Origin of the sequence: Rhizobium sp. Root274 (assembly GCF_001429245.1) — a bacterium.
Taxonomy (GTDB): domain Bacteria; phylum Pseudomonadota; class Alphaproteobacteria; order Rhizobiales; family Rhizobiaceae; genus Allorhizobium.
On record NZ_LMJE01000008.1, the window covers coordinates 114264 to 170772 of the forward strand.

52 protein-coding genes, 1 tRNA gene, 1 pseudogene and 2 riboswitches (2 of these 56 only partly in view) are annotated in these 56509 nt (G+C 60.0%); of the genes and pseudogenes, 29 read left to right on the plus strand and 25 right to left on the minus strand.

Going from position 1 to position 56509, the window contains the following annotated elements:
* The 5 genes from ASE36_RS15775 to ASE36_RS15795 form a co-directional block, all read right to left on the minus strand.
* Positions 1-1327, minus strand: the 5' portion of a protein-coding gene (locus ASE36_RS15775) for a DotA/TraY family protein (RefSeq protein ID WP_062281765.1). Its footprint begins 611 nt before the window's first position; only the first 1327 of its 1938 coding nucleotides appear in the window; its start codon is at positions 1325-1327; the stop codon falls past the left edge of the window.
* Positions 1324-1995, minus strand: a complete 672-nt coding sequence (locus ASE36_RS15780; protein ID WP_062281768.1) for a hypothetical protein — start codon at positions 1993-1995, stop codon at positions 1324-1326. The genes ASE36_RS15775 and ASE36_RS15780 overlap by 4 nt, the downstream gene beginning before the upstream one ends.
* Complete coding sequence (locus ASE36_RS15785; RefSeq protein WP_062281771.1) at positions 1992-3140, minus strand: hypothetical protein; 1149 nt, start codon at positions 3138-3140, stop codon at positions 1992-1994. The genes ASE36_RS15780 and ASE36_RS15785 overlap by 4 nt, the downstream gene beginning before the upstream one ends.
* Before the next feature lie 431 nt (positions 3141-3571).
* Complete coding sequence (locus ASE36_RS15790) at positions 3572-4072, minus strand: HEPN domain-containing protein (protein ID WP_062281774.1); 501 nt, start codon at positions 4070-4072, stop codon at positions 3572-3574.
* Position 4073: 1 nt separating this feature from the next.
* Positions 4074-5210, minus strand: a complete 1137-nt coding sequence (locus ASE36_RS15795) for a DUF262 domain-containing protein (RefSeq protein ID WP_062281777.1) — start codon at positions 5208-5210, stop codon at positions 4074-4076.
* An 828-nt stretch (positions 5211-6038) separates the two neighbouring features.
* On the opposite strand from ASE36_RS15795, the gene ASE36_RS22875 reads away from it, so the two are divergent.
* The 3 genes from ASE36_RS22875 (at position 6039) to ASE36_RS15810 (ending at position 8888) form a co-directional block, all read left to right on the plus strand.
* Entirely contained in the window at positions 6039-6176 is a 138-nt protein-coding gene (locus ASE36_RS22875; protein WP_200945183.1) for a hypothetical protein, read from the plus strand.
* Positions 6177-6397: 221 nt separating this feature from the next.
* On the plus strand, positions 6398-7051 hold the full coding sequence (locus tag ASE36_RS15805; protein WP_062282720.1) for a thiamine diphosphokinase: 654 nt from the start codon (positions 6398-6400) through the stop codon (positions 7049-7051).
* 4 nt (positions 7052-7055) lie between these two features.
* Positions 7056-8888 (plus strand): ABC-F family ATP-binding cassette domain-containing protein, encoded by a 1833-nt coding sequence (locus ASE36_RS15810; RefSeq protein WP_062282723.1) that lies wholly within the window; start codon positions 7056-7058, stop codon positions 8886-8888.
* 9 nt (positions 8889-8897) lie between these two features.
* Here ASE36_RS15810 and ASE36_RS15815 read toward each other — a convergent pair whose 3' ends face one another.
* Entirely contained in the window at positions 8898-10664 is a 1767-nt protein-coding gene (locus ASE36_RS15815; protein ID WP_062282725.1) for an ABC transporter ATP-binding protein/permease, read from the minus strand.
* 143 nt (positions 10665-10807) lie between these two features.
* A riboswitch (TPP riboswitch) is annotated at positions 10808-10922 on the plus strand.
* A 44-nt stretch (positions 10923-10966) separates the two neighbouring features.
* Here ASE36_RS15815 and thiB point away from each other — a divergent pair.
* From thiB to ASE36_RS15835, 4 genes are all read left to right on the plus strand, one after another.
* Positions 10967-11992 carry a thiamine ABC transporter substrate binding subunit gene (thiB, locus tag ASE36_RS15820; protein ID WP_062282728.1) on the plus strand — a complete coding sequence of 342 codons (1026 nt, stop codon included), beginning with the start codon at positions 10967-10969 and terminating at the stop codon, positions 11990-11992.
* Between the two features lie 7 nt (positions 11993-11999).
* Positions 12000-13652 (plus strand): thiamine/thiamine pyrophosphate ABC transporter permease ThiP, encoded by a 1653-nt coding sequence (locus tag ASE36_RS15825; protein WP_062281782.1) that lies wholly within the window; start codon positions 12000-12002, stop codon positions 13650-13652.
* Positions 13642-14379, plus strand: a complete 738-nt coding sequence (thiQ, locus tag ASE36_RS15830; RefSeq protein WP_244474773.1) for a thiamine ABC transporter ATP-binding protein — start codon at positions 13642-13644, stop codon at positions 14377-14379. The genes ASE36_RS15825 and thiQ overlap by 11 nt, the downstream gene beginning before the upstream one ends.
* 249 nt (positions 14380-14628) lie before the next feature.
* Entirely contained in the window at positions 14629-16128 is a 1500-nt protein-coding gene (locus ASE36_RS15835) for a M48 family metalloprotease (RefSeq protein WP_244474774.1), read from the plus strand.
* A 67-nt stretch (positions 16129-16195) separates the two neighbouring features.
* Here ASE36_RS15835 and ASE36_RS15840 read toward each other — a convergent pair whose 3' ends face one another.
* Together ASE36_RS15840 and leuB are read right to left on the minus strand one after the other, a co-directional pair.
* A complete protein-coding gene (locus ASE36_RS15840) occupies positions 16196-17068 on the minus strand; it encodes an RNA polymerase factor sigma-32 (protein ID WP_062281792.1) in 873 nt (290 codons plus the stop codon).
* A gap of 306 nt (positions 17069-17374) precedes the next feature.
* Positions 17375-18487 (minus strand): 3-isopropylmalate dehydrogenase, encoded by a 1113-nt coding sequence (leuB, locus tag ASE36_RS15845; RefSeq protein WP_062281797.1) that lies wholly within the window; start codon positions 18485-18487, stop codon positions 17375-17377.
* 174 nt (positions 18488-18661) lie between these two features.
* Between leuB and ASE36_RS15850 the strand changes: the two genes are divergently transcribed.
* Positions 18662-19594 carry a pyridoxal-phosphate dependent enzyme gene (locus ASE36_RS15850; RefSeq protein WP_062281800.1) on the plus strand — a complete coding sequence of 311 codons (933 nt, stop codon included), beginning with the start codon at positions 18662-18664 and terminating at the stop codon, positions 19592-19594.
* A 54-nt stretch (positions 19595-19648) separates the two neighbouring features.
* Here ASE36_RS15850 and leuD read toward each other — a convergent pair whose 3' ends face one another.
* Entirely contained in the window at positions 19649-20254 is a 606-nt protein-coding gene (leuD, locus tag ASE36_RS15855; RefSeq protein ID WP_062281805.1) for a 3-isopropylmalate dehydratase small subunit, read from the minus strand.
* Positions 20255-20433: 179 nt separating this feature from the next.
* Positions 20434-20664, minus strand: a complete 231-nt coding sequence (locus tag ASE36_RS15860; RefSeq protein WP_062281809.1) for a hypothetical protein — start codon at positions 20662-20664, stop codon at positions 20434-20436.
* A 111-nt stretch (positions 20665-20775) separates the two neighbouring features.
* On the opposite strand from ASE36_RS15860, the gene ASE36_RS15865 reads away from it, so the two are divergent.
* From ASE36_RS15865 to ASE36_RS15875, 3 genes are all read left to right on the plus strand, one after another.
* Positions 20776-21699, plus strand: coding sequence for an HpcH/HpaI aldolase/citrate lyase family protein (locus ASE36_RS15865; protein ID WP_062281813.1), 924 nt, complete (start codon positions 20776-20778; stop codon positions 21697-21699).
* Positions 21696-21902 (plus strand): DUF1737 domain-containing protein, encoded by a 207-nt coding sequence (locus tag ASE36_RS15870; protein ID WP_062281817.1) that lies wholly within the window; start codon positions 21696-21698, stop codon positions 21900-21902. Before ASE36_RS15865 ends, ASE36_RS15870 begins: the two co-directional genes overlap by 4 nt.
* A gap of 201 nt (positions 21903-22103) precedes the next feature.
* Positions 22104-23318 (plus strand): ubiquinone biosynthesis hydroxylase, encoded by a 1215-nt coding sequence (locus tag ASE36_RS15875; protein WP_062281819.1) that lies wholly within the window; start codon positions 22104-22106, stop codon positions 23316-23318.
* A 27-nt stretch (positions 23319-23345) separates the two neighbouring features.
* Here ASE36_RS15875 and ASE36_RS15880 read toward each other — a convergent pair whose 3' ends face one another.
* The 4 genes from ASE36_RS15880 to ASE36_RS15895 form a co-directional block, all read right to left on the minus strand.
* The gene (locus ASE36_RS15880) at positions 23346-23540 is read right to left on the minus strand and encodes a Trm112 family protein (RefSeq protein WP_062281832.1); all 195 of its coding nucleotides are present in this window, start codon (positions 23538-23540) and stop codon (positions 23346-23348) included.
* Positions 23541-23547: 7 nt separating this feature from the next.
* Entirely contained in the window at positions 23548-24225 is a 678-nt protein-coding gene (locus ASE36_RS15885; RefSeq protein WP_062281836.1) for an LON peptidase substrate-binding domain-containing protein, read from the minus strand.
* An 85-nt stretch (positions 24226-24310) separates the two neighbouring features.
* Entirely contained in the window at positions 24311-25285 is a 975-nt protein-coding gene (gene trxA, locus ASE36_RS15890) for a thioredoxin (protein ID WP_062281839.1), read from the minus strand.
* A 66-nt stretch (positions 25286-25351) separates the two neighbouring features.
* Positions 25352-25873: a prolyl-tRNA synthetase associated domain-containing protein gene (locus ASE36_RS15895; RefSeq protein ID WP_062281842.1), complete on the minus strand. Its 522-nt coding sequence runs from the start codon at positions 25871-25873 to the stop codon at positions 25352-25354.
* Between the two features lie 268 nt (positions 25874-26141).
* Here ASE36_RS15895 and ASE36_RS15900 point away from each other — a divergent pair.
* Positions 26142-26216 (plus strand) — tRNA-Gly (locus ASE36_RS15900).
* 86 nt (positions 26217-26302) lie between these two features.
* A pseudogene (locus ASE36_RS15905) lies at positions 26303-27069 on the plus strand (SDR family NAD(P)-dependent oxidoreductase).
* 1 nt (position 27070) lies between these two features.
* Here the strand turns inward: ASE36_RS15905 and ASE36_RS15910 are convergent.
* From ASE36_RS15910 to ASE36_RS15920, 3 genes are all read right to left on the minus strand, one after another.
* Positions 27071-28081, minus strand: a complete 1011-nt coding sequence (locus ASE36_RS15910; RefSeq protein WP_062281845.1) for an aldose epimerase family protein — start codon at positions 28079-28081, stop codon at positions 27071-27073.
* A 53-nt stretch (positions 28082-28134) separates the two neighbouring features.
* Positions 28135-29064, minus strand: coding sequence for a homoserine O-acetyltransferase MetA (gene metA, locus ASE36_RS15915; RefSeq protein ID WP_062281847.1), 930 nt, complete (start codon positions 29062-29064; stop codon positions 28135-28137).
* A gap of 89 nt (positions 29065-29153) precedes the next feature.
* Positions 29154-29231, minus strand: a riboswitch (SAM riboswitch).
* 83 nt (positions 29232-29314) lie between these two features.
* On the minus strand, positions 29315-30265 hold the full coding sequence (locus ASE36_RS15920; protein WP_062281849.1) for a LysR family transcriptional regulator: 951 nt from the start codon (positions 30263-30265) through the stop codon (positions 29315-29317).
* A 98-nt stretch (positions 30266-30363) separates the two neighbouring features.
* Here ASE36_RS15920 and ASE36_RS15925 point away from each other — a divergent pair, with 98 nt between their 5' ends.
* The 9 genes from ASE36_RS15925 (at position 30364) to ASE36_RS15965 (ending at position 39923) form a co-directional block, all read left to right on the plus strand.
* Positions 30364-31236, plus strand: coding sequence for a dioxygenase (locus ASE36_RS15925; protein WP_062281852.1), 873 nt, complete (start codon positions 30364-30366; stop codon positions 31234-31236).
* Positions 31233-32288 carry a maleylacetate reductase gene (locus ASE36_RS15930; RefSeq protein WP_062281856.1) on the plus strand — a complete coding sequence of 352 codons (1056 nt, stop codon included), beginning with the start codon at positions 31233-31235 and terminating at the stop codon, positions 32286-32288. Before ASE36_RS15925 ends, ASE36_RS15930 begins: the two co-directional genes overlap by 4 nt.
* A 61-nt stretch (positions 32289-32349) precedes the next feature.
* A complete protein-coding gene (locus ASE36_RS15935; RefSeq protein WP_062282731.1) occupies positions 32350-33630 on the plus strand; it encodes an ABC transporter substrate-binding protein in 1281 nt (426 codons plus the stop codon).
* Between the two features lie 227 nt (positions 33631-33857).
* Positions 33858-34577 (plus strand): ABC transporter ATP-binding protein, encoded by a 720-nt coding sequence (locus ASE36_RS15940; RefSeq protein ID WP_062282733.1) that lies wholly within the window; start codon positions 33858-33860, stop codon positions 34575-34577.
* Positions 34578-34580: 3 nt separating this feature from the next.
* Positions 34581-35300 carry an ABC transporter ATP-binding protein gene (locus ASE36_RS15945; RefSeq protein ID WP_062281859.1) on the plus strand — a complete coding sequence of 240 codons (720 nt, stop codon included), beginning with the start codon at positions 34581-34583 and terminating at the stop codon, positions 35298-35300.
* Positions 35287-36150: a branched-chain amino acid ABC transporter permease gene (locus ASE36_RS15950; protein WP_062281862.1), complete on the plus strand. Its 864-nt coding sequence runs from the start codon at positions 35287-35289 to the stop codon at positions 36148-36150. The genes ASE36_RS15945 and ASE36_RS15950 overlap by 14 nt, the downstream gene beginning before the upstream one ends.
* Before the next feature lie 7 nt (positions 36151-36157).
* Entirely contained in the window at positions 36158-37273 is a 1116-nt protein-coding gene (locus ASE36_RS15955; RefSeq protein ID WP_062281865.1) for a branched-chain amino acid ABC transporter permease, read from the plus strand.
* On the plus strand, positions 37266-39020 hold the full coding sequence (locus ASE36_RS15960) for an FAD-dependent oxidoreductase (RefSeq protein WP_062281868.1): 1755 nt from the start codon (positions 37266-37268) through the stop codon (positions 39018-39020). The genes ASE36_RS15955 and ASE36_RS15960 overlap by 8 nt, the downstream gene beginning before the upstream one ends.
* 9 nt (positions 39021-39029) lie before the next feature.
* Positions 39030-39923, plus strand: a complete 894-nt coding sequence (locus tag ASE36_RS15965; protein ID WP_062281871.1) for an intradiol ring-cleavage dioxygenase — start codon at positions 39030-39032, stop codon at positions 39921-39923.
* A 92-nt stretch (positions 39924-40015) separates the two neighbouring features.
* Here ASE36_RS15965 and ASE36_RS15970 read toward each other — a convergent pair whose 3' ends face one another.
* The 5 genes from ASE36_RS15970 to ASE36_RS15990 are packed head-to-tail and all read right to left on the minus strand — an operon-like array spanning position 40016 to position 44964.
* Complete coding sequence (locus tag ASE36_RS15970; RefSeq protein ID WP_062281874.1) at positions 40016-41074, minus strand: DUF2218 domain-containing protein; 1059 nt, start codon at positions 41072-41074, stop codon at positions 40016-40018.
* Positions 41071-41901, minus strand: a complete 831-nt coding sequence (locus ASE36_RS15975) for an ABC transporter ATP-binding protein (RefSeq protein WP_062281877.1) — start codon at positions 41899-41901, stop codon at positions 41071-41073. The genes ASE36_RS15970 and ASE36_RS15975 overlap by 4 nt, the downstream gene beginning before the upstream one ends.
* Positions 41898-42932, minus strand: coding sequence for a FecCD family ABC transporter permease (locus tag ASE36_RS15980; protein WP_062281879.1), 1035 nt, complete (start codon positions 42930-42932; stop codon positions 41898-41900). Before ASE36_RS15980 ends, ASE36_RS15975 begins: the two co-directional genes overlap by 4 nt.
* 2 nt (positions 42933-42934) lie before the next feature.
* Positions 42935-43978, minus strand: coding sequence for a FecCD family ABC transporter permease (locus ASE36_RS15985; RefSeq protein ID WP_062281881.1), 1044 nt, complete (start codon positions 43976-43978; stop codon positions 42935-42937).
* A complete protein-coding gene (locus ASE36_RS15990) occupies positions 43975-44964 on the minus strand; it encodes an iron-siderophore ABC transporter substrate-binding protein (RefSeq protein WP_062281885.1) in 990 nt (329 codons plus the stop codon). Before ASE36_RS15990 ends, ASE36_RS15985 begins: the two co-directional genes overlap by 4 nt.
* Positions 44965-45260: 296 nt before the next feature.
* Here ASE36_RS15990 and ASE36_RS15995 point away from each other — a divergent pair, with 296 nt between their 5' ends.
* Positions 45261-47405: a TonB-dependent siderophore receptor gene (locus ASE36_RS15995; protein WP_062281889.1), complete on the plus strand. Its 2145-nt coding sequence runs from the start codon at positions 45261-45263 to the stop codon at positions 47403-47405.
* A gap of 9 nt (positions 47406-47414) precedes the next feature.
* Here ASE36_RS15995 and ASE36_RS16000 read toward each other — a convergent pair whose 3' ends face one another.
* Complete coding sequence (locus ASE36_RS16000) at positions 47415-48308, minus strand: helix-turn-helix domain-containing protein (RefSeq protein WP_200945188.1); 894 nt, start codon at positions 48306-48308, stop codon at positions 47415-47417.
* 438 nt (positions 48309-48746) lie between these two features.
* Between ASE36_RS16000 and ASE36_RS16005 the strand changes: the two genes are divergently transcribed.
* The 5 genes from ASE36_RS16005 (at position 48747) to ASE36_RS16025 (ending at position 55047) form a co-directional block, all read left to right on the plus strand.
* Positions 48747-49097 (plus strand): P-II family nitrogen regulator, encoded by a 351-nt coding sequence (locus ASE36_RS16005; protein ID WP_040299273.1) that lies wholly within the window; start codon positions 48747-48749, stop codon positions 49095-49097.
* Positions 49098-49124: 27 nt separating this feature from the next.
* Positions 49125-50486: an ammonium transporter gene (locus tag ASE36_RS16010; RefSeq protein WP_062281893.1), complete on the plus strand. Its 1362-nt coding sequence runs from the start codon at positions 49125-49127 to the stop codon at positions 50484-50486.
* Between the two features lie 191 nt (positions 50487-50677).
* Positions 50678-53329 (plus strand): FtsK/SpoIIIE family DNA translocase, encoded by a 2652-nt coding sequence (locus tag ASE36_RS16015; protein WP_062281896.1) that lies wholly within the window; start codon positions 50678-50680, stop codon positions 53327-53329.
* A 113-nt stretch (positions 53330-53442) separates the two neighbouring features.
* A complete protein-coding gene (locus tag ASE36_RS16020; RefSeq protein ID WP_062281899.1) occupies positions 53443-54114 on the plus strand; it encodes an outer membrane lipoprotein carrier protein LolA in 672 nt (223 codons plus the stop codon).
* A gap of 126 nt (positions 54115-54240) precedes the next feature.
* Entirely contained in the window at positions 54241-55047 is an 807-nt protein-coding gene (locus ASE36_RS16025) for an exodeoxyribonuclease III (RefSeq protein WP_062281902.1), read from the plus strand.
* A 4-nt stretch (positions 55048-55051) separates the two neighbouring features.
* Here ASE36_RS16025 and ASE36_RS16030 read toward each other — a convergent pair whose 3' ends face one another.
* Entirely contained in the window at positions 55052-55510 is a 459-nt protein-coding gene (locus tag ASE36_RS16030; protein ID WP_062281904.1) for a cyclic nucleotide-binding domain-containing protein, read from the minus strand.
* Between the two features lie 127 nt (positions 55511-55637).
* The gene (locus ASE36_RS16035) at positions 55638-56321 is read right to left on the minus strand and encodes a response regulator transcription factor (protein ID WP_062281907.1); all 684 of its coding nucleotides are present in this window, start codon (positions 56319-56321) and stop codon (positions 55638-55640) included.
* 122 nt (positions 56322-56443) lie between these two features.
* On the opposite strand from ASE36_RS16035, the gene ASE36_RS16040 reads away from it, so the two are divergent.
* Positions 56444-56509: the beginning of a L,D-transpeptidase family protein gene (locus ASE36_RS16040; protein WP_413813665.1), read on the plus strand. 492 nt of this gene lie beyond the right edge of the window; only the first 66 of its 558 coding nucleotides appear in the window; its start codon is at positions 56444-56446; its stop codon lies beyond the right edge, outside the window.

The following is a 56509-nucleotide window of genomic DNA, read 5'->3' on the forward strand; positions in this document are numbered from 1 at the left end:
GCCAGTCGACACCCGCGCCACCAAAAAACCGCGTCACCGCATTCCCTGCCAATGCGGCAGCACCTGCGCCGGCGGCAATGACCCCCCAGGCCCCAGCAATCATTGCATGCCCGGAAGATATCAAGCCCGGCATCGCGTTGCCCTCAGAGCCAGACGACCCCGCCCATTCGGCCATATCCCTGGAAACGGGGCCAAGGAGTTTCGTGAGGAAGTCCGCAGTTTCATCGCCCGCGCTCGCAAAATCGTTAGCTGTAAGGTTGACCCTCTCGGCTTCTCCGGACACCTGAAGCGCCAACACCGCGAACGCCCTGTCGATTGCTTGGCCAAAGTCGCCATCAGTACGTGGCAGCGTGACATCAGGCCTTTCGTTCGTGAGGCTGGTCGTCAATTCCGAAATCTGTGCAAGCGCTCGCCAATACATCCCAGCCGTCAGAAATCCATCTTGTTTCGCCGCCTCGACCAGCTTGGAACGGGAAGTCGCATCCATCGCCGCGACCTCTGCCTTTGCCGCAGTGACAATGGCAGCGTCGAACCTTGCGCCGACGGCGCGAATGTCCTGGATCAAGGTCGGGGAAAGCACTTTCGTGGAGATCGCGTTCTTCGCACCCTCGGCTGACGATATCCCCGACGTATTCGCGGCGAGCTTGGAATACCGTGCGGCCTCAACGCGGAACGCGGATACCATCTCGGCCACGGCAGCCCGACGAGCATTTGAAAAGTTCGTCCGGCCTTCCGGAATCGTGTACGTCAGCCGGCCGCATGTCGCGCCGTAGTTCCAGACTGTGACCCCAGCTGCATTGAGTCCCGCCGGGTCGGGCAATCGTTGCTCCCAACCCCAAATGGAGCCGCCCTGATTATAAACGGCAGCACAAACTTCATGCCGTAGGATCGCCATAGCAACGGTTGATCCCGTCTGCGAAACCGGGATGATCGGCATCCCGTCCTTTCCTGCGATCACACCGACGAACGTATTCCACGTCGCGTCGGCCACATTGATACCGCCTCGCGCTACAACGTCGCGGAGGATGTAATGGACCGAGGAAAAACCTGTACTCGGAAGCGGCACCAGGAGACCGATGCCCACGATGATGCGCAGCGGCGACCATATCTGATGCCATCTGTCGCCGAGGACTTTGCCTGTGTACGCACTCTGAACGATCCCAGATATCACGCTGTAAGCGAGGCCCAGCGAGGCAATGAAGGCTAGCACACTTGTGAACACCTGGAGCGTACTGCCCCAAGGCGAAGAACCGTCAGGAGGCAGAACCGCGGACACCCATTTCCAAACAATGTTGGTTGCAGACGGTTCCGCCAATATATCGATCATGGCTTTACTCCTGGCGGTTTCGGCCCCGCACCGTTGTTGTTTTCATTGGATGCGTCAGGTGTCCCCGCCGGCGCGACGTCGTCTGTTTCATCTTCCGCGAGGTCGAGGACTTTCTTTTCCTGTTCGGTCAACGTCACGGTGATCATAGGCAGGGCAAGACGCGAAGAAGGACGAGGCTTTGCCGCGGTGCCAGACGCTCCCGAATTTCCACCGCTGCCCTTCTCGCCTTCGCCGCTGCCTTCATCCGATGGCATCAACGCCGACGCGACCTCCGGGGAAACGCCGCGTTGCTCCGCCGCTCGGTCCAATACGGTTTGTCCGATGGCGGCGAACTCAGGTAGGGTGTGCCAAATGGCGGCGAGCCACGGTCGGGCGCATGGGTGCTCCTGGCTATCCCTGAGAACTTCGGCGTAGACTCTGATCCGCTCTTCCATCGTCCGCCAAGACGCGGAATCCCCGGAATTTGCCACTCGTTCGAGGTAGGCGAGAAGAGCGGGGGCCTCGGATTCGAGAAATGCGAGGCGGTGATGTGTGGGACGGCCACGAACGGCCATACACCACCGCACGGCATCAACCGCCGCGCCGTGTGCAGGATCGAGGTGAGCCATCCCAATGTTGCGCAGCGTCCGCCGTGCATTCGCTGCAAAAATATATTGTCCCGTGGTCATAGCGTCATCCCCGGTTTTGGTTCGGGCTCTTGGAGCGCTGCGGCGAGCGCTGAAGACAAGCGTCGGACCTCGGCTTGTGCGCTTGCCAGCCGCTGACCCTGTTGGCGCAGGGCATGGCGCTGGTCTGCCGTGGTCTTCTGGAGCTCTCTGTGCGAGGCTTTGGCTTTCGCGGCCTCGGTTCGAGCCTTTTCCGCGGCAGCCTTTGCGGCATTCAGATCGCGAGCAAAATCGCGACGGATTTCGGAGCGGATGCGGGATTCCTGGATGCCGTCAACAACCGCCCGTACCGCCCCGCCGAAGCCAGTCAGACGATCGGCGGAATGCTTTATCTTGGCCGCTTCCGCCTCAATCGCAGCAGCCTCAGCGCGTGTCTTGGCTACGTAGTCTTGGCCTTGCCGCCTGATAACCTCGGCTCGCTCCACCGCGTTTTTGAGCGCCTTCGCCTGTGCCTGCTCAGCCTTCCACTCCTCGCGCGTAAGACGGCGGCGGGCAGGACCAAGACGTGTCAGGCCACAGGGGACGGCGACCGCCTCATGATATGAGTCCTGCCATTCCCGCATTGCCGCCTTATAGGCGGCATTCGATCGCTTGTTTAAGGTCTTGCCGTCCTCACCTGGCCTCCGTCCTTCCGCCATCACCGCGCGTTTCGCCACAATTCCGGGATGATAGACGGCAGCTTTCAGTTCGGGGTCGGCAGTCGGCAAAACATAGGCATGGATGTGCCATTGTTTCTCGTCTGTGTGCCGAAGCACGCACTTGAGGGCGGGCCCATACTGGTGTCGAAGCCAGTCAATCGTCAGCTTCTCCCACTGCCGAACCTCGCTCAGCTTTGCCCTGTCGACGCGGACCTCGTCGACGGTGTAGGGATGGCTGGCGACGACGGTATGGAGCGTTTTCTGACGGGACTGAATTCTCCGAAGTTTGCCCCGTGGGCCGGGAGTCATCGCGAGTTCGGCAGCGGCATCATGCATCGCCCGCACTTCTTCGATCCCGACGCCCCAAATAGTGGTCGGCGGCTTGGGATCGTCTACGTGAACCGACGCTACAGGTTTACGAGCGGCCTCGTCGAATACGAAGGCGGTGCCACGCCCCTTGGGGTCGGGCCGGCGGCTGTATGGTTCGAGGTGGACGAACTGGAAGGCCATGGATCACCTCCTGGCCTCGAAATCGAAATCGACACCATGGACGCATTCAGCGATAGTCCTTAGCCTCTCTAGAAGGGCAATCTTTCCCAACGCGGCAAGACGACGACTACGACGAGTCGCCGTGTCATCAAATCTTGTGAGAAGCCACGGGTCCTGCCAAATCTCTGCCCGCCAGAAGTCTTTTCCACGGACAACAATCGATCGGCTTTGTTCAGTCCGCTTCTGATGGACGATTGAGCTCGGGAGTTCGTAGTTCTGCACGCGAGGCACTCAAGGGGATACCCTGAGCGTGCCTGTCGGCGGAACGGAAGGGAAGACAAAAGTATCATGATAGTGACCGACTATCATCATTCCCCGCGGTCATGATTGCTGCTCTCCGAGGGCCAAATTGTGGAACATGTCCACCCAAGACCACCATTCCAATTGTCTGTCTAAAGGGAATTTAGCGCCTTCTGAAATGCCTTCAGCCCATCGTAAATATCGACCAGCCGAGCTCTTGTTACAGAAGGCGCGTCGATCGAATTAGCTTTGGGTGTCCCCTTAATGTAAGTGTGCGCCAAGCCATTTCGTACTTTTTTCAACGAAGATAGTTGCGCCTCAAGTTTTGTCTTCGCAGCAACGTCTATAGTGCGCTCTATTTGCTCGCACGCAGGAATCCCTATTAGGTGGATCAACATTTTCCTAAAATGTTGCTCATAGTCGAAGCCATAAGTTTTATTGACGTTGGTCTCGACAAGCTTGACGTTGCTAGGAAGCTTAACCTTTCTAGCGCAGTGGTCTAAGACTAAACTGTCCATGCTGAGCTCAATCCACCCGCAGAGTTCCAGTATGGCGAGTTTGGAGTAATAGGTCGCCTTTTTACCGTCAGCCTCCTTACGGTAGGCCTGGTCGAGATGCTTCAGATTTTCTTCGATGTATTTCTTTACGACCATATCACGCTGCAAAGATTTCCGTGGCGGCATCGAGGCGCGCGTCCACCTTGTCCTTTTTGGAAAGGCCCTCTGCTAGTTCAGTATCCGAGATACTGTTATGTGCTCGAAACTGTGTGAGCAATTGCTGGCAGTGCGCCGCGGTTGAATTCTCAAGATGATCGAGATTCTGGGCGATGCCGACCATTATCGCTTCGAGGACTGTTCCGGGGATACGTGGCGCAGGTCGCTGCGTAACAAACTTTTCCGCCAGCACCTTTGCAACGCGCCCGAATGTATCGCCGTGTTCTTTTAATACTTCTGCATCTGCATGCCGATGCTCAGACATGTAGTCATTAAGGAACTTGGCAACTGATCCTTTGTAGTTTTTTCGATTTTTCAAGAAGGCGAAGAATCGCAAAATTGCCTCTTGCTTGGCAAAGCGATAATTCTCCCCGGGCTGCATATTGTTAACAGACCGCCAGTTTTCGTTATTATCCCAGACCTTCAATGCCTTGTTGAAGGCCCCGGAATAAATGCAGTTCCTTATCTCTTGGTTGTTTAGCTTTAAGCCGCCTGAATTCAAGCGGTGGAAAATAGTAAACAAATACTCGTTGTGATTCTTTTTAGAGAAATCACAGCGCAAAACGTTGATCGGTATTGTTTGATTCTGCACTTTCGAGAAGATTTTCCGTAGATCGGTCCCGGGCTTAGCCGTTTTGAAGCCGGCCGCCGACTTGTTTCGAAGAACTGCATCGATATCCGTCAGGTTTGACAGCCTCCAGTCCTCACCATTCAGGAAGCGTATGATTGTCGAAATCCGTTGTAGACCGTCGATCACCAACCATTCGTTCTTCTTTGCATCGTAAGCGAAACACATGCTCGGAATCGGCAGCTGTTTGATTAGCGAGTCGATAAACCGCGTCTGGTCTGTGGAGTTCCAGACGACATCTCTTTGGAAATCGGGCTGAATGATCAGGTCGCCCTCCTGGTACATTCTGAGAATGTCTGCTCCCGAGCGCAATTCATTGTAGGCAACGATGTCGCTTGGCGGCGACTCGTTGGAATCGTCATCTTCCCGCTCTTGCGTTTCCTGCTGTTCAATCTTCGTGGCTGGATCGAGTTCCTGCGCCTCAGTGTTTTCGGCCTGCTGATCAACCATAACGTTCCCCATCTGAAAGGCTGGTTGTACCCGGAAAGGGGAGGGCTGTCACGTCGGTGAAAACAAGGGTTCGTCTCTTTCAACGACGAATCTGGCCCTCGTGAGCCGTTACGTTGGGCGGTTCAAGTCGATCGCGAATTGGTTGACAGGTGGTCTGGTGGTGACCTAAGGCTATGTCACACAACACTGGTACACACGACACCTCACCGTCGGATCGAAACTCCTTGTTTTCTGGGCTTTTTGAGATCAAGGGCGAGAGTCCCACCCTCTCCGCCATTCCATACTGTCCATACCGAAGACATAGGTAACATCGTGTACCTAAGACGTGGGTGACAACCTTGTGCTGAGCGGGTTGTCGATGGTTTGCAAAGTTCTCGGCTTCAGGTCGATATATTTCAGATCATGGCGTATGAAACTGACGAGCCAAATGCCGTCATCGACTTCCTTGATTCCGTGCCATACCGACTGAGGATCTTCTTGCGATGCATTGGGATGCGGCCGCAGGAGGTGACCGTGACATCCCTGTCGTGGAAGCACAATCAAACTGCGACGGTGGCTTCAGGTGCCGTGCCCGTCGCGAGCGGCATCTGTCAGGTCCCGCGATTGAGCAAAAGATTTCCGATGAAGCTCGATCATCGGATCGAGGGAACAGCCGTTCCATTCTTGGCATCAGGGACATCCATATGGTTCTTGCTTTATCGCAGGAGAGAGGCGTAGCGTGTCCCGATCGAAGTAGAACATTTCGACTGCTGCGTCGGCAAAATGATACCGAACCCAGCCGCAGTCAGCCCTCTGGTGGCTGCGAACTCCAGAACAAGGAAAGCCATCATGGCCAAAGGCCAGCAGCGTTCGAACCGCGAAGTGAGAAAGCCGAAGAAGGATAAGGAGAAGCCCTCTGCGACCCCTGTGTCGAGCTTCAACACGCAGATGAAAAACGCCGAGTCCTCGGCACCCAAGAAGCGCTGACACCGAAAGTCAGGAGACTCTTGCTTCCGATGGGATTGGTATTCCGCAAGGGCACTCGGTCTCCCATCCCCACCGCACCGCGCACTAAACCGCTCGAATACATCTGGGTAGTCGCAAGGTGGAGGCTGACAACTGGCCGCTCCGGAAGAACAGTTCTGCTCACAGCACTGTTCTTTCAATCCGCTTTCCCTTTCCCCCCGACATGCGCTATGGGCAGGCGCATGACTTCTTCGTCCTTCACCATTCTTCTGGGCGGTCATCTGACCGTGACGGATCGCCTCAAGGCTCTGACCGAAGGCAGCCGTGCGATTGCCGCCGATAGTGGCATGCGCCATGCCTTAGCGCTCGGGATTGTTCCCGAACTCTGGGCAGGCGACTTCGACAGCAGCGATGCAAGCCTTGTTGCCGAGTGGCCGCAAGTCGAGCGTCGCACCTATCCTGCCGCCAAGGCTGCGACCGACGGCGAGATTGCCGTCGCCGAGGCGATTGCTCGGGGTGCCACGCGGTTGATCTTTGCCGGTGCGCTCGGTGGTGAGCGATCGGACCATGCCTTGCAGCACTACCTGAACGCGCTGGGCCTTGTCGAAGACGGGTTTGAGGTGGTGCTGACTTCCGGCGACGAAGAGGCCTATCCCTTTGCCGACGAGAGCCAGCTCGAGCTGGAATTGCCGAAGGGGGCACTCTTCTCGGTTCTAGGTTTCACCGCGCTTGAAGGTCTGACGATCCGCAATGCGCGCTATCCGCTCACCGATTTTTCGCTGGCCTTCGGATCGTCCCGCACCATTTCCAATGTCGCCGAAGGTCCGATTTCGGTCTCGCTCACCCGTGGCCGCGCCGTCCTTCTGGCTCGCCCTTACGATTTTTCCGGAGCCTGAAGCCTTGGCGCCTCCCATTCTGAAACTCGACGATATCTACCTATCCTTCGGCGGCACCCCGCTCCTTAACGGTGCCGGGCTGCAGGTGGAACCAGGCGACCGGATTTGCCTGGTCGGGCGCAACGGTTCGGGCAAGTCGACTCTGATGAAGATTGCGGCGGGACTGGTCGAGGCGCAGTCGGGAGAGGTCTTCCGTCACCCGGCCTCCACCATCCGCTATCTGGAGCAGGCACCTGATTTCGCCGGCTACAGCACCGTACAAGCCTATGCCGAGGCAGGGCTCGGGCCGGGTGATGATCCGTATCGGGTGACCTATCTGCTGGAGCATCTGGGTCTGACCGGTCAGGAAGATCCGACGCGGCTTTCGGGTGGTGAAGCGCGGCGCGCAGCGCTTGCCCGGGTGCTGGCGCCCGAGCCTGACATTCTGATGCTTGATGAGCCGACGAACCATCTCGATCTGCCGACCATCGAGTGGCTCGAAGGAGAGTTGCAAAAGACGCGTAGCGCACTCGTCCTCATTTCCCACGACAGGCGCTTTCTTGAGAGGATCTCGACCGCCACCGTCTGGCTGGATCGCGGGCTATCGCGAAGGCTTGCCCGTGGTTTTGCCCATTTCGAGGAATGGCGCGACAGGGTGCTGGAAGAGGAAGAAATCGAGCAGCACAAGCTCGGCCGCCAGATTGAGCGTGAGGAGCACTGGTTACGCTATGGGGTCACTGCCCGGCGCAAGCGCAATATGCGGCGACTGGGTAATCTCCAGGCTTTGCGTGCGGACTATCGGGGCCACAAGGGGCCGCAGGGCACAATCCAGGCTGCTGTTAGCGAAGGTCGCGAAAGCGGAAAACTGGTCGTCGAGGCAGACAAGATCACGAAATCCTATGGCGATAGGACCATCGTCGCGCCCTTCTCGATCCGCGTGCATCGCGGCGACTGTATTGGTCTGATCGGCCCGAACGGTGCCGGCAAGACGACGCTTCTGAAGATGCTGACCGGCCAGTTGCAGCCGGACGGGGGGGTGATCAGGCTCGGGACGAACCTGGAAATCGCGGTTCTCGACCAGAAGCGTGAAGACCTCAATCCGGACGATACGCTTGCTCATTACCTGACCGACGGTCGTGGTGAGAACCTGCTGGTCAACGGCGAGCAGAAACATGTTACCGGCTACATGAAGGATTTCCTTTTCCAGCCGGAACAGGCTCGCACGCCGATCCGCAATCTATCCGGCGGCGAGCGGGCCCGGTTGATGCTGGCGCGGATCATGGCAAAGCCTTCCAACCTGCTGATCCTCGACGAGCCGACCAACGATCTCGACATCGAGACGCTGGATCTTCTGCAGGAAATTGTCGCGGGCTATGCCGGTACGGTCATCCTCGTCAGCCATGACCGCGATTTCCTCGACCGCACCGTGACCTCGACCATTGCGCCCGCCAATCCGGATGCGCCCGATGGCCGCTGGATCGAGTATGCCGGGGGCTATTCCGATATGCTGGCTCAGCGCAAGGGCGTCGAGGACGAACGCAAGCGGGCCGAGAAAGCCGAGAAGGCAAAAGCGCAGGACATGTCTGGCGCAAAGGCCGGCGAGGCTGGCTCCAAGAGCAAGGGAAAACTGTCGTTCAAGCAGAAATTTGCTCTCGAAAATCTGCCGAAGGAAATGGAAAAGGCGGAAAAGGAGATTGCCGCGCGCGAAGCCAAGATGGCGGATCCCAATCTCTTCACGAAGGATCCGACGACCTTCAACCGGCTCGCCGCCGAAATGGAGAAGCTTCGCGCCGACATTACCCGCTGGGAAGAGGAATGGCTGGAGCTCGAGATGCTGCGTGAGGAACTGGAAGGGTAGAGGGTCGCTTCACCGCAGGGTATCCATCACCCGCTCGAGATGCACCAGCCTCGCACCGGTCGCCTTGGCGAATGTCGCCGAGCGACCGATGTAGAGCAGGGTCGTGTCGGTCAATTCTCCGAGCAGCATTGCCAAACGGTTTTCGGTTTCCGGTTCCAGGCCCTCAAGGACATCAAAGAATACTACCCAGCGTGGTTTGCGCAGCAGGACGTTGGCAAAGGCCAGCGCCATCTGCTCATCCTTGTCGAGCAGTCTTTCCCATCGGGCACGCTCGTCGAGACGATTACCGAGATGCTCTAGCCCCACCCGCTCCAGGGCAGCTCTCATGCTGGCATCTGTGAAGCCCACGGACGCCGCCGGGTAAGCGAGCAGACTGCGCAGCCGGCCTTCCGGCAGGTAGCCGATCTGCGGCACGAAGAGGATGTCCGTTGCTGCTGGGAGAAGGATCTGACCCGTGCCGAACGGCCACAGGCCGGCAAGTGCATTGAAGAATAGCTTGCGATTGACGCCCTGGTCGCCATTGACCATGACATGTTCGCCGGGCGCGATGTCGACATCCCTTTCGACGAGACGGAAAGCGCCGCCGTTGTTCTCGCCTGGGACCCGTGAACCAATCTCGAGGCCCCTCAGATGAAGGGCGCCATCCTCGGACGCCGAGATCTGTATGTTTCCTGCCATCCCATCCGCATTGTCCATGGCGCCCAGGGCGGCGCGGAAGACCGTGACGCGGAGGAGTGCTGCCCGCCAGTCGGCGATCTGACCGAAGTTGTCGACATACCAGCGCAGGGCAGAATAGACCTGGGTAAAGGCCGCTGCCGCCATCATCAGGCCGCCGAAGGTTATGGTCCCGGAGAAATAGGCCGGGGAGGCAATCAGGATGGGCACGATGATCGCCAACCATCCGAAGCCTGCCGTCACCCATGTCAGATTGGTGAGCGCAAGTGCCAGGTGACTTATTGAGCCTAGGACGCTGTCGAGCGCTTGATGAATATGCCGTTTCTCGGTCTCTTCACCGCGGGCGACGGCGATCGCCTCGAGGTTCTCGTTGGCGCGCATCAGGGAGAAACGCAGGTCGGCCTCGCGCGCATAACGCTCGGCATTCAGGTTCGACAGCCGGTGTCCGACGAGGCGGCTCAAAAGCGAGGCGGCAAGGGCATAGAGAATGGCGCCCCAAACCATGTAACCGGGAATGCGAAAACTCCAGTCTCCCAGCTTGAAGACGAGTTCGCTGGACAGGCCCCAGAGGACCCCGATGAAGCTCACCAGAAGAATGGTCGCATTGAAAAGACCAATCGACAGGGACGTCGTCATCTCGGCGAGCTTGCGGGCATCTTCGTGCAGTCGCTGGTCCGGGTTGACGCCGAGGGGGCTCGTCATCGAGAGGCGAAAGGCGCGGCGTCCTGCCAGCCACTGGTCGATGACATCGCGCGTCAGACCCTCCCGCATGTGCAAAGCCGTCATCTGGTTCAACCAGGCCTGAATGACGTTTAGCACCAGAAGCACGCCGGCGATGACAGCGAAGTTGCGAAGTTCCTGCAGAAAGGCCGGCAGGTTGCGCTGCTCCAGCGAATTGTAGAACGGCGCGTTCCAGTGGTTCAGCATGACGGTGCCATAGGCGGTGGCCAGGATGACAGCGACCAGTGCGAAGGCGAAGACGAGGATGCGATTGCGAATGGCAGAGTGCCAGAAGCTATCCAAAGCGATGGCGATCTGGCGGCGAAAATTCCCTTCGACGGATGCAACAATCTGATCGACTGAAATCGGTCCTCCGTTCATTTCACTCGTCATGCCATCAAGCCTCGAAAACTTTCAACTACAGTCTGTTGACTGCATAGCATGGCGAGATTGCGTTTGGCTTACCGTGGCACAGAAGAGGTCTGTGCATCTTGCGCTCGGAAACCTGCCGCGCTATTTCCATGACTGCTCTAACGGGGTGCCTTCTGATCCGCCGTGATCGGAATGCTGAGAGGCGTCAGCCAACCCGCGGAACCTGATCCGGTTAACACCGGCGGAGGGATTAGACGCGTCGATCGCAAACGCCCTATCCCGATATCATTGATCTTTTGGAGGAGGGCGTCATGCCGTCATATCTTGCTGCATTTGTTCGCGCCGGCCTTGCCGCAGCCTTGTTGTCCGCCGGTCTATCCGCGTCGGCGCAGGCAGCCGACAAGGTTCTGACCGTCTATACCTATGAAAGCTTCATTTCCGAATGGGGACCGGGACCCAAGGTGAAGGAAGCCTTTGAAAAAACCTGCGATTGCAGCGTTAATTTTGTCGGTGTTGCCGATGGAGTAGCCCTTCTGACCCGCCTCAAGCTTGAAGGTCAAAGCTCCAAGGCCGATGTCGTGCTGGGGCTTGATACCAATCTGGTTGAGGAGGCCAAGCAGACAGGAATGTTCGATACGGCTGCGATCGACACCTCGAAAGTGAAGGTTCCTGGCGGCTTCAGCGATGATGTCTTCGTGCCTTACGACTATGGTCATTTCGCCGTGATCTACGACACCCAGGCGATCAAGACTCCGCCGAAGAGCCTCAAGGAACTGGTTGAGGGTGACCCGAACCAGAAGATCGTCATTCAGGATCCCCGCACGTCGACACCAGGTCTCGGCCTCTTGCTCTGGGTCAAGTCCGTTTATGGCGACAAGGCGCCCGAGGCTTGGGCCAAGCTGAAAGGCCGTGTTCTGACGGTGACCCCAGGTTGGTCGGAAGCTTATGGTCTGTTTACCAAGGGGGAGGCGCCGATGGTGTTGTCCTACACGACATCGCCGGCCTACCACATGGTCGCAGAAAACACCGATCGCTATCAGGCAGCGGACTTTTCCGAAGGCCATTACATCCAGATCGAAGTTGCCGGCATCTTGAAGAACGCGCCGGACAAGGATCTTGCGCGGCAGTTCCTCGCCTTCATGCTTGAGCCCGGTTTCCAGGATACGATCCCGACGAACAACTGGATGATGCCGGTTGCCGCGACGTCCGAGCCGCTGCCGGATGCCTTCGGCAAGCTCGTTCAGCCGAAGACGACGTTCCTGATGAGCCCGGCCGAAGTGGCGGCCAATCGTCAGGGCTGGATCGACGAATGGCTGAAGGCGATGACGCTCAACTGATTGTCTGATGCTGCGTCCACTGCACCAGTCATGGCGTGTAAGACTGCCTGCTCTCGCGGGCGGTCTTTTCGTCTTGATGGTGATCTCGGGCTTCGTCGGGGTGGCGCTCGTGATGCTCCTTTCCGGGCCTGTCGCGGGCTTGGAGCTTTTTGCTGATCCCGTGGTGCGCTCCGTACTCGGCTTTACCCTGTGGCAGGCTCTGCTTTCCACTTTGCTTTCCGTCGGTCTCGCCCTGCCGTTCGCCAGTGCTCTGGCGCGGCAGTCAAGCTTTCCGGGCCGGCCGTGGCTGATCCGGCTGATGGCGTTGCCGATGGGCCTGCCGGTCCTCATCGGCGCGCTCGGCCTTATCGGGGTGTTTGGCCGCAACGGCCTGATCAATCAGCTTCTCTCGTCGTTCGGGGTCTCGCAGCCCGTGTCGATCTATGGCCTGTCCGGCATTCTCATCGCGCATGTCTTCTTCAACCTGCCACTTGCGGCGCGCCTGATGCTCTCTGCGCTGGAACGGGTACCGGCAGAATATTGGCGTTCTGCTGCCAGCCTCGGCTTTTCGCCGTTCTCCACGTTCCGGTTCATCGAATGGCCGGTGCTTGCGCGGGTGATCCCAGGCGCGGCGGGGCTGATCTTCATGCTGTGTGTTACCAGCTTTACGCTTGTTCTTGTCTTTGGGGGCGGGCCAGCTGCGACCACGATCGAGGTGGCGATCTATCAGGCGCTGCGCTTCGATTTCGATCCCGCGCGGGCGGTCTCACTCGCATGCGTCCAGATCACCGTCACCGGCTGCGTCCTCGCGGTCTTCAGCCTATTGCCCGCAGCCTCCGATACCGGCGCCACCAGCGGGCGTGGCATTGTCCGCTTCGATGGGCGTCGCCCGATTATTCGGTTGGTGGATGGGCTGATGTTGGTGTCGGGCGGCCTCTTCCTCGTGCTGCCGCTCGGACAGGTCGTCGTTTCGGGCCTCCGGGCCGATCTCGTCCGGCTTCTCAAGCAAGAGGCCTTCCAGCAGGCGGCGCTGACCAGCCTCATGGTCTCGCTGGGAGCAGGCCTTGCTGCCACGCTTGGAGCCTATCTGGTGATCGCCGCACGAAGCCAGCTTTCGGGACACACGTCGCTCACCTGGACGGCACGTCTTTTTTCAATCAGTCTTGCGGGCGCCTCATCGCTGGTGCTCCTCATCCCGACGAGCATCCTTGCCACCGGCTGGTTCCTGGCGCTCAGACCCCATGGCGACATCGCGGGTTTTACGCCCCTCTTGGTGGTCGGTATTAATGCCCTCATGGCTCTTCCGTTCGCTGTGCGAGTTCTCGGGCCCGCCTTTTCCGAACACCGGGATCGCACTGGCCGGTTGTCGGAAAGTCTTGGCCTTTCCGTTTGTCAGAGACTGCGTTTCGTCGATTGGCCGGCCCTTCGACGTCCGTTCCTCACGGCACTCGCCTTCGCCATGGCTCTTTCGCTCGGCGATTTGGGTGCGGTAGCCTTGTTCGGCTCCGAGAATATCACCACGCTGCCGACCCTCATTTATGCGCATATGGGCAGCTATCGCAGCAACGACGCCGACGGTCTAGCGCTCATTCTGGGTCTCATCTGCCTGGTGCTGGCGCTGATTGGTGCACCCGGCACCTCGCCAGGCGCCCATGCAAAGGAGCGAGTCCATGCCGGCTAACGCCTCCGTCCATCTCGACCATACCCGTTTGACGCTCGGCCAGAATCGCTTCCATTTCGACTGCGCGTTTCAAGCTGGCGCGATCACTGCGATTGTCGGCCCGTCTGGCGCCGGGAAGTCGACGCTGCTCAATCTGGTTTCCGGCTTCGAGCGCCCGGATAGCGGCACCGTCTGGATCGATGGATCGGACGTCACTCGGCTCCCGCCGGCCGAGCGCCCTGTCTCTCTGGTCTTTCAAGACAACAACCTGTTTTCCCATCTAGATCTCTTCACCAATATCGGTCTCGGCATCCATCCTGGCCTCAGGTTGCAACCAACCGATCGCGTAGCGATTTCACAAGCCCTCGGACGCGTTGGTCTCGCGGGTTACGAACGACGGTTGCCTGGATCTCTGTCCGGCGGGGAGCGCCAACGGGTAGCTTTCGCCCGAGCGCTGGTGCGCCGCCGTCCGGTCTTGCTACTTGACGAGCCATTTGCAGCGCTTGATCCGGCACTCCGGTCATCAATGGTTGCTCTACTGTCGGACCTGCATCGGGAGACTGGCGCAACCGTGCTTCTCGTCACACATGACCCACGAGACTTGGAACGGCTTGCCCAGGATGTCATCTTCATCGATGAGGGGAGCGTGCTTGTCGCGGCTGCGACCGGCCAGTTCCTTGCCCGACAAGATCTCCCGGCCGTCCGTGACTTCCTCGGCATCGCCCCTTCCGTGGAACCTTCGCCTTAATTTGGTCGTTCGCTCCTGTCATGCGGCCAGTGAATGGTTGCCCAGCGCAGCAGGGGCTTGGTCAATGCGGTTGCGGGCACTATGGTCTAGAGCATGCGACAGTTTCGCATTATGGAATGAGCCCAGGGACCGTGTTCACGCGATTCTGGTGCCAGGCAAGTGGATGCTGCACCCGGGACCGACCTCAAAGGCGGAGCCTCGGGCACAGGGTTAAGGGGCAGGATGCAGTTTTTCAGCCGGAACAGCGCAATGGCTGCCGATGGTCATCGGCGGCGCCGGCCTGCAAGGCTTGCGTCGACGACGGCTGCGTTCGTTGCGAGCGGACTGGTTCTGTCGTCCTGTCAGTCGCTGTTCGAGCAAGCCTATGAGCCTTCTGTCTCGCCGTCCAGCAATCCGCAGATCGTGGAAGAAGTCCAGAAGGGCGATCCGCGTGCCCAGATGGGTGCGCGGGAGCATCCCCGCATTGTCGCCTCCTACGGCGGGGAGTATTCCGACGCCAAGACCGAACGGCTTGTCGCGCGCATTGCCGGTGCGCTGACGGCTGTGTCAGAAAACCCCAACCAGTCCTACCGCATCACCATTCTCAATTCGCCCGCGATCAATGCTTTCGCGCTGCCCGGCGGTTACCTCTACGTGACGCGCGGGCTGCTGGCGCTTGCCAATGATGCGTCCGAGGTCGCCGCCGTACTCAGTCATGAAATGGCGCATGTGACCGCCAACCACGGTATCGAGCGTCAGCGCCGCGAAGAGGCCGAAGTGATTGCAAGCCGGGTGGTGGCAGAAGTGCTTTCCAGCGATCTCGCCGGCAAGCAGGCGCTCGCGCGTGGCAAGCTGAGGCTTGCCGCCTTTTCCCGTCAGCAGGAACTGCAGGCCGACGTGATCGGCGTTAGAACCCTCGGCGAAGCGGGTTATGATCCTTATGCCGCCGCCCGCTTCCTCGATTCCATGGCGCGCTACAGCCAGTTCACCTCGGTGGATCCCGACGCAGACCAGAGCCTGGACTTCTTGTCGAGCCATCCGAACGCGCCGCAGCGCGTCGAGCTTGCGAAGCGGCATGCACGTGCCTTCGGCCCGGAAGGCACGCATGGCGAGACTGGTCGTGACTATTATCTGAACGGTATCGACGGCCTTCTCTACGGTGACAGCCCGCAGGAAGGTTTCGTTCGTGGGCAGACCTTCCTGCATGGTCAACTCGGCATCCGCTTCGATGTGCCGGTCGGCTTCCAGATCGACAACAAGGTCGAGGCGGTGCTTGCCACCGGCCCGGGCGATGTTGCCATCCGTTTCGATGGTGTGGCCGACAATCAGAAGATCAGCCTTCCGAACTATATTTCCAGCGGCTGGGTGACCGGCCTTTTGCCGGATACGATCCAGACGATTTCGGTAAACGGTCTTGAAGCTGCGAGCGCGAAAGCCTCCGCAGATCGCTGGGACTTCGATATCACGGTCATTCGGATCGGTCCGCAAATCTTCCGGTTTTTGACGGCGGTACCCAAGGGCAGTGCAGCGCTTGAGACCACTGCAGCACAATTGCGCTCATCCTTCCGCCGCATCACGCCGGAGGAGGCTGCCTCATTGAAGCCACTACGGGTGCGGGTCGTCACCGTCGGCTCTGGCGACACCATCGGGACTTTGTCAGCGCGCATGATGGGCACCGAACGCAAGCTGGAACTGTTCCGGTTGATCAATGCACTCAGCCCAACCTCAACCATTTCTCCCGGCATGCGGGTGAAAATCATCTCCGAGTAAAGCCTCTCTCAGCCACAAAAAAAGCCGGCGTTCCCGCCGGCTTGCTCGTCTCAGGTATCGATGCTGTTCAGTAGGCCATCTCGTAACGAGCGGCCGTCGGAGCCTTGTCGGTCAAGGCCAGCTTTAGTTTTTCAAGAGCCCGGGTCTCGATCTGGCGGACGCGCTCTTTTGAAATGCCGAGCTCCATGCCGAGTTCTTCCAGCGTCGCACCGTCTTCCGTCAGACGTCTTGCCTTGATGATCCGGCTTTCCCGCTCGTTGAGCCTGTTCATTGCGTCCTTAAGCCAGCCGTTCCAGCGCTCCCCATCAATGATCGAGGTCACCTGCTCGTCGGGCAGCAATTCATTGCTCTCCAACATCTCCAGTTGCTCCGTGCCTTCGCCGTTTCGGCCCGCAACAGGTGTCTGGAGCGAGGCGTCGTTGCCGGAAAGCCGCGCGTCCATAGACTGAACATCCGCAAGGCTGACGCCAAGAGCCGAGGCGATTTCCTGATGAATGGCCTGATCCGAGAGACGGTTGTCGCCCTGTGCCAGCTTGGCGCGGAGGCGGCGCAGGTTGAAGAACAGTGCCTTCTGGCTGGAACTTGTGCCACCGCGGACAATCGACCAGTTGCGCAAGATATAATCTTGCATCGAGGCCCGGATCCACCAGCCGGCATATGTTGAGAAACGAACCTCGCGACCTGGGTCAAATCGGGCGGCTGCTTCCAGGAGGCCGATATAACCTTCCTGGATGAGGTCGTTCAGCGGCAGGCCGAAGCCGCGGAACTTCGATGCCATCGCAATGACGAGACGCATGTGGGCTTGGGCAATGCGATTGCGCGCACCCTGATCGTCCTGCTCTTTCCAGCGAATGGCGAGATCCAGCTCTTCTTCGCGTTCCAGATAGGGCTGGGACATCGCGTATCTGATGATGTGTCTGTCAGCTGATATGGCCTTCATCGAAACATCTCCCTGGGTCTGGGGGACCGCACGCCGGCAGCCCGTTTTCCGGCATTTTCTGTTGAACGGCCCAAGGCCGTTCATGTTCCAACCGATGCTGCCAAGTGTGTGCAGCAATTCGTTGCTTTGTATTCTGGTGAAGATTACGCAGCGATGGGGGTGGCGGATTGGTGCCGCATCTTCGCTTCGTGTCGGGAGAGGCTCCATCACGGAGAAGTGAGCGCGTGCGGTCGTTCGGATCTGCGGTCAACGCAAAACGGCGCGGGTTGCCCCACGCCGTTTGCTCAATCGGAATGTGAGGTCAGATCAGGCAGACAGCGCCTTGAATTCTGCGAGGATGGCATCTCCCATCTCGACAGTTCCGACCTGACGGGCGCCTTCGGCCATGATGTCGCCGGTGCGAATGCCCTTATCCAGAACGTTGGCAATCGCCTTTTCCAGACGATCGGCCTCAGTGACCATGTTGAAAGAATAGCGCAGGCACATGGCGAAGGAAGCGATCATGGCGATCGGATTGGCGATGCCCTTGCCCGCAATGTCCGGAGCCGAGCCATGGACGGGCTCGTAAAGCGCCTTGCGCTTGCCGGTCTTTCCGTCAGGGGCGCCGAGCGAGGCAGACGGCAACATGCCGAGAGAGCCCGTCAACATGGCAGCAACGTCCGACAGCATGTCGCCGAACAGATTGTCTGTTACAATGACGTCGAACTGTTTCGGTGCACGAACCAGCTGCATGCCGCCCGCATCGGCCAGCATATGCTCCAGCTGGACGTCGGCGTATTTGTCCTTGTGGGTCGCGGTGACGACCTGGTTCCACAGGACGCCCGACTTCATGACATTGCGCTTTTCCATCGAGCAGACGCGGTTGTTGCGGGTGCGTGCGAGCTCAAAAGCAACGGCTGAGATGCGCTCGATCTCATAGGTGTCGTAAACCTGCGTATCGATCGCACGCTTCTGGCCATTGCCGAGATCGGTGATGGTCTTCGGTTCGCCGAAATACACGCCGCCGGTCAGTTCGCGCACGATCAGGATGTCGAGACCTTCTACGAGTTCGGGCTTCAGCGAGGACGCATTGGCAAGCGCCGGATAGCAGATAGCAGGGCGCAGATTTGCAAAGAGTTCGAGGTCCTTACGCAGACGCAAGAGGCCGGCCTCCGGGCGCACGTCATAGGGCACGTCGTCCCATTTCGGGCCGCCAACGGCGCCGAACAGAACGGCATCTGCGGCAAGCGCCTTGGCCATATCCTCTTCCGAGATCGCCACGCCGTGGGCATCATAAGCCGAGCCGCCAACCAGGCCTTCGTCGGTAACGAATCCCGCGCCCTGTTCATCATTCATGTAGGCGATGATCTTGCGGACCTCCGCCATCGCCTCGGGGCCGATGCCGTCGCCGGGCAGGAGAAGAAGATTACGAGCCGTCATGGATACCTCCACTCGAAAAAGAAGTCGCGGCTTCTTACGCGCGGGTCCCATGCTTTTCAAGCGAGATAGGCCGGAAACGGTACGGTTTGCGGTTCCCTGGCGGCCAGTTGAAGCAGTTGACCGTGCTGGAGAGGCGGTTCAAGAGAAGCCCAAACAGAATCGGATCCATGCGTCATGTCCTCACGCCCCCTGCATATCGAGACCCCGCTTTTGCGGACCGCTGCCGACTACAGTGAAAGCGGCGTTCCTCTGTGGCTGAAACTCGATGCGCTGCAACCCTCCGGCAGTTTCAAGCTCAGGGGCATCGGTCTGCTCTGCCAACAAGAGGTTGCGAAGGGTGCCCGAGAAATCTTTTGTGCGTCCGGCGGCAATGCGGGTATCGCAGCTGCTGTTGCCGGCCGTTCACTCGGGGTGCCGGTGACCATTGTCGTACCAGAGACCACCTCGCTTGAGGTGAGGGAGCGAATTCTGGCGATGGGCGCCCATGTTTTGGTTCACGGCTCTGTGTTTGATGAGGCCAATGCGCACGCCGTTTCACTCGCTGCCGAGCGCAAAGCGGCTTATGTGCATCCCTTCGACCATCCGGTTCTGTGGGAAGGCCATGCAACGCTGATCGACGAAGTCGTGAAGGCCGGCGCGGAATTCGATTGCGTCGTGACCAGCGTCGGTGGCGGCGGGCTGCTGGCCGGCATCGTGGAAGGATTGCGCCGCAATGGCCTGTCGGACATTCCGGTCATTGCAGTGGAGACCGAGGGCGCGGCCTCCCTGCACTCGTCCATCGTGGCGCAGGAGCGCATCATGCTCCCGGCAATCACCTCGATTGCCACCTCACTTGGCGCGCGGCAGGTCGCGCAACATATCTTCGACCTCGTCAGCCAATATCCGATCGAAAGCGTGACTGTCTCGGATGCCGATGCCGTCGCGGCTTGCCTGAAGTTTGCCGATGCCCACCGGATCCTGGTGGAGCCGGCCTGTGGCGCAGCGCTTGCCGTTGCCGATGTGCATGCGGGCTTGTTGTCGCACTTCAAGGCGCCGTTGGTTGAGGTCTGCGGTGGTATCGGTGTTTCGCTCGCGATGCTCGAAGCGTGGCGCGCGCGTTTCCTCTGAGCATGAAAAAAGCCGGGACAGGCCCGGCTTTCTTTCATTGAGGATCTGGTCGACTTAGGCCCAAGGGCGCTGGGCGGCATTCGACTTTTCGAAATTGGCGATGCTGCCCGCCTTTTCCAGCGTCAGGCCAATGTCATCGAGACCGTTCAGCATGCAATGGCGCTTGAAGGCATCGAGTTCGAATGAAATCTTGCCACCATCCGGACCGGTGATTTCCTGGGCTTCCAAGTCGACTGTCAGGACTGCATTCGAGCCGCGGCTCGCATCGTCCATAAGTTTCTCCAGGTTTTCCGGGCTGACGACGATCGGCAGAATGCCGTTCTTGAAGCAGTTGTTATAGAAGATGTCGGCGAAAGACGTGGAAATCACGCAGCGGATGCCGAAATCCAGCAGCGCCCAAGGCGCATGTTCGCGCGAGGAGCCACAACCGAAGTTGTCGCCGGCAACCAGGATCTGGGCGTTGCGGTAAGCCGGCTTGTTCAGCACGAAATCGGGGTTTTCCGAGCCATCTTCCTTATAGCGCGCTTCGGCGAAGAGTCCGGTACCGAGACCGGTGCGCTTGATCGTCTTCAGGTAATCCTTCGGGATGATCATGTCCGTGTCGATGTTGACGACGGGAAGCGGTGCAGCGACACCGGTGAGCTTTACGAACTTGTCCATCAATCTGCCTTCGATCTGGCTGGAATGCTTTCGATGTCTCGCCCATAGAGCAAAACATCGAAGAATTGAAGGAGAATCTTGGGCGTTTGCTGACGTAGGACGGCCGGTGGAATGGATTCGGGTTCGACCGCCAAGTGGGGCCGCCAATCAGGAGGATCGGCGGCGAACCAGTGAGGACATTACAGATCGATGATCGTACCCTTGCCGTCATTCCAGACGCGCAAGTCTTCGCGTCGTTTTGCCTTGGCGTACACAGGAGCCCGCTTGGTGCGCCCCATCAACATTCGGGCACCGAGGGACACGGTCAGGAGCGCGCCGATAACGATGGTGAGCGACACAGCGAAGGCGGCCGCGAGGCCAACGAAAGCGAGACCGGCGAGGGCGATGACGGCGGAACGGAAATTCTGCATGATCTGTGTCCTTTCTCAGACGCCAAGGTGGTCCTTATTCCACTGCAATGCAAGGGCCTTTCACCGAATTGTCATCTTGCGCGGATCGGGAAAGATTGCCAAAACCGATGCATGCATCTTGCCCAAACAGAGTTCCGAGATCGTCACCCCCTTCGTCTGCGCCGTTCGGTTCTGACGGTGCCGGCTGTCAATGAGCGGGCTCTGGCGAAGATTTCCGACCTGGATTGCGATGCGGTGATCTTTGATCTCGAGGACTCGGTTGCGCCGGAGAAGAAGTCCGAGGCGCGGGAAAACCTCAAGAATTTCATGGAGCAAGCTGATCTGGGCTGGCGCGAGCGGATCATTCGGATCAATGCCATTGATAGTACCAATCTGGCCGATGACCTGCAGTTGATCCGTGTGCTGGTGCCAGATGCTGTCCTTCTTCCCAAGGTGGAGGAGCCGGCCTCGGTTCAAAGCGTGGCGGATTGGCTGGCGGAAGCAGATGCGACGGAAAGTCTCAGAATATGGGCGATGATCGAGACCCCGCGCGGCGTGCTGAATGCCGCGACGATTGCGTCGTCAGGACGAACGGCGGACGGTCGGCTCGATGCCTTCGTGGTGGGGTTGAATGATCTGCGCAAGGCGACGGGCATTCCGGCCGAACCGGGCCGCAACTATCTCGTGCCCTATCTGATGCAGGTGGTTCTTGCAGCCCGGGCTTATGGGTTAGACGTGATCGACAGCGTGTCGAACGACTTTCGTGACATGGACGCGTTCGCTGCAGAATGTGCTCAAGGCCGATCGATGGGCTTCGATGGCAAGATGCTGATCCACCCCTCGCAGATCGGACCCGCAAATGATCAATTTGGACCGCTATCAGACGCAGTCGCAGAGGCGCGGCAGGTGGTGGAGCAGTTCGCCGATCCTCTACATGCGGGATTGAATGTTATCAATGTCAACGGCCGGATGATCGAGCGGCTGCATGCCGAGGAGGCCGAACGGCTCTTAAGTATGGTGGCATTGATAGAGGCGCGAAAGGAAAGTCAAAAATGAAAGTCTACCGTTTCCTCACCGGCCCGGACGATTCCTCGTTCTGCCATCGGGTAACCGACGCTCTGAACAAGGGCTGGGAACTGCACGGCTCTCCGAGCCTGTCCTTCAATGTCGCCGAGAACAAGATGTTTTGCGGCCAGGCCGTGGTCAAAACCGTTCACGGCAAGGACTACCATCCGGACATGAAGCTCGGCGAACAATAAGGCATGCTTCATAGAAGGAGCCGCATGCTCCTGCCCGTGGCCTGATGGCCGCAGGTTTCCTGCGCTTGTATCCCGAGTGTTCTTAGCTGGTTCGCAAAGCCGGTGCTCCGGTGCGACATAATGCATCCCTTCGCTTATAGGCACCCGTGCAGGCCTGATCTATATACAGGGTTCAATGTCTATGAGAGCAAAGGATTTGCCATGCTGGATGTGGTTGTCGTCGGCGGTGGCTATGTCGGTCTTTCCGTTGCCGTTTCGATCAAACAAGCCGCGCCCCATCTTGGCGTGGAAGTGATCGAGGCTGCGCCCGAGGGTGCCTGGAAGAAGGATCCACGCGCGTCTGCCATCATCTCTGCAGCCACGAAGATGCTCGACGTCTTCGGCCTGTGGGATCGCATCGAGCCGGATGCGCAGCCGATCAACCGGATGATTGTGACGGATTCCAAAACATCCGATCCGGTGCGGCCGGTTTTCCTCACCTTCGACGGCGCTGTCGAGGATGGGCGCCCCTTCGCCCACATGATCCCCAATGTCAGCATGGTTGCCGCGCTGCGTGACGCTTGCGCCGAGCGTGGAATCAACATCCGCCACGGCCTCAGAGCGACCGATTTTCGGGACACCGGGCCGTCGGCTGAGCTCACCTTGTCCGATGGAAGCAAGCTCGATGCCCGGCTCGTCGTGGCCTGTGATGGGGTTCGCTCCAAGCTACGTGATCTCGCTGGCATCAAGACCGTGACATGGCAATACGGCCAGTCGGGTATCGTCACCACAGTCGAACACGAGAGACCGCATGATGGGGTTGCTGAGGAGCATTTCCTGCCGGCCGGCCCGTTTGCCATCCTTCCCCTCACGGGCAATCGCTCCTCGCTCGTCTGGACGGAGCGGACGGAGGATGCCGACCGGCTCGTTGCTTCGGATGATCTCGTCTTCGAGGCGGAACTTGAGCGGCGTTTCGGCCACAAGCTCGGAACCATCAAGGCCACAGCCGACCGTCGCGCTTTCCCGCTCGGCCTTACCTTGGCCAGAGCCTTCATCGCGCCGCGGCTGGCGCTCGCCGGCGATGCTGCACATGGGATCCATCCCATCTCGGGGCAGGGTCTTAACCTAGGCTTCAAGGATGTCGCAGCGCTTGCCGAGACGGTGGTCGAAGCTGATCGACTGGGTCTCGACATCGGCTCGGTCAACGTTCTGGAGCGCTACCAGATCTGGCGGCGGTTCGACACGTTCCGCATGGGCGTGACAACCGATGTTCTGAATCGTCTGTTTTCGAATGATGTGACGCCGATCCGTGTCCTGCGCGACTTCGGACTTGGGATTGTCGAGGGAATTCCTGCCCTGAAGAACTACTTCATTCGCGAAGCTGCGGGATCAACCGCGCATAATCGGCCCCGCCTGCTCGGCGGCCAACAGATCTGACAGCTGCCTCAATTCGTCCCACCCGATTCAGATCGGCATCTCCAGTTTGCGGGCCTCGGAGACCAGCATGATCGGAATTCCGTCGCGAATCGGGTAGGCGAGCCGCGCTTTCTCAGAGACGAGTTCGTTCTTTTCGCGATCGAACTTCAGCACCCCATGCGTCAGGGGACAGACGAGCAATTCGAGCATCTTCGGATCGACGCCAGTCGTCTTGTCGTCCATGGGGAGCCTATTGAAGCATGGTATCGCCGTCGCCAAAATTTCGGGCGAGGACGATCTCGGTGATGGCGATCAGGGTTTCGGCGCGGGTTCGCAGATCCGGAGCCTCAAGCAGTGCCTGTTTTTCCGCAGGGCCGAAGGGCGACATCATCGATAGGGAGTTAACCAGCGTGATGTTCGAGGCGCGCTCCACGCTTTCCCAGTCAGCCTCCAGCTTGTTGGCTTCCAGATAAGCCCTGAAAGCCGACAACAAGCCCGAGCGGTCGACCTGTGCTTCGTCATCGCCGCTGGTCAGGTCAGCCACGAAGGGAGCAATCGTGAAGGTGCGGTATGGTTTTGTGCTGGCGACTTCTTCCAGCAAACGGAAGCGACAAATGCCGGCGAGGGAGACAATGTAACGTCCGTCACCGGTCTCGGTGAAGGATGTGATCCGCCCAATGCAGCCTACCGGTGCCAGAGCCGGGCGCTCGGGCAGGATATCCGCCTGCACCTCGGTGAGTGCCGGCTGGATCATGCCGATCAGCCGGTTTCCGGCCATGGCGGCATCCAGCATGGCCAGATAACGCGGCTCGAAGATGTTGAGTGGCAACTGTCCGCCCGGCAGAAGAAGTGCGCCCGAAATCGGAAAAACCGGCACGGTCTCAGGAAGATCTCCCGCCGTCAGATATCTGGCATTTCCCACTTGCATTGAAGCCCATCCTGTTCGGAAAATCTCCGCATTCTCATTCGCTTCTATCTGGGTCGCGCCGGGCAAAACTCAAGCCCGCGGCCCATCACGAAAAGAGAATGGAAGAGAGCTTGCGGCGCGCCATGATGGTTGCCGGATCCTTCGGTCCCCAGACCTCGAAAAACTGCAGCAGCTGCTTGCGAGCGCCGTCGTCGTCAAACGTCCTGTCCCGTTTCATGATCAGAAGCAGGTGCTCTGCGGCTTCTTCGCGCCGGCCTTCGACGTTGCGGATCTTTGCGAGCTTCATGCGCGCTTCGTGATCGTCGGGGCTGAGGGACAGCGTGTGTTCGAGGGCCACCGGATCGCCAAGCTTGCGGGCCTCCTCGATCTGGTCCAGTCGCTTCAGCTGCGCCTGCACTTCGGGCGCCTTAGACAATTCGTCCGGCAGCTGGCTCAGGAGTTCCCGCGCGCGCGCATGCTGATTGGCTTCAATCATGCACTCGGCCATGCCGGCAAGTGCGCGAACATTATCAGGATCAGCCTGCAGGACGGCAGCAAAGAGTTGGGCTGCACCATCGATATCGCCGGCGACGACAAGACCGGCTGCCTCTTCGAGGACGGCGGCGATCTCTGCTGCCTGGTCTGCACCTGCCGGGCCGCCGATCTTTTCGATGAAAGCCTTGACCTGGCTTTCGGGCAGTGCGCCCATGAAGCCATCAGCCGGGCGGCCGTCGACGAAGGCGACGACAGCGGGAATCGACTGGATGCCAAGCTGACCCGCAATGGCTGGATGGTCATCGATGTTCATCTTCACGAGCTTGACGCGGCCGCCTGCCTCTTTCACGGCCTTTTCGATGATCGGCGTCAGCTGACGGCAAGGACCGCACCAGGGCGCCCAGAAATCGACGAGAACAGGCTGTCGGCGCGATTCTTCCAGAACATCCTTGCCGAAGGTGGCCGTGGTCGTATCCTTGACGAGATCCGCCTCAGTGGCCGCCGGTGCAGGGGAAGCACCGAATTGTGCATTCGCCGTCATCGTTTGATTGCCGTAGCCGCCGTAAGGGTTGCCGTAGTCGCTCATCTCGCGCATCTCCGCCTGTCGCGCCAGCCTTCGATCCAGGCCGGCATTTGCCGCTAAGATCGTATGTCAGGCCGTCACTTTCAAGACAAGCGGCGAGTGACCCGTTGCCTGCATGAACCTGAGCAAGTCATCGCGGCCGATGGAGGTCGTCGCCTCATTGGTCAGCGGATGGCAGTTGATGATGTCGTGTTCCATCAGGTCCTTGTCGAGGACGAACGTGACCTTGTGGCCCGTGTCATTGATCGCCCCGAAGGCAGTGACCGAGCCCGGCGCCACACCGAGATATTCCATCAGCTTTTCCGGTTTGCCGAACGAGACCTTGCTCGCAGCGCCGATGACCGTATGCACGGTCTTCAGATCGACGGTGGCATTCTCCTCGACCGTCAGCAGGAAGAATTGGTCCTTCTTGTCCTTCACGAAGAGGTTTTTCGTGTGGCCTCCGGGGATCTCGTCGCGCAAAGAAACCGACTCGGCGACGGTGAATACCGGAGGGTGCGTTTTCGTCTTGTGCGGAATGTTCAGCGAGTCGAGAAGGCGGAAAAGGTCGTCTGCGGTCTTCGGAGAGGCGCTTTCGGTTTCAACGGTCACAGGCGGGCCTTTCTTTGCTAATTTTCCGGCTCTTCGGGCTGGTATCGGCGACAGAGATAGGCCCGTCGCTCACAGCTTGCAATCTTCTTTGCCGCAAAAAGTCCCGCATTTACGGGGGGTTGGCCGTTGCGGCACGGAGATTTTCATTTTTTTCGCGATGAACTGACATTTCCCTGTTGCATTTGAAAATCGTTTGAGCGATATAGCGCCCGTCGCCGCAAAACGGACGGCCCACGATCCAGACACTACCCCAGGATCGCGGTTATGAGCGGGTGTAGCTCAGGGGTAGAGCACAACCTTGCCAAGGTTGGGGTCGAGCGTTCGAATCGCTTCACCCGCTCCATTTTCTCTCTTCAATAAGATTGACAGCCTCTGGACGCCGATGCGGCGCTTGTGTCTATTCGCTCCGAATTTCATTCGGAGGTGAAGATGACGAATCGTCTGGCGGGCAAGGTTGCAATCATATCTGGTGGTGCGACCGGCATGGGTGGTGCATCCTCGCGGCTCTTCGCTGCCGAGGGGGCGAAAGTGGCGATCATCGATCGCAACGCTGATGCAGCAGAAGAAACGGCAGCCGAGATCCGCAAGGCCGGTGGAGTCTGCGAGGTTTTTGTCGCCGACGTCTCAGATGAAGCGCAGGTTGAGTCTGCGGTCCGAAAGGTCGAATCAAGCCTTGGAACGGTGACGGTGCTGTTCAATCACGCCGGCACGATTGTCATCAAACCATTCCTCGAAACACGCTCGAGGAATGGGACTGGCTGCATGCGGTGAATGTCCGTTCGATGTTTCTCATGACACGTGCCGTGCTGCCGGGCATGATTTCTGCTGGTGGTGGCTCGATCGTCTGCACCTCGTCGATATCGGCCGTCGCTGCAACGCCGATGGAGGTGCTCTACGACACCACCAAAGGCGCGGTCCATATGTTCTCTCGGGCGATCGCGGTGGAATTCCGCGACCGCAACATCCGCTGCAATGCTGTCTGCCCGGGCTTTATCCGGACCCCGCACGGCTTGCGCGAAGTGGCGGAACTGACTGCCCACGGCGTGGATGTCTCCGAAGCTGCCATCGCCGCCCAGCAGGGTAGAATCGGCGAGCCCGAGGACGTTGCCCGCGCCGCCCTCTACCTCGCCAGTGACGACTCCCAATTCGTGAACGGGGTACACCTGTTCGTCGACAACGGTTTTACCGCGATCTGATTCAGTTCTTGGAGAAGACGTAGTCCGTCTCCTGACGCAGAACTTCGCCCGGGCGAAGGACGCCGTTCGGGAAGCCCCTGTGGTTCACCGCGTCGGGCCAGATCTGCGTTTCCAGGCAGAAGCCGGCGTATGGGCCATAGGTGTGGCCCTGAAGCCCCGGGACGGCGACGTTAAGGTAGACGCCGGCGTAGAACTGGACGCCGGGCTCCGTCGTCAGAACTTCCATCGAAACACCTGAATTGACGCTGCGGGCGAGGGCCACGCTGCGTTTGGCGGTGCGGGTGCTGGAGAGGCAGAAGTTGTGGTCGTAACGGAACTGCGCGCCGTCGACATCGAGCTTTATCGGGCGCATTTCGCGGAAATCGAAGGCGGTATGATCGACCTTCTTGATCTCGCCCGTCGGGATGAGCCTCTCGTCGACCGGTGTATAGTGGTCGGCTGCGATCATCAGATCGTGACCGAGAATGTCCGGCCGTCCATCCAGATTAAAATAGGCATGATGGCAAACATTGGCGATGGTCGGTTTGTCGGTCACCGTTTCGTAGAAGACGGAGAAGACGCCCTCGGGCTTGAGGGTGAAGACAGCGGTCGTGCGTGTGGTTCCCGGATAGCCCGCGCGACCCTCGGGATCGACGATTTCCATCGTCACGTGATCTGCACCCAGTTCAAGGATCGTCCAGTTGCGGCGTCCCATGCCATCGGTGCCGCCATGCAGATGGGCGACGCCCCGCTCATTCAACTCCAGCTGATGGTCCACCCCGTCAAGCGTGAAGCGGCCATCGCCGATGCGATTGGCGCACCGTCCCGGCGTCGCACCGAAGTACGGGGAGTGATCGAGATAGCTCGCCAGATCATGAAACCCCAGAACCAAGGGACCTTCGTGGCCCTCCATCCGCAGATCCTGCAGGACCGCACCAAAGGTCAGGATCGAGGCCGTCAGGCCTCCTCCGGTCAGGACGACCCGTTCCACGCTTTCCCCCGTCGGCATTACGCCGAACACCTGTCTCGTCATATGACCACTTCCTCACCGTTTTTTCGACTAAGCCTGCAAGGCGGGCCCTCGACTCACTCCGCGACTGCCTTGCCAATCTCGTCAATATCATAAGGCGTCATCTGATAGATCTCATTGATCCAGTTGCCGAACAGGAGATGCGCATGACCCCGCCAGCGATTAAGCGGCGTCAACGTGTCGTCATTGTGCGGGAAATAATTGTGCGGCAGCTTCATCGGGAGACCCGCCGACTTGTCCCGGAAATATTCGTCACCGAGCGAGGTCGAATCGTATTCGACATGATTGAACATGTAGAGACGGTTACCCCGCTTCTCCTGCACGAGGCACACGCCCATCTCGTCGGATTCGAGCAGGATCTTCAGTTCCGGCTCCTTCTCGATGTCTGCGCGACGGACCTCAGTCCAGCGCGATACCGGCACCTGGAAGTCGTCGGAGAAACCGTTGAGATACACCGAGGATGGCGCGAGGTTGCGGTGGCGATAGACACCAAAGGCCTTCTCCTTGAGTGCATGTTTCGGCACTTTGTGGAAATGGTAGATGGCCGCCATGGCACCCCAGCACACATTCATCGTCGAATGCACGTTGGTTTCGGTCCAATCGAGGATCTCCTCCAGTTCCGGCCAATAGGTGACTTCTTCAAAAGGCAGGGTTTCAATCGGTGCGCCGGTGATGATGAAGCCATCAAACTTGCGGTGTTTCACATCATCCCATGTCTGATAGAAGGATAGGAGGTGCTCCTCGGGTGTGTTCTTTGCCTTGTGTCCGCCCATGCGGACCAGCGTCAGTTCCACCTGCAGCGGGGAAGCGCCGATCAGGCGTGCGAACTGAACCTCCGTCTTGATCTTGTTCGGCATGAGGTTGAGAAGCGCGATCTGCAGCGGGCGGATATCCTGACGGACGGCCACGGTCTCGGTCATGACTCGCACGCCCTCATGCAGGAGGGTTTCAAAGGCGGGGAGCGTATCGGGGATTCGGATCGGCATCTGGCTCTCGACTTTCCTTTGTCACGACGGTTCGAGACCGCGGAAACAAAAATACCGGCAGCTTCAATTCGCTACCGGTCCTCGGAAAGTCTCGACTCGCCTCGGCCCTTTAGCGAGTTATTTTACGTGGCTGCAAGCCGGCCGGCCAAATCACCACGGAACGACGCCTATTTACGCCTGTCCAAGGCGCGAATCAATGGGCAAGCGAACTTGCTCCTTGCCGGCTGCGGTCGTCGCGGGTGGCGGGCCTTCAGTTGCCCCAGACCACAGCCTCTTCGTGCCGTTTGATCAGATGTTTCAGATTGTCGAAGCTGGAGCGGACGAAATCCGCAAAGTGTTCAACTGCTGGGGAGCGCGGCGAGTCAACGCGGCGCAGGATGGCAAGCGCCCGTTCCGGATGCGGGATGTTGATCGGCAGGGCCGTGATCGTCTTTTCCTTACGCTGCGCAAAGACGACGCTATGCGGCATCACCGTCAGGGCATCCGCCGCCTTCAGATAGTTGACGACGCTTGCAAGCGATCCGCCGGAATAGCGGATCCGGATTTCCGTGGCGCCAAAGGATAAAAGCAGGGCACGCAGGTCTGCCAGCAAAGGACTTCCAGGCGGCGGTGCCACCCATGAATGATCGAGCAGATGGGCGGGTTGAAGCCGCCGTTTCAGCAGCAGGGGGTGTGTGACCCGGCACGCGATGACATTGCGCCCCGGCAGAATCTGCTGAAATGCAAGGCCAGACCCCTCGTCCAGAATATCGATGGGGCAAATGGCAAGATCAATTTGATCCGCCTTCAGGGCGGCGCGCAGATCCGGAAAATAACCATAGGACTGTTCGATGTGAACATCCGGATGGGTGGTCTGGAATTCCGCACACATGCCGGCGATCAGGGCATCCATGAAGAAGGGCGTTCCGCCGACGCGGACGACGCCGCTCTTGCCGATCCGGAAGCTCTCCATGAGGCTCGATGCCTTGCGTGAGGCAGCCAGCATTGCAAGTCCGTGTTCCGCAAGAGCGGCTCCAAGTGGCGTTGGCAGCATAGGCCTGCGCCCCTTGATGAACAGAGGCTCTCCAACACGCTTCTCCAGCATGGAAAGCGTGCGGGACACCGCAGGTTGAGCAAGACCCAGCAAGGCTGCCCCCTCGGTTACGCCGCCAGCTTTGACCACGGCGGCCAACTGAATGAGATGTCGCTCATCGAACTTCATAACGGATCGTTATATTGAAACTGAAAGAAATCATCAATCCGGCTTTCATCGCCTGCTAGCTTGCCCTCGACCAGCAATGCGGATTTGGGAGGAGATGCATGTCGCGGGGAGCTGATGCGCTGACCTTCAGTGAGGCCACATCTGCCGAGGCTTTTGCGGAGCGCTTTTCTGCGCAGAACGATCCTTCAGCGCGTCTTATCTCTGCGGTCGTTTGCCACCTTCATGACCTCATCAAGGAGTTCCGGCCGACGCAGGATCAATGGCGCAAAGTCATCGATTTCCTGACGGAGGTCGGCCATGCGGCGGATGAGCGCCGGCAGGAATGGGTATTGCTGTCCGACCTGACCGGCGCCTCTGCCCTGGTCGAGGACATCAATTCGCGCCGCCCTGCCGGTGCAACACCCAACACCATTCGTGGTCCATTCTTCCGGGCGGATGCTCCGGAGCGGCAGAGTGGAAGCACCATTTCACTCGATGGTCTCGGTGAACCGCTGATCGTCGAAGGGCGTGTCGTTGATCTCGATGGCGAGCCTGTTCCGGGCGCCGAGGTCATCACCTGGCAGGCCAATGCTCAGGGCTTCTACGAAAACCAGCAGCCGGACCTGCAACCGGAATTCAATTTGCGAGGTCTTTTCCGTACCGATGCTGGCGGACGCTTTGACTATCGGTCGGTCAGGCCCGCCGGTTACAGCGTACCGCAAGACGGGCCGGTTGGGCGCCTACTTGCCGACGCCGGCTATCCTTTGCACCGGCCTGCTCATCTGCACTTCCTGATCCGTGCGCCCGGCTTCGAGACGATCACCACCCATATTTATGATGCGGGCGACCCGCGCCTTGCCGAAGACGCGCTGTTCGGCGTTCGGCCGGAATTGGTGCATTCGTTCGAGCAGACTGTGCTCGACGGCGAACCTGCCTCTCGCGTCAGTGTCAGCTTCGTCATGGTCCGCGCGCGTCCAGGGAGGGGCAAATGAAGAGCTTCACCTATGCCGGCAGCCCGGCGCATATCCTCTTCGGCTCCGGCCGCAGCGCTGACGTCGGTAGCGCTATCGAAGCCCTCGGCTGCCGTCGTGCGCTGGTGCTGTCAACGCCGCATCAGAAGGCGGATGCCGAAGCGCTTTCCGATCGGCTGGGTACCCTCTCCGTCGGCGTCTTCTCCGGTGCCGTCATGCACACGCCCGTCGATGTGACGGAGAAAGCCCTGAAGGTCGTCAAGGACGCCGAAGCCGACTGTGTCGTTTCGCTCGGCGGCGGCTCTACGACCGGGCTCGGCAAGGCGATTGCCTATCGCACCGATCTGCCGCAGGTCGTCATCCCCACGACCTATGCCGGCTCCGAAGTCACCCCGATCCTCGGGCAAACCGAAGGCGGTCGAAAGACCACGGTCCGGAACGCCAGCATCCTGCCGGAAGTGGTGATCTACGATCCGGACCTGACACTTGGTCTACCGGTCGGCATGAGCGTTACCAGCGGCCTGAATGCCATGGCCCATGCGGTCGAAGGTCTCTACGCCCAGGATCGCAACCCTGTCTCGACGCTGATGGCGCTCGACGGATTGCGCGCCTTCAGGGATAGCCTTCCGGTTCTGGTGAAAAGCCCTCATGACCCTGATGCACGGGCAGAAGCGCTCTATGGCGCCTGGCTCTGCGGCACCGTGCTCGGCACTGTCGGCATGGCGCTGCACCACAAGATCTGCCACACGCTGGGCGGTTCTTTCGACACGCCGCATGCCGAAACCCATGCGGTCATGCTGCCGCATACGGCCGCCTTTAACGCCGAAGCGGCGAAAGCGGAACTCTCAGGCGCCGTCGAACTCTTCGGCGGCTCCATCGGCGGAGGGCTCTGGGACTTTGCCAAGTCGATCGGCGCGCCGTTGTCGCTCAAGGATTTGGGGCTTGTCGAAGCCGATCTCGATCGCGCCGCCGATATCGCTGTCGAGAACCCTTACTGGAACCCGCGTCCGATCGACGGCGCGTCGATCCGCACACTTCTGCAAAAGGCCTGGGAGGGCGTCAGGCCCGACTGACCGAGACGACATTTCGCGCTTGGCGCGCTCTTTGGGAGGAGAGACGATGATGGGAGGAAACATGATTACGCGACGCAAATTCCTTCAGACGACGGCAGCCGGCGGCGCCGTGCTGGCAACCTCGGGCCTTGCGGCCCCTGCGATTGCGCAGCAGGCGGCGGTCAAGCTCGGCTATGTCAGCCCGCAGACCGGACCGCTCGCGGCCTTCGGTGAAGCCGACAAGTTCGTCATCGACAGCTTTCTCACCACGACAAAGAAGATGGGCCTGAACTACGAGGTCGTGGTCAAGGACAGCCAGTCGAATCCCAACCGCGCCGCCGAAGTCGCCAAGGAACTGATCGTCGACGACGAAATCAACCTGATGCTCGTTTCCTCGACACCGGAAACCACCAATTCGGTCTCCACCACCTGCGAAGCCGAGCAGATCCCCTGCCTTTCGACGGTTGCCCCGTGGCAGCCCTGGTTCATCGGCCAGCAGGGCAATCCTGGCGATCCGGCCAGCTGGAAGCCCTTCAACTACGTCTACCACTTCTTCTGGGGTCTTGAGGACATCATCGCCGTCTTCACCGGCATGTGGGGCCAGATCGAGACCAACAAAAAGGTGGGCGGCCTCTTCCCGAACGACGGCGACGGCAATGCCTGGGGCGACAAGGTCGTCGGCTTCCCGCCGGTGCTCGAAAAGCTCGGCTACGGCCTTACCGACACCGGCCGCTATCAGAACCTGACGGACGATTTTTCGGCCCAGATCAACGCCTTCAAGCAGGCGGAGACGGAGATCCTGACCGGCGTGATGATCCCGCCTGACCTCACCACCTTCTGGAACCAGGCCAAGCAACAGGGCCTCAAGCCCAAGATCGCCTCGATCGGCAAGGCGCTTCTCTTCCCGCAGACCGTGGAATCTCTGGGCGATGCCGGCCACAACCTCTCGACCGAAGTCTGGTGGACGCCGTCTCATCCGTTCAAGTCCTCGCTGACAGGCGAGACGACTGCCGATGTGGCAACTGCCTTCACCACAGTGACCGGTCGCCCCTGGACACAGCCGATCGGCTTTGCCCATGCGCTGTTCGAACTCGCGGTCGACGTGATGAAGCGTGCCGAGGACGTGACGGATGGCGATGCCGTGGCGAAGGCCATTGGCGAAACCAAGCTTGACACGCTGGTCGGCCCGATTGCCTGGAACAATGCCAATCTGCCGCCCTTCGCCCAAAAGAATGTCGCCAAGACCCCGCTTGTCGGTGGTCAGTGGCGGCTGAAATCCGACGGCGGTTATGACCTGGTCGTCGTCGAGAACGGCCAGGCAACGAACATCCCGCTCGGCGGCAAGATGGAAGCGTTGGGGTGATCTCAACTGGCGAGTGTTTGCAGATGCGGCACCCCCTCTGTCCTGCCGGACATCTCCCCTCAAGGGGGAGATCACGAAGAGGATAGGCCTGCGCCAAGCAAACAGACGTCGAGAATGCGGGAAGTTGGCGCCGCCATCCGATCTCCCCCCTTGAGGGGGAGATGGTCGGCAGACCAGAGGGGGTGACCCAGATGATAACGGCAGATTTTTCCAAGAAAGCAGTGTCCATGCCGATCCTGGAATTGAATGGTGTGTCAAAATCCTTCGGGGCCCTCGTGGTCGCCGAGGAGATCGGCTTTTCCGTCGAACCCGGCGAAGCGCTCGGCGTCATCGGACCGAACGGCGCCGGCAAGTCGACGCTGTTCAACCTGATCACCGGCAACCTGTCCGTCGCCAAAGGCACGATCCGCTTCGACGGTCGCGACGTCACCAACATTCCGCCGATGCAGCGCTGTTTTGCCGGTATGGGCCGCACTTTCCAGATCCCGCAGCCTTTCGAGCGGCTGACGGTCTATGAGAACCTGCTCGTCGCCGGCGCCTTCGGCAGCGAAAGCAGCGAGGCAGAGGTTTCTGAATTCTGCGCCGAAATCCTCGTCGAAACAGGCCTCATCGCCAAGGCAAACCGCCCGGCGGGCAGCCTCACTCTGCTGGAACGAAAGCGGCTGGAACTGGCCCGGGCGCTAGCCACCAAGCCGAAGCTTCTCCTGCTCGACGAAATTGCCGGTGGGCTGACCGAAGGCGAATGTCGGCAGTTGGTCGCAACGATCAAGCGGGTCCACCAGCGCGGCATGGCGATCATCTGGATCGAGCACGTGTTGCATGCCTTGAACGCGGTTGCCGAGAAGATCCTGGTGCTCAACTTTGGTCGGATGATCGGCCACGGCGATCCGCAGACCATCATGAACTCGCGCGAGGTGCGCGAAATCTATTTGGGCATGGAGGTCTGACATATGAGCCTCATTGAAACGAAGAACCTCACCGCCTTCTATGGCGACTTCCAGGCCCTGTTCGGCGTCGATCTCGTTTTGAATCCGGGCGAGACAATTGCCGTTATCGGGTCGAACGGCGCCGGCAAGTCGACCCTGATGCGTTCCATTGCGGGTGTACTGCGCAACGAACCCGGGGCAATCCTGCACAAGGGTGAACCCATAGGCGCGCTTGCCTCACCCGACGTCATCGTACGGGGAATAGCGCTCGTGCCCGAAGGGCGCAGGCTATTCCCCTCGCTGACAGTTGAGGAAAACCTGCTGGTCGGCCGCCATGGCCGCAAGGTCGACGGTCCCTGGTCGCTCGAAACTGTCTATGAACTCTTCCCGATCCTGAAGGAGCGGCGGCGAAATCCTTCGACGGCCTTGTCCGGCGGCCAGCAGCAGATGGTCGCAATCGGCCGGGCGCTAATGTCCAATCCGGAAGTGCTGCTCTGCGACGAGTTGAGCCTCGGCCTCGCTCCTGTTGTCATCAAAGACATCTACGCCGCCTTCCCTCGCATCCGGGAAACGGGTGCGGCCATCGTCATCGTCGAGCAGGACATTGCCCAGGCGCTGAAGGTGGCAGACCGGGTCTATTGCATGATGGAAGGCCGGGTCACGCTCGAAGGGCGCCCGGCAGAGCTCGACCGCGTCGATATCCATGCGGCCTATTTCGGAGCGGAGCCCCATGAACTGGCTTGATACCATTCTCCAGGGCATTCTGCTCGGCGGACTCTACGCCCTCTTCGCCGCCGGCCTGTCGCTCGTTTTCGGCATCATGCGGCTGGTCAATCTCGCCCATGGCGATCTCATCGTCTTTGCCGCCTTCCTGATCCTGCTCCTCGTCTCGACGCTGGGGCTCAATCCATTCCTGGCAGCCCTGATCGCCGGTCCGCTGATGTTCGGGATCGGTTACCTTCTGCAATATCATCTGCTGAACCGAACGCTGGGCAAGGACATCCTGCCGCCGCTGCTCGTCACCTTTGGCCTGTCGATCGTCATCCAGAACGGACTTCTCGAAGCCTTCACTGCCGACAGCCAGCGCATCCCCGCAGGCGCGCTGGAGCAGGCATCGCTCTCGTTCGGCGGCATCAATGCCGGCGTGATGCCGCTGCTCACCTTCGCCTCTGCGATCCTGGTCATCGTCGGCCTCAACCAGCTGATCTACAAGACGGCGCTGGGCCGTGCATTCCGCGCGACCTCCGACGATGTCGTGACAGCAGGTCTGATGGGCATCCGCCCGAACCAGATCTTTGCCATCGCAACGGGCCTCGCCATGGTGATCGTCACGATCGCAGCCCTTTATCTCGGCACTCGCGCCAATTTCGATCCGACCGCGGGGCCGGCGCGGCTGATCTATGCCTTCGAGGCCGTCATCATCGGCGGCCTCGGCTCACTCTGGGGCACGCTCGCGGGCGGCGTCATTCTGGGTGTCGCACAAACGCTCGGAGCCGCGATCAACCCGGAATGGCAGATCCTCTCGGGCCATATCGCCTTCCTGCTGGTCCTGCTGTTCCGTCCGCGGGGTCTCTTCCCGCGCGCTGTCGATTGAGGTGACGATGAACGCCAACAGAGAAACCCTGTCTGATGTCATGCGCCCGACGCCATCCTGGCGGGTCGAGACGCGCACGCGCCTGTCCATGCTGTTTTCCATCGCAGCCGTCCTCATCGTGCTGCTTCTGGCAGCAGCCCCCTTCGTCGTCTCACGCGGCGTGGTGCAGGACCTTTTCTTCATCCTCACAATGCTGGCGCTCGCCCAGAGCTGGAACCTTCTGGCGGGCTATGCCGGCCTGATCTCCGTCGGCCAGCAGCTTTTCGTCGGCTGCGGCGCTTATGCGCTCTTCGGCTTCGTCATCCTGCTCGGTCTCGATCCGATCCTGGCCATCCCGCTCGCCGGACTCTTCGCCGTTCTCGTGTCCATACCGACGGCCTTCTTCGCCTTCCGCCTCTATGGTCCCTATTTCGCCATCGGCACCTGGGTCATCGCCGAGGTCGGACGTTTGCTCTTTGCCCAGTGGAAGACGCTCGGCGGTGGCACAGGCACATCGCTGCCGCGCGACGCGACGCGTGATATGTTCGGTGTCTCGTTTCTCGAAGACTGGTTCGGCATGCGCACCGCCGCCGCCGCCGATGCTATCGCCTTCTGGCTGGCGCTGGTGGTCCTCGTCCTGACCATCTGGTTCGTCTACCGCCTGCTGCGCTCCAAGCAGGGCCTCGGCCTTGCCGCCGTGCGCGACAACGAGACGGCCGCCCGGGCGCTCGGGGTGGACGCCCAGAAGCTGAAGCTCGTGATCTACCTCTCCACTGCCTTCATCACCGGCGTCGTTGGCGCACTCATCTATCTGCAGAAGGCCCGCATCTCACCCGATGCCGCCTTCTCGCTCACCGACTGGACGGCCTATGTGATCTTCATCGTCGTGATCGGCGGCATCGGCACCATTGAGGGGCCGATCCTCGGCGTCATCATCTTCTTCCTGATGCAGAATGCGCTGTCGAGCTACGGGTCCTGGTACCTGCTGCTGCTCGGCGCGCTCGCCATCATCACCATGCTGTTTGCGCCGCGAGGGATCTGGGGTCTGATCACCGACCGCACCGGCATCGAACTCTTTCCGGTCCGCCGCACCCTGAGGGGTGGATCGCTTGAACAAACGACAAAGGGAGGGCCAAATGGCTGACATTACAACCGACGTCCTGATCATCGGCACCGGGCCGGCCGGCTCAGCGACTGCCGCATTGCTCGCAAGCTACGGCCTCGAGCCCATGGTCATCAACCGCTACCGCTGGCTCGCCAACACGCCGCGCGCCCACATCACCAACCAGCGCACGATGGAGGTTCTCCGCGATCTCGGCCGCAACGTCGAGGATGAAGCCTATATGTTCGCGACCGAGCAGGACCTGATGGGCCAGAACGTCTTCTGCACGGCGGTCGCCGGCGAAGAAATCGGCCGCATGCAGAGCTGGGGCAACCATCCGCTCTCGCGCGCCGAACATCTCCTCTCCTCGCCCGGCCGGATGAACGACCTGCCACAGACCTATATGGAGCCCCTGCTCTTCAAGACGGCCTGTTCGCGTGGTGCTCAGTCGCGCATGTCGACGGAATATGTCAGCCATGTGCAGGATGCCGACGGCGTCACCACCACCTGCCGCGACCGCTTGACTGGCAAGGACATCACGATCCGCTCGAAGTTCCTGGTCGGCGCCGACGGCGGCAACTCCAAGGTCGCTGAACATGCCGGCCTCGCCTTCGAAGGCAAGATGGGCGTCGCAGGCTCGATGAACATCCTCTTCGAATGCGACCTCTCGCGTTATGTCGCCCACCGCCCCTCGGTGCTCTACTGGGTGCTACAGCCGGGTGCCGATGTCGGCGGTATCGGCATGGGCCTCGTGCGCATGGTCCGCCCGTGGAACGAGTGGCTGATCGTCTGGGGCTACGACATCAACCAGCCGGCACCGGCCGTCGATGATGCCTTCGCCACCAAGGTCGTGCGCGATCTCGTCGGCGTGCAGGACCTGCAGCCGAAAATCAAGTCGGTCTCCACCTGGACCGTCAACAACATGTACGCAACCACGATGTCGAACGGCCGCGTCTTCTGCATGGGCGACGCGACCCACCGCCATCCGCCGTCGAATGGCCTCGGATCCAACACCTCGATCCAGGATGCCTTCAACCTTGCCTGGAAGCTGGCAGCCGTCATCCGCGGCCAGGCCGGCATGGGCCTGCTCGACAGCTACCAGGCCGAACGCGCCCCGGTCGCCAAGCAGATCGTCACCCGCGCCAACAAGTCGATCGAGGAATTCGGCCCGATCTTCAAGGCGCTCGGCCTGCTCGATTCCGTCGACCCGGTGAAGATGCAGGAAAACATGGACGCCCGCTGCAACGACACTGATGATGCGGAAAAGCAGCGTGAGGCGATCCGCCAGGCGATTGCGCACAAGGTCTACGAGTTCGACGCGCACGGCGTGGAGATGAACCAGCGCTACAAGTCGGGCGCCGTCGTCACCGACGGCCAGCCGGAACCGGCCTTTGAGAAGGATGCCGAGCTGCATTACCAGCCGACCACCTGGCCCGGCGCCCGCCTGCCGCATGCCTGGCTCTTCGGCACCGAAGGCGAGAAGGTTTCGAGCCTCGATCTGACCGGCCATGGCGTCTTCACAGTGCTCACCGGCATCGGCGGTGATGGATGGGTGGCGGCCGCAAAGTCCCTGTCCAAGGAGTTCGGTCTGCCGATCGCGGTTCACAAGATCGGTCCCCGCCAGACCTGGCAGGACTTCTCCGGTGACTGGGTCCGCGCCCGGCAAATCCGCGATTCCGGTGCACTCCTCGTTCGCCCGGACCACCACGTCGCCTGGCGCGCGGAAGCCGCCGTCAAGGACCCCGAAGGCGAGCTGCGGCGCGTCCTGAAAACGATTCTGGACCGGTGAGGAACGATCATGGAAACGCATGAAAAGGGCTACTTCACCGAGGAGACCTCCGTCGAGGTCGTCACCGGCCGCAACGCCAATGCCAAGGACGAGCGGTTGAAGCAGGTTATGGAGGTCATCACCCGCAAGCTGCACGAGGCGGTCAAGGAGTTGGAACCGACCCAGGACGAATGGATGGAGGCAGTCCTCTTCCTGACTCGCACCGGCCAGATGTGCAACGAATGGCGCCAAGAGTTCATCCTGCTGTCAGACGTACTTGGCGTCTCGATGCTCGTCGACGCCATCAACAACCGCAAACCCTCGGGCGCCTCGGAAAGCACGGTGCTCGGCCCCTTCCATGTGGCCGACGCCCCCGAGCTGCCGATGGGTGCCAATATCTGCCTTGATGCCAAGGGCGAGGATATGGTGATCGAGGGCCGTATCCTCGACACCGAGGGCAAGCCGATCGCCAATGCCGTCATCGATGTCTGGCAGGCGAATGACGAAGGCTTCTACGATGTCCAGCAGAAGGGCATCCAACCTGATTTCAACCTGCGCGGCATCTTTCGCACCGGGCCGGACGGGCACTACTGGTTCCGGGCGGTAAAGCCGAAGTATTATCCAATCCCGGACGACGGTCCCGTCGGCCAGCTATTGGGGCAGCTGGGACGCCATCCCTATCGGCCGGCCCATCTGCACTATATCATCAAAGCTGACGGCTTCGAGACGCTGGTGACCCATATCTTCGATCCCGATGATCCCTACATCCATTCCGATGCCGTTTTCGGGGTGAAGGAGAGCCTGCTCGCCCGGTTCGACAAGAAACATGAGCCCGACAGGGCGGCTGGTTACGGTTTCACGGGTGATTTCTGGGAGGTGAGACACGATTTCGTGCTCGCACCCATCCATCCCGGCGGAGCATAGGAGCGGACGCGGTGGGCGAGAGAGGTCGACCCGTCGTCCTCGCCCGCCGGTCTTTTGAAGGAGTGCCTGTCACCAGTATTGACTGGCGAGCCTCAGGTGCGCTCCCAATACCAGGCAAGATATTGCAGCTTGCGATCCCGCTGTTTGGGAGCCAAGAATTTGCGGACAGTCCGCACATCCGCCTTTTCGCAGGCCACCCAGACGAAGGTCTGCGCGTCGACATCGACCAGGGCGTTGCAGATTGTCGTTGCCAGCACGCCTTTCGTGTCGCTCGGGTAGGTCGATCTGTGCAGCCACTCGACCTCGATCGAACCGCGCGACGACAGCGCCTGTTCTTCCGCCTCGTCGTGGACCTCGATGATGGCCTTGAGTTGGGTGCCGGATGGGATCTCCGCCGCGATCCGGGCGATGGCCGGAAGGGCGGTTTCATCGCCGGCGAGAAAGATGGTTTGTGCTGAGGGAAGATCGCCGCCTCCGGGGCCGAGGAGCGCCAGCCTCTGTCCGGGTCGGGCGTCACGGGCAAAATCGGCACCGGGGGTCTCAACACCCGGTTCGGGATGCTGAAACACGTCAATCCATAGTTGGCTATGTTCTACATCGACCTTGCGAATGGTGTAGACCCGCGCCAGCAGGGTATCTTCCCCTGTTGGCCAGGCAATGCGTCCATTGTCGTGTATACCCGGCCAGACCGGCTCCCGATCAACGGGCGGGACGAGAACTCTGACATGCATGTCGCCGCCAATGAAAGGCTGAACGTCCTCGCATGCGATCACGAGGCGGCGCATCCTCGGGGTCACGTTGAAGGCGGAGACAACGGTCGCTTCATGAAGATTTGCTGGGCGGTCCCTCCGCGCGGAGTTTGTCCAGGTGAGTTCCAGAGGTTCGTCGCCGGCAAAATAGAAGAGGTGTTCAGCAAGCATTACGCGCGTTGCCTGAACGGCTTCTTCACTTTCGCAGGCGATCGCGATCAGCAGGCGATCGTCGGCGACAGCGATGTCAACTCTTGCCTCTTCGCTTTCAAAGACAGCCGCCGCGCCATCACGGTTGACTTCGGCATGTTCAACGAAATGTTCGCAGATGTCATCCAGCATGGCCATCGCGTTGTTTATGCGGCCGGTGCCGGAAAGCGTGAAAGCGTGGGCAGTCGTCATGGCTGAATATCCTTGTCTATGGTAGCTGGGCCAGTCATGCGATGACGGCCGATGGGTAGCATCATCGGTCGGCCTGAGGTTGGATCGGCAATGATCCTGCTTTCCAGCCCGAACACGGTTTTCACCATTTTCTGTGTGAGAACCGCCTCAGGCGCGCCTTCGGCATAAGGGGACCCGCCGACCATCGCCACCAGATGGTCCGCATAGCGGGCCGCCAGATTGAGATCGTGCAGCACCATCACGATCGTGGTGTCGCGCCTCCTGTTGAGGTCGATGAGAAGATCGAGCACCTCCACCTGATGGCTGATGTCGAGGAATGTCGTGGGCTCATCGAGCAAGAGGATCTCGGTCTTCTGAGCAAGGGCCATGGCAATCCAGACGCGCTGACGCTGGCCGCCGGAGAGTTCGTCGATTGGCCTGCCCGCGAGATCCGCGGTTTTCGTCACGTTGAGGGCTTCCGCCACGGCTTCATCGTCTGCCTGCGTCCAGCGACCGAAGAGACCCTGATGCGGATGGCGGCCGCGACCAACGAGATCGGCAGCGGTTATGCCTTCTGGTGCTACTGGGGATTGCGGCAGAAGCCCCAATTCACATGCGAGCTCCCGCGTCGGTCGCGCATGGATGGACTTGCCGTCGAGCAGCACCTGGCCGGCTTTCGGCCGCAGCAGCCGGGCAAGAGCGCGTAGCAGCGTAGACTTGCCACAGGCGTTGGCGCCGACGATTGCGGTGATCCGGCCGGACGGCAGACCAAGCTCAAGCCCATCGAGGATCAGCTTTTCGCCGTAGCCAACGGAGAGACCAGTTGCGACAAGAGAGTGCTTGGTCACGCGGCGGCTCCGCTTCTGTTGACCCGTATGATCAAGTAGATGAGGTAAGGCGCACCCAGCGCACCCGTGACGACGCCGACGGGATATCGGCTTGGCAGCAGCACCTGCCCGACAAAGTCTCCCACCAGCACGAGCAGTGCACCGACAAGCGCTGCGGGAAGGAGGTTCGAGCGGGTGCCATCCATTATCTTCTGAGCGATTGGTCCGGATAGAAAGGCGACGAAAGCGATCGGACCCGTAACGGCCGTGGCAATTGAGATAAGCCCCACGGCACAGAGGATGACCGCAACCCGGGTGCCTGCAACCTGGACCCCGAGCGCTGCAGCGGCATCATCGCCGAGCTTCAAAGCTTCCAGATTCCGGCCGAGGCTTGCGAGAACTCCACCCAGAACAACGAGCGCGAGCAGAAGCGGCAGCGATTGCTCAAGTGTTGCGCCGTTGAGGCTACCTGTCAGCCAGCGCAGAGCTTCCTGCAGGTTCCAGGCGGGCGCACGCGCGAGCACATAGGCCACTACGCTTTCCAGCATCGCCGACACTGCTATGCCGACCAGGATGAGGCGAGCACCCGCCACCCCCTGACGCGACGCCAGGCCATAGACCACGAGGGCGGTGGCGAGACCGCAGACGACCGCGAGAAGGGAAACGACCACTCCGTTCAGGCCAAGAATGATGATGGCAAAGACTGCGGCAGCACTGGCACCGGAACTGATGCCGATGATGTCCGGGCTTGCCAGAGGATTGCGCAGCATGACCTGAAATGCGGTGCCAGCCATGCCGAAGCTCGCTCCAGCCAGCAGCGCAAGGATGGCTCGTGGCAGCCGAAGCTGGCCGACGGTGAAGGATGCGCCGGCTACCTGTTCTCCGAGTAGGATACGCAGCACGTCGCCGGGAGGGGTGTACGATCTGCCGAGCAGGAGCGTGCAAGCAAAGGCCAGGATCACGAGCGCCAGCAACAGCACGGTGATTTGCAGACGCCGTTTGCCGTGTCGCTGTCGGCGCAGGCCGTTCTGTTGTGCGGTATAGGTTGCCATACTCACAGCTCCCGCACCTTCTGACGTCTGATGATCCAGATGAAGAAGGGGCCGCCGATCAGGGCCGTGACGATACCGACGTCGATTTCAGAGGGGCGCGCGACGATGCGGCCCAGGATATCGGCTGCAAGCAGGAGGGCCGATCCGCAGAGGGTCGAGACGGGCAGAAGCCAGCGGTGATCGACACCGACAATCAGTCGGCATGCATGCGGCACGACCAGACCGACAAAACCAATGGGTCCACAGACGGCCGTCGTCGCGCCACAGAGCAGCACGGCGCCAAGGGACGCTATGCCTCGAGCCCAAGCAACGCGCTCTCCAAGACCGGCTGCGAGCTCATCGCCCAAGGCCAGAGAGTTGAGCTTGCGCGCCGAGGCGAAGCTGAGAAGCAGACCAGTGATGAGAAACGGGAGGACCGGGAGGATCCGCTCGAAGGTCGCTCCGCCCACTCCCCCGATCTGCCAGGATCGGATTCCGCCGGCGATATCGCCGCGTGGAAGGATGACGGCTGTCACGAGGGAGGCAAAGGCAATGGACGTGGCTGCACCTGCCAAAGCCAGCTTCAGCGGAGTGGGGCCATCCCTGCCCAGAGAACCGATGACGTAGACGAATATCGCAGTTGCGCCGGCGCCCGCAGTCGCGGCCCAGATATAAGCGTCCGATGAGCTGATACCGAACCAGGCAATCCCGATGACTACGGTGAGCGATGCACCGATGTTGACGCCCAAAAGACCCGGATCAGCCAGCGGATTTCGCGTCACGCCCTGCATGACGGCACCGGCAAGTCCAAGCGCTCCCCCTGCGAGAACAGCCAAAAGCGTGCGTGGAATACGAGCCGATGCAGCGGCCTCGCCGATACTGGAGGTGTGGCCGTGCAAGGCGGCTACGATATCCACCCAATCGACCGTGCGTGTGCCGACCGACAACGATGCAATCGAGAGCAGGAAGAGTAGCACGCCGCAGGCCGACAGCCAGAGGATGCGGCTGCTCGCCGATTTTGTCGAGCCTTGCCTTGCCCGCCGATGAATTGCGAAGCTGGCGGTCATGGCGTTTTGCGTGCAGCGGCAGCGAGAAGCGCCACATAGTCCTTCAGAACCCAACTGATCGACAGCGGAGTGGGATTGGCGGCGGTGCCCAAGGGATTGCGGCCAAGCAGGACAATCGCATCATGTTCGACTGCAGGCATGTGCGCGAGCAGCGGATTCGCCTTCATCGCGGCCAGCAGGTTGTCGTCTCCATAGGTCACCAGAATGTCGACATCGTCGAACAAATCGATCTGTTCGGCACTGATGGAACCGGCAAAGCTACCGGTGACAGAGGCTTTCATCACGCTCTTCGGCATTTGCAGGCCGAGGTCCTGGAAGAAGCGCACCCGGGTATCCTGGGTGGTGTAGAAGTTGACGACGCTCAGGTCGCTGGCGTCGAGATGCGTGACAAACATCGCTTTTTTGCCGTGCAGTTCCGGATATTTGGCGACCTCGGCGGCGATCTCAGCTTCGATATCCGAGATCAGCGCCTCCCCTTGCGGCGCCATTCCGAGACCGGCGCTGTCCATACGAATGGTTTCGCGCCAATCCGTCGACCAGGGTGCCTGCGGATAGGCAACCACCGGCGCAATCTGGCTCAAGGTGTCGTAGTCCGCCTGCGTCAGACCGGAATAGGCTGCGAGTATCACGTCGGGCTGCGTCTCCGCGACTGCCTCGAAGTCTATGCCGTCCCCCTCGTCGAACAGCACTGGCTTTGCTCCTCCAAGGGCTTTCAACCGCTCCGACACCCAGGGTAGCAAACCGTCAGCGTCGTCATCCCCGAAATTGGCGGATGCCATGCCGACGGGGACGATCCCGAGGGCCAAGGGCACTTCGTGATTCGCCCATGCGACGGTGGCCACCCGCTTTGGCTTGGCTGCGATATCGGTTTTCCCGAGAGCATGGGAAATCGTCACCGGATAGTCTGTCTGCCCGTCGGCCCACGCCACCCCTTGCGCAAAGGCAATCAGCAGGGTCGGTATCAGCGCCAGACGCCACAAACGCATATGTCCACTCTCTTGAAATTAAGTTGACTTCAATTCTCAGCTTCATGCACAGAGGTCAAGCGCTGCAGGTCGGTCGGCGCCTGAACTTTCCGGGGTTTTCTACAAGTCCGGAAAAATCTACAATACCTGATAATCGCATTCCAGTTATTTGCGGCCAAGGTGGGATTTTGCAGGGCGCGGTGACCAGGCTTTGAGATGGGGCAAGGTGTGGCGCGCCCGGAAGCTGGGGACGTGATCGTCACGTGGCTGCTGCAAAGCAGGATCGCTGCCGTCGCAACCTAGTTTCGGATTGAACAATGCCAAATGCACGACACGCCGCACGCGCCGGCCATTCCTCCTTCCGCCACCGGACGGCGGTCCTGCTCGCCTGCACAGCGATCAGCGCTCTCCTACCGGCGCTGGCGACCGCGCAGGATGCGACAACCAGTGAAGACGATTCTACAGTCCTCCAGACCATCACGGTGGAAGGAAAGGGTCAGAGTGACGCCGATTCCAAGACGGTTGTTGCCACAGAATCGACGGCGGTCGGCAAGATGCCCGGCGAAATTCTGACGACGCCCGCGACCGTTTCCGTCATTACCTCGAAGGAAGTCGAACAGCGCGCCGCCGACTCCGTGGAGAAGGTTGTCCAGTATACGGCAGGCGTGATCACCGACTACTACGGGTCCGATGATCGTTACGACTATGTGAAAATTCGCGGCTTCACCCCCTACACCTATCGTGATGGCCTCGCCATCGGCCGGACCTGGAGTGGGGTGAAGGAGGAACCCTATGCCTTTGAGCGCCTGGAAGTGCTGAAAGGGGCGAACTCCACCGGCTACGGCGTTTCTGATCCGGGTGGTGCCATCAACTATGTTACCAAGACGCCGCGCAGTGAAAAGTTTGGCGAGGTCTATGGGATGACCGGTTCCTTCGCTCACAAGGAGGCGGGTTTCGATTTCGGCGACAACCTCACAGAAGATGATACTCTCTCCTACCGCCTGACGGGGAAGGTTCAACGGGCGGACGAGGAATATGATTTCTCCGAGAATGATGAGAACTTCATTCAGGGTGGGCTGACCTGGCGCCCGACCGACGTGACCAGCATGACCTTTGTCTTCGATCATCTGGACCGCGACGGTACGCCCAGTGGGGGCGGTCATCCATTGTATACGGATTTCGACAGAGACCGCTTCTTCGGTGAGCCGGAATACAATTACAACACGACCAATCGCAATACGTTCACGGTCATGTTTGACCACGATTTCGGCGATGGTCTCACCTTCAACTCCAACGCTCGATACGTGAAGTCGAAGACCGGCTTCGGCTATGCCTATATCTATGATTCCGTTGGTGCCAGCGATCCGTCAGATACGCTGGCCGACCGCTACTATTTCCAAAGCGAGAACTCGGCCGAACAGTTCGTCATCGACGCGCACCTTTTGTACGAAACACACTTCGACAATATCGAGAGTCGGACGTTGGTCGGGGTCGATTCGAACAACTCCGAATCCGAGGGTGTGCTGTATTATGCCCTCGCACCGCAGATCGACTGGTCCAGCCCCGTCTATTCCGGTGGACCGGGCGCCCTGTTGCCTTACGACAGTTCCCATCTCGATCAGGACACGAAGGCCCTCTACCTGCAGCAGGATCTGATCTTCTCGGACAGGCTCACGGCGAGCGTCGGTCTGCGCAATGACTGGATGGATCTTGAAGATACCGATCTGCTGTCCGGCACGAGTGAAAGTGGCAGCTACAGCGAACTGAGCAAGCGCCTCGGCCTGAGCTACAAGATCACCGAGGAACTCGCGGCCTATGTCAGCTATGCCGAATCGGTGGCGCCCCCAAGTGCCGGCAACGAACCAACCTATGGCAGTCAATACGAGGCCGGGATCAAGTATCGTCCCGATGCATTCCCTGGGCTGCTGACAGCCTCGATTTATGACCTGACCCTTGAGAACATCACCACCTATGATGCACCTCTCTATGTTGCCTCGACGGTCGACAAGATCCGCCACCGCGGTCTCGATCTCGAGGCAAAGGTGGAAGTTACCTCCAATATCGAGATGATCGCAGGCTACAGCTACATCGACTCGAAGATCGTAGACACCGACACCTCCAGCACCTCGATCGATGGCAACCGCTTTGCTCAAGTGCCGGAACACATGGCTTCGCTGTGGGCGACCTATACCCTGGATGGCGACGGTGCTCGCGGTGACATGACCTTCGGTGCCGGAGCCCGCTATATCGGATCGTATTACTTCGACAATGCCAATACCCGCAAATCGGACGGGACGGTCATCTTCGACGCGTCCTTCACCTACGCGATCAAGGAGAATACGTCGTTTCAGCTGAACGTCAGCAACGTATTCGATGAGAAGCACATCGCCAACAATGACGGCGGTGCCTATTACTACAACCCTGGTCGAACAGTTTACGCGACGATCCGCCAGACCTGGTGAGGCGTAAGCCTAAGCTCGCTGGTTGAGACGCCGCCAAGCGGCCGGCGTTTCACCGACCATCTGCCGGAAGACCTTGGTCAGATGAGCCTGGTCAGAAAACCCCAGTTGGGCGGCGATGTCGGCGATGCTGAGTTGCGTGTCGGCCAGAAGGTTTTGAGCGGCTTCTATCCGGCGGCCCATTTGCCATTGCAGCGGGCTCTTGCCGGTGGTCTGGCGGAAAACGGTCGCAAACCAGCTTTCGGACAAGCCGACCGTTTCGGCCATCTCCGCAACGGCCATGGGCCGTTCGCCCCGCAGAATGACACGCGCAATGAGCTTGTTCATCTGCGCCTGGGTCAAGCGGCCATTCGTCGGTTGCGCAGTCTCGGCGGGCAACTCGAGAAGTGCCGTCGCAATGCTGCCCACCAGATTTTCTCCGAAGACAGCGTGCCGGCTGGGTTGCGAAATTTCATCAACGACAAGGCCGGCAAGAGTTTCGATGGGTCCCAGATCCTGAAGTTCGACCGGCCGCTTGAGAACGGCGCGCGACTTGGAGCTGCCCAGAGATGGCGCTAGTGAGCGCAGGAGCCGATCCTGATGAATGTGAAGGTCGAGATGGGAGAAGCGATGCGTGCCATTGAACCGTGTCCACAGCGGCACTCCCGCCGGCACATAGATTGCCCTCGTCATCGGCCGGTCGTCACGCCCGAGCGCACCCTCCCGGCTGGCGATGCGGATACGGCTTGAGACATCGTTGAAGAAGACGACGATCCTGGGATCCGGCGAGAGGTAGTAACCCTCGGCTCCTGCCATTCCTTCGGCATCCCAATAGACCCCGACCGCGCCCTCGAAGGATCTCCAACGCTCCGGAGCGACCGGCCTGATACCCTCGGTTCGGGTCACCATCGAATGAAGATAGGTCACGAAGTCTTCCTCTTCCTGGTCTTCCCCCCAATAAAGGATAGTCACAGGTACACCGCACTTCGCCGGAACGCAAAGCCTATCCAGGAGGATGCTGGCGATCGGCAGCTGCTCCGCTCTCCCTACTGTCCGTGGCGTCTTCGGCTCCGTTGCAGTCACGGCATTTCCCTCGCGTCGCTGCATCGTCGCGCAGGCGATCTGATCTGCAAACGGGCAAATGACTAATGCGGCGCCATTTTCGAGAAGTTGCACATTTTTTAGGCGCACATTGCGCATTCAATTGCCGTTTTATTAGGTGCTCTTTACAAAGTCTTTACATTTCAATGAGTTGCGCGCCGTCACGAAACTGGCACACGATTTGAATGTGCATATTCGGTCGCTAGCGAAACAGTTCCTGCCAGCGGCAAGGAGAGTCGGCTCCGAGCCGAGGACAAGCAAAGGATGGGAAACCAGATGAAGATTGTGATGGCTATCATTAAGCCGTTCAAACTGGACGAGGTGCGCGAAGCTCTGACGGCTGTGGGGATTCAGGGTCTGACCGTAACGGAAGTTAAGGGCTACGGTCGCCAGAAGGGCCATACCGAAATCTACCGCGGCACCGAATACGCTGTGAGCTTTCTGCCGAAACTGAAGATCGAGATCGCCGTATCCTCCGAACTGGCCGACAAGGCCGTCGAAGCGATTGCTTCCTCCGCCAAGACCGGACAGATCGGCGACGGCAAGATCTTTGTCTACTCGATCGATCAGGCCGTGCGTATCCGCACCGGCGAAACCAATACCGAAGCTCTGTAAGAACGGCTTTTAGGGGAGTTGTTACTGATGTCACTTGCCAAGTTGAATTCCAATCTCGTGCGCCTTGGCGCCGCGTCGGCAGCCCTGCTGGCGCCGGCCATCGCCTTTGCGCAGGAAACTGCACCCGCCGCTGCCGAAGCAGTCGCTGCCGCGCCGGTGCCGAACAAGGGCGATACGGCCTTCATGTTCCTCTGCACCATCCTGGTTCTCTTCATGCTGGTCCCGGGTCTTGCCCTCTTCTACGGCGGTCTCGTTCGCGCCAAGAACATGTTGTCTGTGCTGATGCAGTGCACGGTCATCGGCTCGGCGATTATGCTCGCCTGGGTCATCTACGGCTACTCGTTTGCCTTTGGTGGTTCCACCAACGCCTTCTTCGGCGGTTTCGGCAAGATGTTCCTTGCCGGTGTGACGCCTGACAGCACGGCGGCGACCTTCTCTGACGCCGTCATTCCGGAATACATTTTCATGCTGTTCCAGATGACGTTTGCGGCGATCACGCCTGCCCTGATCGTCGGTGCTTTTGCCGAGCGCATCAAGTTCTCGGCTTCTGTGCTCTTCTGCCTGCTCTGGGTCACTTTCGTCTACTTCCCCATCGCCCACATGGTCTGGGACGCCAATGGTCTGCTCTTCGGCTGGGGCGCGCTTGACTTCGCCGGCGGCACGGTCGTTCACATCAACGCCGGTGTTGCCGGTCTGATCGGCGCGATTATGGTCGGCAAGCGTACCGGCTACGGCAAGGACATGATGGCTCCGCACTCGATGACGCTGACGCTGGTCGGTGCAGCCATGCTCTGGGTCGGCTGGTTCGGCTTCAACGCCGGCTCCAACCTCGAAGCCTCCGGTGGCGCCATGCTGGCCACGGTCAACACCTTCATCGCGACTGCTGCTGCCGTCGTGTCCTGGGTCCTGGTCGAAGCCTTCACCCGCGGCAAGGCCTCCATGCTCGGTGCTGCTTCGGGCATGATCGCCGGTCTGGTTGCCATTACCCCGGCTGCCGGCATTGCCGGCCCGATGGGCGCCATCGTCATGGGTCTTATCGTGTCGCCGCTCTGCTACTTCTTCGTAGCGGTTGTGAAGAACAAGTTCGGCTATGACGACAGCGCCGACGTCTTCGGCGTGCACGGTATCGGTGGTCTCTTCGGCGCCCTTGCAACCGGCATCTTCGCTTCCGCCTCCCTCGGCGGCATCGGCTATGCCGAAGGCGTAACCATGGCCGGTCAATTTATCACCCAGGTCAAGGCAGTTGTCGTGACTCTCCTGTGGTGCGGCATTGGCTCTATCATCCTCTACAAGATCGTCGACGTTGTCGTCGGCCTGCGCGTTCCGGTCGAAGCCGAGCGCGAAGGTCTCGACCTCGCTTCGCACGGCGAAGCTGCCTATCACAGCTGATCGTTCGATCTTCAAGCGGCGGCGGCGCCCGGGCTTCAGGCCCGGGCGTCTTGCGTTTGAGGATCTCCGAGGAATGCATGCATGGTTAATGCACCATTAACCGTCCGTGGCTTAGGGTGAGGACTGGTCAGAACTGTGCTGCCCTTCCAGCATTCCAGGCGCACACGCCAACAGGACGGATAACGAGACCCATGAGCAGAGGCCATTCGACAGCGCTTCCGGATCATCCGGCCCGATTCGCGTTCACCGCTTTTCTGGTTCGACAACTGTCTGCTTTGTTGGGCTTTGCACTCTTCCTGGCACTGGTTCTGGCGGTCGCGGCACTCGCCACCTGGAATGTCTCGGATCCGAGCTTGTCCTACGCCACGGAAAATCCGCCCACAAACATCCTTGGTCTTTCCGGTGCAGTCTTCTCCGACCTGATGATGCAATTCTTCGGGCTCGGCAGCCTGCTGGCGCTCCTTCCCGTGCTTGCCTGGTCGTTTGCCCTGATCGGCGGACGGCGCCTGCATCGCATTCCCGCGCGCATTGCCGCCTGGCTTGCTGGCGCTCTCGTGGCCGCTGCCGCGGTCGGTTGCTTTCCGCCGCCCACCACCTGGCCATTGCCGAGCGGCACCGGCGGTGTCTTTGGTGATCTGATCCTGCGCTTCCCCGCCCTTTTCATCGGGGCCTATCCGACGTCCACCTTCGCCATGGTGCTGGGTACCATGCTCGCATTGCCGGCGGCCTGGTTCCTCCTGTTTGCCGCCGGGATTTTCGGCAAGCCGGTCGAGGCGCCCGACGACGATCTTCCTCTCGCCAAGACCCCCTCCAAAGCCAAGGTGCAGCCCAACCCGATGGACGAGGAAGAGGAAGAAGAGGACCAGGGGGGTATTTCGCTCTATTTTGGCGCTTTCGCCCACAACTGGTACCTGCTGCGCGCGCGCACCCGCCGGCTTTTCGGCGTCAAACCGGCTGAGCGTCGCCAGCGCGAGTTCGACCAGCCCTATGATTTCAATGATGATGAATTCAGCACGCTGAATGAGCCGTCTCGCGCCAAGCCGCCTGGACTGACCGCTCGCGTCGAACCTGTGCTTGACGGCGCGCCTCCTCGCGCCACCGGTCGTTCCATCGTGTCTCCGCCGCCGATGTCGAGCGGATCATTCGATGATGATGACGATGATTTTGATCTCGATGACATGCCGCGCCCCTCGGGCATTCTTCCGGACGACCGGGGTCGCGGAGCGGCTCCTGCCCGCGCCGTGGCGGGTTCGCCTCGCGTGGCCGCGCCCACAGCGCGCCCGAAGCCGGGCGCCCGCCTGGACCGCGATGCTCAGGGTTCGCTCCTGAAACCAGATGGGTTCCAGCTTCCCTCAGTCCACCTGTTGGCCGAACCGCGTGCGGTTGCGCGGGATGCGACCCTGTCGGCCGAGGCTCTGGAGCACAATGCGCGCCTTCTCGAAGGCGTGCTCGATGACTTCGGCGTCAAGGGTGAAATCATTCATGTTCGCCCCGGTCCCGTGGTCACGCTCTACGAGCTGGAGCCGGCACCGGGCATCAAGTCCTCGCGTGTCATCGGCCTTGCCGACGACATTGCCCGCTCGATGAGCGCGATCGCCGCCCGTGTCGCCGTCGTCCCCGGTCGCAATGCCATCGGCATCGAACTGCCGAACCAGAGCCGCGAGACGGTTTATCTGCGTGAGCTGATTGCGTCGCGCGACTTCGACGGCAACAAGGCGAAGCTGGCCATGGCGCTCGGCAAGACCATCGGCGGTGAGCCCGTGGTGGCTGACCTTGCGAAAATGCCACATCTGCTCGTCGCCGGTACGACCGGTTCGGGTAAGTCGGTCGCGATCAACACAATGATCCTGTCGCTTCTCTACAAGATGACGCCGGAACAGTGCCGCTTGATCATGATCGACCCGAAGATGCTCGAACTGTCGGTCTATGACGGCATTCCGCATCTGCTCTCCCCTGTCGTGACCGATCCCAAGAAGGCCGTCGTGGCCCTCAAATGGACCGTTCGCGAGATGGAAGAGCGCTACAAGAAGATGTCGAAGATCGGTGTTCGGAACATCGACGGCTTCAACGCCCGGGTTGCGCAGGCGCAGGAGAAGGGCGAGGTGCTGACGCGGACCGTTCAGACCGGTTTCGACCGCCAGACGGGCGAGGCGATTTACGAGACGGAAGAATTCGACCTGCAGCCGATCCCGTATATCGTCGTCATCATCGACGAAATGGCCGACCTGATGATGGTAGCCGGCAAGGATATCGAAGGCGCCGTGCAGCGGCTCGCCCAGATGGCCCGCGCCGCCGGCATCCATGTGATCATGGCGACACAGCGCCCATCGGTCGACGTCATTACAGGCACGATCAAAGCCAACTTCCCGACGCGTATTTCCTTCCAAGTCACGTCCAAAATCGACAGTCGCACGATCCTTGGCGAACAGGGTGCGGAACAGCTGCTCGGGATGGGTGACATGCTCTATATGGCCGGCGGTGGGCGCATCCAGCGCGTCCATGGACCCTTCGTTTCCGACCACGAGGTCGAAGAGATTGTTGCCTATCTCAAGACCCAAGGGTCTCCGCAGTATCTGGAAGCCATCACCATCGATGACGAGGACGATGAGGACGGCGGTGGGCCGGTGGGGACTGGCAATCTGGCCGATTCCGACGATCCTTACGATCAGGCTGTTGCGATCGTGCTGCGGGATGGCAAGGCGTCGACCTCCTATGTCCAGCGCAGGCTCGGTATCGGCTACAACCGCGCGGCCTCGCTGATTGAGCGCATGGAAAAAGAGGGCATTATCGGCCCTGCCAACCATGCGGGTAAACGCGAGATTTTGGTGACGACGGAAGAATAATATCCCGGGCTGCGTTCCCTGGTGGAACAACGGGCAGTCCCGGCGAGTTGCCGCAACGGCATGAGAGATCACGGCCATGAAGCCGCCGCCTTTTTCGGCGAGACCGTGAGCATATGAAGGAGTATCGCATGATTGAAAAAACTGAACGCGATGCAGGAATGCCGGTACTGGCGAACCGTCGCCAGTTCGTGCTGGGAAGCGCCGCATTCATGGCATGCGCAGCCCTGCCGTTTCCGAGCTTTGCTGCGACCGATGCAGCCCAGCAGATCGCCGACCATTTCTCCAGCGTGAAGACTATGATGGGCGAATTCGTTCAGTTCGGCCCGCGTGGCGAACAGACCGGCGGCAAGTTCTTCATCGAGCGTCCCGGCAAGCTTCGCTTCAACTACGAAAAACCGTCGCCGATGCGTGTGATTTCGGACGGCAAGAATGTCGTCATCGGCAACACCAAACTGAAGACCTGGGACCTTTATCCGCTCTCAAAGACGCCGCTCAGCCTGTTGCTCGCCGACAGGATCGATCTCGGCAACAAGCTGGTGCGCGACGTCAAGGAAGAGGCTGATCTGACGACGATCGTGCTTGGCGACCGGACGATCTTCGGCGATTCCACGATTACGCTGATGTTTGACCCGAAGACTTTCGATCTGAGGCAATGGACGATCACCGATGTGCAGAAGAAGGATACATCGGTGATGATCTTCAATGTTCAAAACGGTGTTCAACTGGATCCTTCGGTGTTCGAAATCCCTTATGCCGAAGTGCACGGCCAGAGTCGCGGCGGCTGACCAACGTTTCATGTACGGCAGAGTTGTGGAGAAGGCGGTGCGGGAAAAAGCCTGTGCCGCCTTTTTCTGTTCAGCTCCGCGCTTTTGGCCTAAGAGGCAAGTGTAACCGACAGGAACAGGCGCCTCATGACCCTTGCGATCACCACCTGGAACATCAACTCGGTGCGACTGCGCCTGCCGATCGTCGAGGACTTCCTTCGTCAGCATAACCCGGATATTCTGTGCCTGCAGGAAATCAAGTGCCAGAACGATCAGTTCCCATCTGAGCAGATAGCAGCCCTGGGTTATTCTAATATCGTGATTCACGGTCAGAAGGGCTATCACGGCGTGGCGATCTGCTCGAAGCTGCCGCTGACTGAAGATCATCGCCAGGATTATTGCGGCGTGGGTGACAGCCGGCATATTTCCGCTGTCTTCGAATGGGCGGGGCGGCGCATTCGCCTTCACAACTTCTACGTACCGGCCGGCGGCGACGAGCCTAACCGTGAGATCAATCCGAAGTTCGGTCATAAGCTCGATTTCGTCGAGGAAATGAAAGCGCTGTCGGCAGATGCCGAGCCGGGCACGGCTGCAATCCTCGTCGGTGATCTCAACATCGCACCGCTGGAACACGACGTGTGGTCGCATAAACAGATGTTGAAGATCGTCAGCCATACACCCGTGGAAACCGATGGTTTGCTGGAGGTGATGCGTCGCGGTGCGTGGGTCGATGTCATGCGGCAGCATGTGCCCGCATCAGAAAAACTCTATACGTGGTGGAGCTATCGCGCCAAAGACTGGGCTGCCGCCGATCGGGGTCGCCGCCTTGACCACATCTGGTCCTCAGCGGATCTCGCCCCGCTCCTGTCCCGGATCGAGGTCCTCAAGGAGGCGCGGGGATGGACGCAGCCTTCCGATCATGTCCCGGTTACAGCCTTTTTCGACGCTCGATAGCCAGCTATTCAGCAAATCTTGGGGCGAGAGAGGCGGAGCCTTCCATCAGGTCCCCCAAGGTCTTGCGGATCCGGGTTTCGACATGCCGCGCCATGGCGGGATATTCCTCGAGCAGACGATGGAAGAGTGAGCGGGTGATGCGGATGACATCTACATCCTCAACAGCCACTGCCGTAAACTTGCGTTCCACCATGGTGACAAGTGCCAGTTCCGACAGCATCACACCTGGGCCAACGCTCGCCCCAAGCGTCTGAGTGCCGTCCCGGCCAATGACATACAAATCCAGCTTGCCCCGCACCACGACATAGGCGCATTCCGCTGGCGCTTTCTCCCTGAAGAGCGCCTGACCGGCGCTGATCGGCCGGTGCTCTGCGCCGAAGGCGATCAGCCGGATCTGATCGGCGTCCAGCCCGGAAAAGAGCGGCACTGCCGACAGAAGCTGGATATCGTCGCTGAGAGCCATGAAAGTCTCCTGTTTGTCGCCCGGTCGGTGTCCACACCTTGCTTGAGGTCAGTCCTAACGCAAAACGGGGATGGAGACGACCCTCAGGCCAGTCTCATCCCCGTCTGTCGTTACCTGTCTCTCCCCGTCAGGGGACGATCTTGTAGCCACCGTTCTCGGTTACCAGAATTTCGGCGTTGGAAGGATCACGCTCGATCTTCTGGCGAAGCCGGTAGACATGGGTTTCCAAGGTGTGTGTCGTCACGCCAGAATTGTAGCCCCAAACCTCCTCCAGCAGGATGTCGCGGGTAACTACCTTTTGTCCGGCCCGGTAGAGATACCGGATGATGGCCGATTCCTTTTCGGTCAGGCGGATCTTCTTGCCGTCCTCGGTCGTCAGCAGTTTCTGGCTCGGCTTAAAGAGATAAGGGCCAACTCCAAAGGTCGCGTCCTCACTCTGCTCGTACTGGCGTAACTGGGCGCGAATGCGGGCAAGAAGCACGGCAAACTTGAACGGCTTGGTGACATAATCGTTGGCACCGGCTTCCAGGCCGAGAATGGTATCGGAATCGGTGTCGTGGCCCGTCAGCATGATCACGGGTGACTTGAAGCCACCCTTGCGCAGCAGCTTCACCGCTTCGCGACCGTCCATGTCCGGCAGGCCGACATCCATGATCATCAGGTCAACCTGAGCGGCCTTTGCCGTCTGCATGGCCCGGGTCGCATTGCTTTCCTGGAGCAGCGAGAACTCCTCGTAGAGCGAAAGCTGCTCGACCAGGATCTGCCTCAGATCATCGTCGTCATCCACCAGCAGAATGGTCCGCGTTGTCATCCGTCTTCCTTCCAGAGTGGTCCTTGCCGAAGCTTGTCGCTTCATCGAAGGCCATGTAAGCCTGGGTGGCAGGCATTGAAGTGCTATGAATACAACATTCTTCACGAACAAGGCAAAATCTCGTGAGCATTCGACCGCGGAGCGCAACAAAACAAGGAAAAGCGATCACGCGAATTTTGGTGCGACCG

Bases quoted from the DNA above. Each gene is read 5' to 3' on its own strand.
- ASE36_RS15780 (WP_062281768.1), bottom strand. From the start codon at position 1,995: ATGACCACGGGACAATATATTTTTGCAGCGAATGCACGGCGGACGCTG.
- ASE36_RS15785 (WP_062281771.1), bottom strand. From the start codon at position 3,140: ATGGCCTTCCAGTTCGTCCACCTCGAACCATACAGCCGCCGGCCCGAC.
- ASE36_RS15790 (WP_062281774.1), bottom strand. From the start codon at position 4,072: ATGGTCGTAAAGAAATACATCGAAGAAAATCTGAAGCATCTCGACCAG.
- ASE36_RS15795 (WP_062281777.1), bottom strand. From the start codon at position 5,210: ATGGTTGATCAGCAGGCCGAAAACACTGAGGCGCAGGAACTCGATCCA.
- ASE36_RS22875 (WP_200945183.1), top strand. From the start codon at position 6,039: ATGGCCAAAGGCCAGCAGCGTTCGAACCGCGAAGTGAGAAAGCCGAAG.
- ASE36_RS15805 (WP_062282720.1), top strand. From the start codon at position 6,398: ATGACTTCTTCGTCCTTCACCATTCTTCTGGGCGGTCATCTGACCGTG.
- ASE36_RS15815 (WP_062282725.1), bottom strand. From the start codon at position 10,664: ATGAACGGAGGACCGATTTCAGTCGATCAGATTGTTGCATCCGTCGAA.
- thiB (WP_062282728.1), top strand. From the start codon at position 10,967: ATGCCGTCATATCTTGCTGCATTTGTTCGCGCCGGCCTTGCCGCAGCC.
- ASE36_RS15825 (WP_062281782.1), top strand. From the start codon at position 12,000: ATGCTGCGTCCACTGCACCAGTCATGGCGTGTAAGACTGCCTGCTCTC.
- thiQ (WP_244474773.1), top strand. From the start codon at position 13,642: ATGCCGGCTAACGCCTCCGTCCATCTCGACCATACCCGTTTGACGCTC.
- ASE36_RS15835 (WP_244474774.1), top strand. From the start codon at position 14,629: ATGGCTGCCGATGGTCATCGGCGGCGCCGGCCTGCAAGGCTTGCGTCG.
- ASE36_RS15840 (WP_062281792.1), bottom strand. From the start codon at position 17,068: ATGAAGGCCATATCAGCTGACAGACACATCATCAGATACGCGATGTCC.
- leuB (WP_062281797.1), bottom strand. From the start codon at position 18,487: ATGACGGCTCGTAATCTTCTTCTCCTGCCCGGCGACGGCATCGGCCCC.
- ASE36_RS15850 (WP_062281800.1), top strand. From the start codon at position 18,662: ATGTCCTCACGCCCCCTGCATATCGAGACCCCGCTTTTGCGGACCGCT.
- leuD (WP_062281805.1), bottom strand. From the start codon at position 20,254: ATGGACAAGTTCGTAAAGCTCACCGGTGTCGCTGCACCGCTTCCCGTC.
- ASE36_RS15860 (WP_062281809.1), bottom strand. From the start codon at position 20,664: ATGCAGAATTTCCGTTCCGCCGTCATCGCCCTCGCCGGTCTCGCTTTC.
- ASE36_RS15865 (WP_062281813.1), top strand. From the start codon at position 20,776: ATGCATCTTGCCCAAACAGAGTTCCGAGATCGTCACCCCCTTCGTCTG.
- ASE36_RS15870 (WP_062281817.1), top strand. From the start codon at position 21,696: ATGAAAGTCTACCGTTTCCTCACCGGCCCGGACGATTCCTCGTTCTGC.
- ASE36_RS15875 (WP_062281819.1), top strand. From the start codon at position 22,104: ATGCTGGATGTGGTTGTCGTCGGCGGTGGCTATGTCGGTCTTTCCGTT.
- ASE36_RS15880 (WP_062281832.1), bottom strand. From the start codon at position 23,540: ATGGACGACAAGACGACTGGCGTCGATCCGAAGATGCTCGAATTGCTC.
- ASE36_RS15885 (WP_062281836.1), bottom strand. From the start codon at position 24,225: ATGCAAGTGGGAAATGCCAGATATCTGACGGCGGGAGATCTTCCTGAG.
- trxA (WP_062281839.1), bottom strand. From the start codon at position 25,285: ATGAGCGACTACGGCAACCCTTACGGCGGCTACGGCAATCAAACGATG.
- ASE36_RS15910 (WP_062281845.1), bottom strand. From the start codon at position 28,081: ATGACGAGACAGGTGTTCGGCGTAATGCCGACGGGGGAAAGCGTGGAA.
- metA (WP_062281847.1), bottom strand. From the start codon at position 29,064: ATGCCGATCCGAATCCCCGATACGCTCCCCGCCTTTGAAACCCTCCTG.
- ASE36_RS15920 (WP_062281849.1), bottom strand. From the start codon at position 30,265: ATGAAGTTCGATGAGCGACATCTCATTCAGTTGGCCGCCGTGGTCAAA.
- ASE36_RS15925 (WP_062281852.1), top strand. From the start codon at position 30,364: ATGTCGCGGGGAGCTGATGCGCTGACCTTCAGTGAGGCCACATCTGCC.
- ASE36_RS15930 (WP_062281856.1), top strand. From the start codon at position 31,233: ATGAAGAGCTTCACCTATGCCGGCAGCCCGGCGCATATCCTCTTCGGC.
- ASE36_RS15935 (WP_062282731.1), top strand. From the start codon at position 32,350: ATGATTACGCGACGCAAATTCCTTCAGACGACGGCAGCCGGCGGCGCC.
- ASE36_RS15940 (WP_062282733.1), top strand. From the start codon at position 33,858: ATGCCGATCCTGGAATTGAATGGTGTGTCAAAATCCTTCGGGGCCCTC.
- ASE36_RS15945 (WP_062281859.1), top strand. From the start codon at position 34,581: ATGAGCCTCATTGAAACGAAGAACCTCACCGCCTTCTATGGCGACTTC.
- ASE36_RS15950 (WP_062281862.1), top strand. From the start codon at position 35,287: ATGAACTGGCTTGATACCATTCTCCAGGGCATTCTGCTCGGCGGACTC.
- ASE36_RS15955 (WP_062281865.1), top strand. From the start codon at position 36,158: ATGAACGCCAACAGAGAAACCCTGTCTGATGTCATGCGCCCGACGCCA.
- ASE36_RS15960 (WP_062281868.1), top strand. From the start codon at position 37,266: ATGGCTGACATTACAACCGACGTCCTGATCATCGGCACCGGGCCGGCC.
- ASE36_RS15965 (WP_062281871.1), top strand. From the start codon at position 39,030: ATGGAAACGCATGAAAAGGGCTACTTCACCGAGGAGACCTCCGTCGAG.
- ASE36_RS15970 (WP_062281874.1), bottom strand. From the start codon at position 41,074: ATGACGACTGCCCACGCTTTCACGCTTTCCGGCACCGGCCGCATAAAC.
- ASE36_RS15980 (WP_062281879.1), bottom strand. From the start codon at position 42,932: ATGGCAACCTATACCGCACAACAGAACGGCCTGCGCCGACAGCGACAC.
- ASE36_RS15985 (WP_062281881.1), bottom strand. From the start codon at position 43,978: ATGACCGCCAGCTTCGCAATTCATCGGCGGGCAAGGCAAGGCTCGACA.
- ASE36_RS15990 (WP_062281885.1), bottom strand. From the start codon at position 44,964: ATGCGTTTGTGGCGTCTGGCGCTGATACCGACCCTGCTGATTGCCTTT.
- ASE36_RS15995 (WP_062281889.1), top strand. From the start codon at position 45,261: ATGCCAAATGCACGACACGCCGCACGCGCCGGCCATTCCTCCTTCCGC.
- ASE36_RS16005 (WP_040299273.1), top strand. From the start codon at position 48,747: ATGGGAAACCAGATGAAGATTGTGATGGCTATCATTAAGCCGTTCAAA.
- ASE36_RS16010 (WP_062281893.1), top strand. From the start codon at position 49,125: ATGTCACTTGCCAAGTTGAATTCCAATCTCGTGCGCCTTGGCGCCGCG.
- ASE36_RS16015 (WP_062281896.1), top strand. From the start codon at position 50,678: ATGAGCAGAGGCCATTCGACAGCGCTTCCGGATCATCCGGCCCGATTC.
- ASE36_RS16020 (WP_062281899.1), top strand. From the start codon at position 53,443: ATGAAGGAGTATCGCATGATTGAAAAAACTGAACGCGATGCAGGAATG.
- ASE36_RS16025 (WP_062281902.1), top strand. From the start codon at position 54,241: ATGACCCTTGCGATCACCACCTGGAACATCAACTCGGTGCGACTGCGC.
- ASE36_RS16030 (WP_062281904.1), bottom strand. From the start codon at position 55,510: ATGGCTCTCAGCGACGATATCCAGCTTCTGTCGGCAGTGCCGCTCTTT.
- ASE36_RS16035 (WP_062281907.1), bottom strand. From the start codon at position 56,321: ATGACAACGCGGACCATTCTGCTGGTGGATGACGACGATGATCTGAGG.